Genomic DNA, 41,563 nt, shown 5'->3' on the forward strand with positions numbered 1-41,563 from the left:
AACTCGCGACCCCGACCTTGGCAAGGTCGTGCTCTACCAACTGAGCTATTCCCGCGTTACTGCTTTTTTTGCCATATTTTGATGGCGTCGTAATTTGCATTTCTGCGTCGTTACGGGAGGCGCATTATACGAGAATTCGATGCCCCTGCAACCCCCTGACGATCACTTTTTTGCGTTTTTTGTTTAAATGAACATTTTCTCGCCACCCACGCCGCTGAATTGTATAAATAAGCGTCATAACGGGCAAAATTGCTTTTTCCGCCCGGCTGAATGACGCAAAATCGCTCGCATCATAGTGCGGTGGCGCGACGTATAACGTGGCCACCACGACGCCAAACAGGGAATTAGCATGAGAAAAGTCCTCACCGTCCTGCTGCTGAGCACGCTGGCCATCGGAACCGCGTCAGCCGAGACGCTCCATTTTGGCACTACCACGGCCAATCCGCCGTTTGTCACCACCAACGGCAAAAATCAGCCCGTCGGCTTCGATATCGATCTCGCTCACGCCCTGTGCCAGCAGATGCAGGCGCAGTGCCAGTTTACGGCGCAGCGTTTCGATACCCTGATCCCGGCATTGCGCTTTAAGAAGTTTGATGCGGTGATTGCCGGTATGGAAGTGATCCCAATGCGCGAGAAGCAGGTCGCCTTTAGCCGCCCCTATCGCCAGGCCCTCTCCGGGGTGGTGATCGTCAATAAAGATGTCGCCCATACCTTTGCCGATTTGAAAGCCAAAAAAATCGGCGTGGTGAAAGGCACGCTGCACCAGCACTATCTGCGCGATAAGCAGAAGGCCGTGCAGGCGATCCCTTACGACGACGTCGCCAGCGCTTTAGCCGCGCTGAAAGCCGGCGAAATAACCGGCGTCATGAGCGACTTCGCCACCCTTGACGCCTGGCAACAAGAGAACCCTGACTACGCCATCATGGATGAGCGGGCCACCGACCCGGCTTATTACGGTAAGCAGTATGCGATTGCGGTGCGCAAAGACGATCCGGAGTTGCTGAATGCCATCAACGATGCCCTGACCGCGGTCATGGCGACGCCTGACTTCCAGCAGATGCAGCAAAAGTGGTTTAAATAATCAGAAAGATGTACCGGGCCGCACCAGGCCCGGTATTGGTTTACAGCTTAATGAAATGCTCGCGATAGTAGGCCAGCTCGGCAACCGACTCGCGGATATCGTCCATCGCCTGATGGGTGCCCTGCTTTTTAAAGCCGTCGAGAATTTCCGGCTTCCAGCGGCGAGCCAGCTCTTTCAGCGTGCTGACGTCCAGATAGCGGTAGTGGAAATAGGCTTCCAGTTGCGGCATGTACTTAAACAGGAAGCGACGATCCTGGCCGATGCTGTTGCCGCAGATCGGCGACTTGCCCGCCGGCACCCACTGCTTAAGAAACTCAATGGTCGCCAGTTCGGCATCGTGCTCGCTGACGGCGCTGGCCTTCACGCGATCCACCAGTCCGCTGCCGGTATGCGTCCGCACATTCCACTCGTCCATTAATGCCAGCTGAGCATCCGACTGATGCACGGCGATGGTCGGCCCTTCAGCCAAAATGTTCAGGTTGGCATCGGTCACCAGGGTGGCGATTTCGATAATGCGATCGCGCTCCGGATCCAGCCCTGTCATCTCAAGATCGATCCAAATGAGGTTGTTTTCATTTGCACTCATGCTATTTTCCACCCTTCTTGCGTGACTATATTCATCTAAAATAGCGTGTATCATAGAGGTTTTGCCCCATCAGGGCGACCAGGAGCCAGTTCGATTGAGTAAAAATAAACTCTCCAAAGGCCAGCAGCGCCGCGTCAACGCCAACCACCAGCGCCGCCTGAAAACCACTGCGGAGAAGGCCGACTACGATGACAACCTGTTTGGCGAAACGTCGGAAGGCATTGTCATCAGTCGCTTTGGTATGCATGCCGACGTCGAATCCGCTGACGGTAGCGTCCATCGCTGCAACATTCGCCGGACAATCCGTTCGCTGGTCACCGGCGACCGCGTGGTCTGGCGGCCGGGTAAAGACGCCGCCGACGGCGTAAACGTCAAAGGGATCGTCGAAGCGGTGCACGAGCGCGCCTCCGTCCTGACGCGTCCGGATTTTTACGACGGCGTGAAGCCTATCGCCGCCAATATCGATCAGATCGTGGTGGTTTCCGCGATCCTGCCTGAACTGTCGCTGAATATTATCGATCGCTATCTGGTGGCCTGCGAGGCGCAGGATATCGAGCCGTTGATCGTCCTGAATAAAATCGATCTGCTGGATGACGATGGCCTGCGCTTCGTCAATGAGCAAATGGACATCTACCGCAATATCGGCTACCGCGTGCTCATGGTCTCCAGCCGGACTCAGGACGGTCTCAAGCCGCTGGAAGCGGCCCTGACCGACCGCATCAGCATTTTCGCCGGGCAGTCCGGGGTCGGTAAATCGAGTCTGCTGAATGCCCTGCTGGGGCTGAATGAGGATCAAATCCTCACCAATGATGTCTCGGACGTTTCCGGCTTAGGCCAGCACACCACCACCGCGGCGCGCCTCTACCACTTCCCGCACGGCGGCGATGTGATTGATTCGCCGGGCGTTCGTGAATTTGGCCTCTGGCATCTGGAAGCGGAACAAATCACCCATGGCTTTGTCGAATTCCATGATTATTTAGGCCATTGCAAATACCGCGACTGTAAACACGATAACGATCCTGGCTGTGCGCTTCGCGAAGCGGTAGAGAACGGCAAGATCGCCGAAAGCCGTTTTGAGAACTACCACCGCATCCTCGAAAGCATGGAGCAGGTACAGGTAAAAACGCGTAAAAACTTTTCCTCGTCCGATGACTGATCATTAAGCTGAGCATCACGTCAGGCTCTGCCAGGACGCGGTCAAACTGCGACTAACGCGGATGCCATTTGGCGAGGTTTACGTATAGAATCGTCCCCTTTTTTCAGGACCCCGCCCGCGGGCGGGGTCCTGAACGACATATCATGGCCTGGAGGCTACTTTGTTAAACGATCTTAAACTTTCACTGCAATACATTCTGCCTAAACTGTGGCTCACCCGCCTCGCAGGCTGGGGTGCGAGCAAACGCGCAGGTTGGCTGACGAAGCTGGTCATCGATCTGTTCGTGAAATACTACAAGGTCGATATGAAAGAGGCGCAGAAGCCGGATACCGCGGCTTATCGCACCTTCAACGATTTCTTTGTGCGTCCGCTGCGCGACGACGTTCGCCCGCTGAATACCGATCCCAACGTGCTGGTGATGCCGGCAGACGGCGTGATCAGCCAGCTTGGCGCCATTGAAGACGATAAAATCCTGCAGGCCAAAGGTCATGACTACAGCCTGGAAGCCCTGCTGGCCGGCAACTATCAAATGGCCGACCTGTTCCGTAACGGCAGCTTCGCCACCACCTATCTGTCGCCGCGCGACTATCACCGCGTGCACATGCCGTGCAACGGCATCCTGCGCGAAATGATCTACGTCCCTGGCGACCTGTTCTCGGTTAACCATCTGACGGCGCAGAATGTGCCTAACCTGTTCGCCCGTAACGAGCGCGTCATCTGCCTGTTTGATACTGAGTTTGGCCCGATGGCGCAAATTCTGGTGGGCGCGACTATCGTCGGCAGCATCGAGACCGTGTGGTCCGGCACCGTGACCCCGCCGCGCGAAGGCATTATTAAACGCTGGACCTGGCCCGCTGGCGACAGCGAAGGCTCCGTCGCCCTGCTGAAAGGCCAGGAGATGGGCCGCTTCAAACTGGGTTCCACCGTGATCAACCTGTTTGCCCCGGGCCAGGTGAAGCTGGTCGACTCGCTGCAAAGCCTGTCCGTGACTAAAATCGGCCAACCGCTGGCGACCGCCGTGGAAGCCAGCACCGCTGCTGAAGCCGCGCCGTTACCGGAAGAAGAGATCCGCGCCGAACACCGCGCCAGCCCGCTGGTTGACGATACACAAGACCAAGGTTAATTCTTCAGCAAAAAGGGTTATGCCGTGCGCCTGATATACACTTTCCTGTTGACCTTGAGCCTCAGTTTCGGGGCGTACGCTGCGACAGCCCCGGATGCTAAACAGATAACCCAGGAACTGGAACAGGCGAAGGCGGCAAAGCCCGCCCAGCCTGAAACCGTTGAAGTTCTGCAGTCCGCGCTGAACGCGCTTGAGGAGCAAAAATCGTCCCTCGAGCGCGCCCGTCAGTATCAGGACGTTATCGATAATTTCCCCAAACTGTTTCAAAGCCTGCGCTCCCAGCTCAACAATCTGAGCGAAGAACCGCGCCAGGTGCCAACCGGCCTGACCGCCGATGCGCTGAACCAGGAGATCCTGCAGGTCAGCAGCCAGCTGCTGGAATCGAGCCGCCAGGCGCAGCAGGAGCAGGATCGCGCGCGTGAAATCGCCGACTCCCTGAACCAGCTGCCGCAACAGCAAACCGATGCCCGTCGTCAGCTCAATGAGGTTGAGCGCCGCATCGGCACGCAAACCGGCAACAATGCTCTCGCCCAGGCGCAAAATCTTGCCCTGCAGGCGGAATCGGCGCGCCTGAAGGCGCTGGTGGATGAACTCGACCTCGCCCAGCTTTCCGCCAACAACCGCCAGGAGCTGTCGCGCGCCCGTTCCGAGCTGGCGCAAAAGCAGAGCGAACAACTGGATGCCTATCTGCAGGCGCTGCGCAATTTACAGAACAGCCAGCGCCAGCGGGAGGCGGAAAAGGCGCTGGAGAGCACCGAACTGCTGGCGGAGAACAGTGAAAACCTGCCGCCGGACATCACCGCGCAGTTCAAGGTCAACCGGGAGCTCTCCCAGGCGCTGAACCAGCAGGCGCAGCGCATGGATCTGGTGGCCTCCCAGCAGCGGCAGGCGACGAATCAAACGCTGCAGGTGCGCCAGGCGTTAAACACCCTGCGCGAGCAATCGCAGTGGCTGGGCTCTTCCAACCTGCTGGGTGAAGCCTTACGCGCCCAGGTGGCGCGACTGCCGGAACGCCCTCGCCCACAGCAGCTGGATACGGAAATGGCACAGTTGCGCGTGCAGCGTCTGCGCTTTGAAGATTTACTCAGTAAGCAACCACAGCTGCGGCAGATCCGTCAGGCCGACGGCCAACCGCTGACCAGCGAGCAGAACAAGATCCTGCAGGCGCAGCTGCGCACGCAGAACGAGCTGCTGAACTCGCTGCTGCGCGGCGGCGATACTCTGATGCTGGAGCTCACTAAGCTGAAGGTCGCCAACGGCCAGCTGGAAGACGCGCTGAAAGAGATCAACGAAGCGACCCACCGCTATCTGTTCTGGACTTCGGACGTCAGCCCCATCGGCTTCTCCTGGCCGCTGGAGATTGTCCAGGATCTACGGCGTCTGATCTCCCTGGATACCATCAGCGAGCTGGGCAAAGCCAGCGCGATGATGCTCACCAGCAAAGAGACCTTGCTGCCGCTGTTTGCCGCCCTGCTGCTGGTCGGCTTTAGCATCAGCTCCCGACGCCATTTCACCCGCTTCCTTGAGCGCTCCAGCGCCCGGGTGGGGAAAGTCACCCAGGATCACTTCTGGCTGACGCTGCGCACGGTCTTCTGGTCGATACTGGTGGCCTCGCCGCTGCCGGTGCTGTGGATGACGCTCGGCTATGGCCTGCAGTCCGCCTGGCCCTTCCCGCTGGCGGTGGCGATAGGCGATGGGGTCACGGCGACCGTGCCTTTGCTGTGGGTGGTGATGATCTGCGCCACCTTCGCCCGGCCAAACGGGCTGTTTATCGCCCACTTCGGCTGGCCGCGTAACCGCGTGGCGAAAGCGATGCGCTACTACCTGATGAGCATCGGGCTGATTGTGCCGCTGATTATGGCGCTGATCATGTTTGATAATCTTAACGACCGCGAGTTCTCCGCTTCGCTGGGCCGCCTGTGCTTCCTGTTGATCTGCGGCGCGCTGGCGGTGGTTACCCTGAGCCTTAAGCACGCCGGTATTCCGCTCTATCTGGATAAAGAGGGGAATGGCGACAATATGGTGAACCGCCTGCTGTGGAACCTGATGCTTGGCGCCCCGCTGGTGGCCATGCTGGCGGCCGCCGTCGGCTACCTCGCCACCGCCCAGGCGCTGCTTGCGCGTCTGGAAACCTCGGTCGCCATCTGGTTCCTGCTGCTGGTGGTCTATCACATCATCCGCCGCTGGATGCTGATCCAGCGCCGCCGGCTGGCCTTCGACCGGGCCCGCCACCGTCGCGCGGAAATTCTCGCCCAGCGCGCCCGCGGCGAAGATGAGCCCGTTCACGTCAGCAGTCCGGAGGGGTCGGTGGAGACGGAGGTCAGCGAGGTCGATCTCGATGCCATCAGTACCCAGTCGCTGCGGCTTGTGCGTTCCTTGCTGATGCTGATCGCGCTGCTGTCGGTCATCGTGCTGTGGTCGGAAATTCACTCGGCGTTTGGCTTCCTTGAGAATATCTCGCTGTGGGACGTGACCTCGACGGTACAAGGGGTGGAAAGCCTTGAGCCGATCACGCTTGGCGCGGTGTTGATTGCCATTCTGGTGCTGATCATCACCACTCAGCTGGTGCGCAACCTGCCCGCGCTGCTGGAGCTGGCGATCCTCCAGCATCTCGATTTAACGCCCGGCACCGGCTACGCCATCACCACCATCACCAAATATCTGCTGATGCTCGTCGGCGGGCTGGTGGGCTTCTCGATGATCGGTATTGAGTGGTCGAAGCTGCAGTGGCTGGTCGCCGCGCTGGGTGTGGGTCTCGGGTTTGGCCTGCAGGAGATCTTCGCCAACTTTATCTCCGGCCTGATTATCCTGTTTGAGAAGCCGATCCGCATCGGCGATACAGTCACCATTCGCGACCTGACGGGCAGCGTCACCCGCATTAATACCCGTGCGACCACCATCAGTGACTGGGACCGGAAAGAGATTATCGTGCCGAACAAGGCGTTCATCACCGAACAGTTTATCAACTGGTCGCTGTCAGACTCAGTCACCCGCGTGGTGCTGACGGTGCCGGCACCCGTGGATGCCGATACCGACGAGGTCACGAAAATTCTCATTGCCGCGGCGCATCGCTGCTCGCTGGTCATCGATACCCCGGCGCCGGAAGCGTTTCTCGTCGACCTGCAGCAGGGGATCCAGATTTTCGAGCTGCGTATTTTTGCCGCGGAGATGGGGCATCGCATGCCGCTGCGCCATGAGATGCATCAGCTGATCCTGGCGGGCTTCCGCGAGCATGGCATTGATATGCCGTTCCCTCCGTTCCAGATGCGTCTGGAAAGTATCGACGGCAGGCAAAGCAGTAAAACCATGACCTCGGCCGGAAAAACCAGCCGCCGTACGGCTGGTAGCCTGTAAACCATCCCCTGCCCGGCGGCACCGCCGGGCAGGTTCTTTAACTCTCCATCACCAGCGCGCCGGACGCCATGCGCCGACGGTAGCTTTCGTAGATCCCCAGCGCCAGCAGTGAGAAGAAGATCGGCCCACCGACCATCCACAGGGTACTGTTCCAGTCCCCGCTGTCGATGACGGGTTGGATAATGGTGAAGATATTGGCGAAGGTCACCACCAGCAGCACCACGCCGGTCGCCAGCAGCGTCGACGAACGGTTTTTGAAGATCACGAACGGCCGGTCAAGATGCATTTTCGCCTTGAAGAACGGGAAGGCGATGGTCAGGAATAGATAGGGCAAGGTCATGGAGACATTGGCCATCAGCGTCAGCTTGTTATAAAACGCGGAAGCGCTATCCCCACCGAACGATACCAGTACGATAAACACCCCGACCAGCAGACACTGCAGCCACATCGCCGCGGCGGGCATGCCGTTGACGTTGAGACGGGTCATCACCGACGGCCAGAGCGCTTTTGGCGTGCCCTGGATAATCGCTTTCAGGGGAGAATAGCTGAGGGTGAAGAACGCGCCGGTGTAAGCGAGAAACATCGACAGGCCCGTAATACGGGCGAACCAGACTCCGGTCAGGGCCGCCGACTCTGGCGTCAGGTGCAGAGCCTGGCCGAGCGTCGTCCCAAGGCTGGTCATCAGCACATAGGTGATGTTGCCGAGGTTGGTCGAACGCGCGCCAAGCACCTGCTGCCAGTTGGCGCTCACGCCCCACAGCACAATCGCCAGCGAGTAACCGACCGAGATAACGATCGCCGCGATGATAATACCTTTGGCAAAGTTCTTTTCCGGCTTATCAGTCTTATCCACTAAGCCGCCGACCGCCTCAATTCCGCCATAGGCAAAGATGGCAAATACCACAAACGACAGCATCGCCATGCCCGACTGATACCCGGGATTAGGTGAAAGGGTGAAGTTTAACGGTTGGGCGAAATGGCCGCCGTTGAGCAGGAGGATCGCCCCACTCACCAGCAGTAGCACCAGGTTAAGCCCCATCACCGCGATGCCGCCGACGGCGGTGATTTTGGCGATTTTATTGATCCCTTTGACGGCAATAAAGGTCACGACACCCATCCAGCAGGCTGCCAGAATGCCCACCGTCTGCGTCGGGGTCAGGCTAGCCAGCGCCCAGGTCTGGGTTTTGTCCGCGCCAAACAAAAAGGTGGATAACGGCACCCAAATTTTAGCCGCCGTACTCACCATCCACACCACGTACGACGCAAACCACATAAAGGTGCCGATGAAAGCAAAGCGCGGCCCGACGCTGTGGTTCATCCAGGAATAGATCCCGCCCTCTTCGCGACGATAAGCCGATCCCATCTCCGCCATCATCAGCGCGAACGGAATAAAGAAAAAGAGGGCGGAAAAAAGATAAAACGGCATCGCGCTGTAGCCCATCAGATAAAACGCCGACGGGCTGTTGGCAAAGCCAAACACCGAAGTGAAGATCATCAGAATCAGCCCAATCAGGCTCATCTTCTTGAATTGTTGATGCATAAATCTATCCAAACGTGGGCATCACCCAACAGGCAACGCCTGGCCTCAAAAAATGAGCGCGGATAGTAGCAAAAGCACGGAAGGAGATTGTGGGTATTCGGGCGAAAACCGGGATAGCGTGAGGGAGGATCGGTCAGGGCGGGTCTGTCACCTCCCCCGCTCTAAGGCGGCAGGAGGTGACAGCGCCATCAGGCGCGGTCGACCGTAAAGGCGATCACCTCGCCGATGCTTTCGGCACCCAGCGCCAGCATCACCACACGGTCAACGCCCAGCGCCACGCCGGAGCAGTCCGGCAGGCCCGCCTCTAGTGCCGCCAGCAGGTTGTTATCGATAGGCTGCTGCGGAAGGCCGCGCGCGGCGCGTTTGCGGTTGTCCTGCTCGAATCGCAGACGCTGTTCGCGGGCATCGGTCAGCTCGTGGAAACCATTCGCCAGCTCAATACCTTTGTAGTAAACCTCGAAGCGCTCAGCGACCCGATGATCTTCCGGGCTGATCTGCGCTAACGAGGCCTGGGTGGCCGGGAAATGATAGATAAACGTCGGCCGATCTTTGCCGATGTGCGGCTCCACGCCCATGGTGAACAACAGTTGCAGCAGCGTGTCGCGATCTTCTTCAGTATCGGCGATATTGCTTAAATCCAGCTTCGCCGCGACTTCACGCAACTGCGTTTTATCAGCAGAGAGCGGATCAATATCCAGATGACGCTGGAACGCCTGCTGATAGGAGAGGCTTTCCGCTGGCTGACACTCCAGAACCTGCTGCAGCAGGTCGTCCACCTCGTTGATCAGGCGATACATGTCATAGCACGGACGATACCACTCCAGCATGGTGAATTCCGGGTTGTGATGCCGGCCCATCTCTTCATTACGAAAGCTGCGACACAACTGGAAAACCGGACCGCAGCCCGCCGCCAGCAGGCGCTTCATATGGTATTCCGGACTGGTCATCAGGTACAGATTGAGTCCCTGTGAATGGCCCGGGCCGACGAAACGGGTTTCGAACGGGAACAAATGAATATCCGTTACCGTCGCCTGACTCATGCAAGGCGTCTCCACCTCCAGCACGCCGCGATCGGTAAAGAAACGGCGGATTTCCGCCATCACCGCCGCGCGTTTCAACAGATTGGGAATGGGTGCGCTCGGCTGCCAGGTTGCCGTCTCGCTCATGGTACTTTCTCCGATTGCAAATTAAGGGCACGAAGTCTACTCGCAACCGGCGAGTGAAACAAATTTTGTGCAATCCCCGGCAGATTACATGCCATTAATCTATCGTTAACCTGAATGCATAAATATCACTGATAAATAACCGCACATATCGATAAAAAAATCGAACACGTCAATTTTCCTTACTGACCCTACGGCTATACTCCTGTACCTATAAAGGAGCAGTGATACTTTTTCGCCAGCCCGGCGGCGAAATACACTAAAACTGGAGGAATGTCGTGCAAACTTTTCAAGCCGATCTCGCCGTAATTGGTGCTGGCGGAGCAGGCCTACGCGCCGCTATCGCCGCCGCCCAGGCCAACCCCAATGCCAAAATCGCCCTGATTTCTAAAGTCTATCCGATGCGCAGCCATACGGTCGCTGCAGAAGGGGGGTCCGCAGCCGTTGCCCAGGATCACGATAGCTTTGAGTACCATTTTCACGACACCGTCGCCGGAGGCGACTGGCTGTGCGAGCAGGATGTCGTCGACTATTTCGTTCATCACTGCCCAACGGAAATGACCCAGCTGGAACAGTGGGGATGCCCGTGGAGCCGCCGCCCCGACGGCAGCGTCAACGTCCGGCGCTTCGGTGGGATGAAAATCGAACGCACCTGGTTTGCCGCCGATAAAACCGGCTTCCACATGCTGCATACTCTCTTCCAGACCTCCCTTCAGTTTCCCCAAATTCAGCGCTTTGATGAACATTTCGTCCTTGACCTGCTGGTCGATGACGGGCAGGCCCGCGGCCTGGTAGCGATGAATATGATGGAAGGCACCCTGGTGCAGATCCGCGCTAACGCGGTCGTGCTGGCTACCGGCGGCGCCGGGCGCGTCTATCGCTACAACACCAACGGCGGCATCGTTACTGGTGATGGTATGGGTATGGCGCTGGGCCATGGCGTGCCGCTGCGCGATATGGAATTTGTTCAGTATCACCCGACCGGCCTGCCGGGCTCCGGGATCCTGATGACCGAAGGCTGCCGCGGTGAAGGCGGGATTCTGGTCAACAAAAACGGCTATCGCTACCTGCAGGATTACGGCATGGGCCCGGAAACCCCGCTCGGCGAACCGAAGAACAAATATATGGAGCTGGGTCCACGCGACAAAGTGTCCCAGGCCTTCTGGCACGAATGGCGGAAAGGGAACACCATCCCGACGCCGCGCGGCGACGTGGTCTACCTCGATCTCCGCCACCTCGGCGAGAAAAAACTGCTGGAGCGTCTGCCGTTTATCTGTGAACTGGCGAAAGCCTACGTCGGCGTCGATCCGGTGAAAGAGCCGATCCCGGTGCGCCCGACCGCGCACTACACCATGGGTGGTATCGAAACCGATCAGCAGTGCGAAACCCGGATCAAAGGGCTGTTTGCCGTGGGCGAATGCTCGTCCGTCGGTCTGCACGGCGCCAACCGTCTAGGTTCCAACTCGCTGGCCGAGCTGGTGGTCTTCGGCCGCCTGGCCGGGGAACAGGCTATGCAGCGCGCCGCACAGACGACTGAGGCAAATAGTGCCGCACTGGATGCACAGGCCGCCGATGTAGAGCAACGGCTGAAAAATCTCGTTAACCAGGAAGGTAACGAAAACTGGGCGAAAATCCGCGACGAAATGGGGCTGTCGATGGAGGAAGGCTGCGGCATCTACCGTACGCCGGAGCTGATGCAGAAAACTATCGATAAGCTGGCTGAGCTGCAGGAGCGCTTCAAGCGCGTGCGCATTACCGACAACTCCAGCGTGTTCAACACCGACCTGCTGTACACCATTGAACTGGGACACGGCCTGAACGTTGCCGAATGTATGGCGCACTCGGCCATCGCCCGAAAAGAATCGCGCGGTGCGCACCAGCGTCTGGATGAGGGCTGTACCGAGCGCGACGACGTCAACTTCCTCAAGCACACCCTCGCCTTCCGCGAGGCCGATGGCACCACCCGTCTGGAATATGGCGACGTGAAGATCACCACGCTGCCACCGGCAAAACGTGTCTATGGCGCCGAAGCGGAAGCGGCTGAGAAGAAGGAGACCACCCATGGCTGAGATGAAAAACCTGAAAGTCGAAGTGGTGCGCTACAACCCGGAGGTCGACACCGCACCGCATAGCGCATTCTATGACGTGCCCTATGATGAGCAGACCTCGCTGCTGGACGCCCTGGGCTACATCAAAGACAACCTGGCGCCAGACCTGAGCTACCGCTGGTCCTGCCGGATGGCGATCTGCGGCTCCTGCGGCATGATGGTCAACAAGGTGCCGAAGCTGGCCTGCAAAACTTTCCTGCGCGATTACACCAAAGGCATCAAAGTTGAGGCGCTGGCCAACTTCCCGATCGAACGCGATCTGGTGGTGGATATGACCCACTTTATCGAAAGTCTGGAGGCCATTAAGCCGTATATCATCGGCAATAACCGCACGCCGGACCAGGGGCCAAACAAGCAGACGCCAGCCCAGATGGCCAAATACCATCAGTTCTCCGGCTGCATCAACTGCGGTCTGTGCTATGCCGCCTGTCCGCAGTTCGGCCTGAACCCGGAATTTATCGGCCCGGCGGCGATCACCCTCGCCCACCGCTACAACGAAGACAGCCGCGACCACGGTAAAAAGGAACGTATGGCGCAGCTTAACGGCCAGAACGGCGTCTGGACCTGTACTTTCGTGGGCTACTGCTCGGAAGTGTGTCCGAAGCACGTCGACCCGGCGGCCGCGATCCAGCAGGGCAAGGTGGAAAGCTCGAAAGACTTTCTTATCGCCACCCTGAAACCACGCTAAGGAGTGCATTATGACGACGAAACGCAAACCCTACGTGCGGCCAATGACCTCCACCTGGTGGAAAAAGCTGCCGTTTTATCGCTTCTACATGGTGCGGGAAGGGACAGCGGTACCGACGGTATGGTTTAGCATTGTGCTGATTTACGGGCTGTTTGCCCTCAAGCACGGCGCCGAAAGCTGGGCGGGATATATCGGATTCCTGCAAAACCCGGTGGTGGTGATCCTCAACCTGATTACCCTGGCGGCAGCGCTGCTGCATACCAAAACCTGGTTTGAGCTGGCGCCGAAAGCCGCCAACGTCATCATCAAAGGCGAAAAAATGGGGCCAGAGCCGGTCATTAAAGGGCTCTGGGTGGTAACGGCGGTGGTCACTGTGGTGATCCTGTTTGTGGCCCTGTTCTGGTAAGGAGGCTGAGATGATTAATCCCAATCCGAAACGTTCCGATGAACCCGTATTCTGGGGGCTGTTTGGCGCAGGCGGCATGTGGGGCGCGATCGTCGCGCCGGTGATGGTGCTGCTGGTCGGCATCTTGCTGCCGCTGGGGCTCGCCCCGGCAGACGCCTTCAGCTATGAGCGCGTGCTGGCTTTTGCCCAAAGCTTTATCGGCCGCGCATTCATCTTTCTGATGATTGTTCTGCCGCTGTGGTGCGGTCTACACCGTATTCACCACGCCATGCACGACCTGAAAATCCATGTACCCAACGGTAAGTGGGTCTTCTACGGCCTGGCGGCAATCCTCAGCGTCATCACCCTCGTTGGCGTACTGTTTATCTGATCCTGCAAGAGCCCGGTCGCATTTCTGCTACCGGGCTCGCTTCATGTAAAAATCTTGCCGCCTTTTCCCTGCTGGACTCTACACTTAGCTTAAAAGCCAGCAAGGAGCATGCCATGCGTATCCTGCCGATAATCACCGCGATTGCCGTCTCGTTCCTGTCTGTCGCCTGCAGCACGCCCACCCCGCCGCCGGGCGTCACCGTGGTCACTCCCTTCGACGTTCAGCGCTATCTGGGTACCTGGTATGAAATCGCCCGCTTTGACCACCCTTTTGAAAGCGGGCTGGAAAAGGTCACTATCGCCTGGCACCCACGCGATGACGGCGGCCTGGACGTGGTCAATAAAGGCTATAACCCCGACCGCGGTATGTGGCAGAAAACGGACGGAGTGGCGTACTTTACCGGGGAGCCCAGCCGCGCCGCGCTGAAGATCTCCTTCTTCGGCCCTTTCTACGGCAGCTATAACGTCATTGCGCTGGATAAGGAGTATCGTTACGCGCTGGTCTGCGGACCCGATCGCGACTATCTCTGGTTACTGGCGCGGGCACCCACCATCGCTCCGGAGGTCAGGCAGCAGATGCTGGATATTGCTACCCGGCAGGGCTTTGATGTCAGCAAACTGATCTGGGTCAATCAGCGCTACAACTAGTGCGCGCTAATCTTCAGGCCAATGATGCCGACCACGATGCAGGCGAGACTGGCGATACGCATAGCGCTGGCGGATTCACCCAACAGCACAATACCGGTCACGGCGGCGCCCACAGCGCCGATTCCGGTCCAGACGGCGTAAGCAGTTCCCACCGGCAGGGTTTTCATCGCCCACGAAAGCAGCGCCATGCTGACGACCATCGCCACGATGGTGATGACGCTGGGAACCAGCCGGCTAAAGCCATGGGTATATTTCAGGCCGACGGCCCATACCACTTCCAGCAGACCAGCGATAAATAAGACTATCCAGGACATAAGGCTCCTTTGCTGGGGCCGTCCCCGGATGAGAAACGCTTACGGGTCGTCCCGTAAGGTGGATGAAAAGTCGCAGTGAGTATATCCAACAGGATGGGGGAAGTGAAGAACGGTACGGCGTAAAACCGTACCGTCGACGGCGTTATTGCTGAGCTTTGGTTGCCGCACCAGAGATTGCGCTGCCGCCTTCTGAAATATCCTGACCCACTCCGCGCGTAGTGTTACAAGCAGTCAGTGCTGAAGAGAGGACCAAAACCGTAAAGAACGCTGCAATCGTTTTTTTCACCATAATGTCATCCTTAGTGTCAGTTTTGTTTTCATGCCCTATAAGCATAGACAAACCGTCCACAGATGAAGGGATCTTTGCGATTTTTAAGAGAAAAGGAATATTCGTGGAGGAAGCTGGTGCGCCAGGAGGCAACCGCCACTAGCAAAACGGAAGGAAATTTAGCTCACGGCGTGAGAGATGGCGTGGCCCAGGCCCTGAATATCTTCACCCACTCCGCGGGCGGTGTTGCAGCCAGCCAGTAACGCGCTGCTCAGAAACAGTAACACCAGAAGTTTTACGCTGCGCTTCATGTCTCGTGTTCGTCGTACCTGTGCGTAAAGAGCGGCGCAGCACGGAGGCTGCGCCAGTCAACATGGCGCGAAATTATTTCACGCGGGATACGTATTCGCCAGAGCGAGTATCCACTTTGATCACTTCGCCAATCTGGACGAACAGCGGAACTTTAACCACGGCGCCAGTAGACAGGGTCGCTGGTTTACCGCCGGTACCCGCGGTGTCGCCTTTCAGACCTGGATCGGTTTCAATGATTTCCAGCTCAACGAAGTTCGGCGGGGTGACCGCGATCGGCTGGCCGTTCCACAGGGTCACGATGCACTCAGCCTGATCCAGCAGCCATTTAGCGTTGTCACCGATCGCTTTCGCGTCAGCAGACAGCTGTTCGAAAGTTTCGTTGTTCATGAAGTGCCAGAACTCACCGTCGTTGTACAGGTAAGTCAGGTTCATATCGACAACGTCCGCGCCTTCTGCCGAATCGGTAGATTTGAAGGTTTTCTCAACACGGGTGCCAGTCAGCAGGCGGCGCAGTTTAACGCGCGCAAACGCCTGGCCTTTACCTGGTTTAACGAATTCGCTGGCTTCTACCGCATAAGGTTCGCCATCTAACATGATTTTAAGACCAGCACGAAAATCGTTGCTATAGTAAGTCGCCATAAGGCCCTCTGAAATTGTTTAACTGGTAGCTAAGCCACAAAATGGCGCATATTGTAACCCTAAATACCCCATCCAGAGAAGATTGGATAACGCAACTTGCCAATGTTGTGACCAGTCCTGATGAACTGCTGCGTCTTTTAAATGTAGACGCTGATGAAAAACTGCTGGCCGGACGCGAGGCCAGACGCCTGTTCCCGCTGCGCGTCCCGCGCGCGTTTATCGCCCGCATGGAGAAAGGCAACCCTAACGATCCGCTGCTTCGTCAGGTACTTACCGCCGAGGAAGAGTTTATCGTCGCCCCCGGATACTCCACCGATCCGCTGGAAGAACAGCACAGCGTGGTGCCCGGCTTGTTGCACAAATATCACAACCGGGCACTGCTACTGGTGAAAGGCGGTTGTGCGGTAAATTGTCGTTACTGCTTCCGCCGCCACTTCCCATACGCCGAAAATCAGGGCACCAGGCGCAACTGGCAGACGGCAATGGACTACATCGCAGCGCATCCGCAGCTTGATGAAATCATCTTCTCCGGCGGCGACCCGCTGATGGCAAAGGACCATGAGCTTGACTGGCTGATGACCCAGCTGGAAGCTATTCCGCACGTTAAGCGTCTGCGTATTCACAGCCGCCTGCCAATTGTGATCCCGGCGCGCATCACCGAGACGCTGGCCAGCCGCTTCCAGCGTTCGTCGCTGCAGGTAATCCTGGTTAACCACGTCAACCACGCCAATGAAATTGACGATGAGTTCCGCGCGGCGATGGCCATGCTGCGTCAGGCGGGCGTCACGTTGCTCAACCAGAGCGTGCTGCTGCGCGGGGTGAACGACAACGCGCAAACCCTGGCCGACCTCAGCAATGCGCTGTTTGACGCCGGGGTAATGCCCTACTACCTGCACGTGCTGGATCGGGTGCAAGGGGCGGCGCACTTCATGGTTAGCGATGATGAAGCCCGTGAAATCATGCGTGAACTATTGACCCTCATCTCCGGCTACATGGTGCCGAAGCTGGCGCGCGAGATCGGCGGGGAACCCAGCAAGACGCCGCTGGATTTAGGGCTGAAGCAGCGATAAACGTCAGATTCCCTTGTCTGCCAGGACGCTCTGGCAGACAAACCATGTGAAGCCATTTCTTGCCAGAGGATTAGGTAAACAGCTATCAGCTGTCAGCTGTCAGCTGTCAGCTATCGCATTACGTGATAACCCCCTATTGCGACAAGCTAACGGTGAAGCACCACCAGCACCACGATATTAATCACAATCATCACTACAATCAGCGCGATTAACCAGGTGGGCATTTTAAAAGTTACCTGTAATCGTTCCGATTGTTTTTCTGGTATCTCCACTTTATTCTCTATCAACTCATTGCCCTGAATCGCTAAGCTTTCTGTTAATGGAATAACTACGTGATCGTCAGAATGACCTTTGCTCTCGGCAGTAACGTCGGCAACCTTATTATTTTGATAATGCGTTAATGTCGCCCGATTCATATTCTCGCACTCTTCATCAGAGAGAGGGATGATCAGGGTATCTGGCGCGACGCTAAACCCTTTTTGCCTGACGGTGATAATGATATCCGCCGACAGCCCCGCTTTGAGCAATGATTTTCGCAGCAAAGAGATATTTTGATAGAACGTATTTTGTGACACCACCACTCCCCGGGTTTCCCAAACAGCAGCCAGAAATTCATCCCGCGAAATCACTTTACCGCTATTCTGCAAGAGTAACAGCAAGCATCTGGCAGTGGGCGCATTGAGGCTGACACACTCTCCGTCACCTGAAAGCGGCCGCAGCTCATTCATATTTGCATTAAAGATAACTTCATGATTAATCATACACCCATTAAATAACGCAGCGTTATCCATATCCCTGCCCCACGAAAAACCATTATCCATAATAAATTCTAATTAGTTCAGCCAACATGGTCTATGAACATTATCATTTCAAAAAGGAACGAGTTTAGTTCACATTGCCCGGCGCCACACAGAATACAGGAGATAAATCAATATGCGACAGTTATCTTGTTTAGCCCCCGCATTTTCAGATTAAATTCACCTCCAATAATGGCAGCATCTCAATCTACTATAAAAGCATTAAATTCAGAGGCATTTCATAAAGAATTCACAAGCATTTTTTGCACCATGCTTTTAAATTACTCCCGCTTTCCCATGGTTCGCTATGGCAAGCGATATGGTAGCGTTGTTCAACAGGATGATTAGTCTCAGCACTATATAAAGGAATGCTGGCGCTTATTTTCAATATCAATGCGAATGCATACTCCATTCCCTTGATAACTGTTATCGACTCTACACAGGACTAAGTATCTATATATGGATTAATTAAATGAAAAAGACAATCGTAGCTGTAATGGTCGCTGCATCTGCAGTGCTGAGTGCTCAGGCAATGGCAACTAACACTGCTCAGGTAACTGTGCTGGGTGAAGTCGCTGATGCAGCTAACTCTTGCGTCGTGACTCCGACGGGTACCCTGAACAACGGTATCGTTCAGCTGATCACTGTGACCACTGCGGAAGCAAATGCTGAAGCGGCAGGTACTCTGTTCAAAACTCAGGACTTCGGTTTTAAAGTTACTGACTGCGCACAGGGCAGCGCTAACCCGGTTACTGGCCTGACTGTAAACGTTGCCGGTATCACCTCCAGCGATAAAACCATCCTGGACAACACCGCAGCTGGCGGCGCTACCGGTATCGGTATCGGTATCCAGCGTCTCAGCGATTCCCATCGCGTAGCCTTCGACGGTTCTGACACCATGACCGAAAGCTACTCTGCTACTACCGGTACTCAGCTGAAGTACACCACTGGTTATGTAAAAGTGAACTCTGCTACTCCGGTAACCGAAGGCCCGGTTAAAGGTGTTGCGACCTTTACTATCGATTACACCATCTAATTTTTCCCCAAAGGGCCCCGCTTCACGGCGGGCCCTTTTTTGCATTCAGAGAAAAAACATGTTCAGGACTTTATTAACTTTCACCGCTTCCTGTGCATTACTCCTCAGCAGTATTGCCCATGCCGGTATTGTAGTGGAATCCACCCGCTATCTGTATAAAGAAGGCGCACGTGAAATCACCGCGCAAATAGAAAATAAAGATGATATTCCCTATCTGATTAAATCCTGGGTTGAAGCGCCGGCAGGAAAAGCGCCCTCTTTTATGGCTACACCGCCGCTGTTCCGCCTTGAAGGGAAACAACAGAATACGGTTCGTCTGTTTTCTAACGGAAACGTTAATGCGCCGACCGACCGGGAATCCATGTACTATTTTAACGTCATGGCGATTCCTCCGGCAGATGATGCCAAAGCGAATAACAACACCATTCAACTAGCAGTCCGTCACCGCATGCGTCTGGTCTATCGCCCTAAAGCACTTTTCGACCTCTCCCCTAATACGGAAGCGAAAAAGCTCGAATGGCGAAAATCTGGCACTAAGCTGACGATCAAAAATCCAACGCCCTTTTTCTTCTATTTCCATAGCATCCAGATTGGCAGCAAAGAAGTGAAGCCGGAAGTCAACTCGGTCGCCCCGATGACGACTAAAGAAGTGACGTTAAAAGAAAATATTAATGCCTCCAGCATTACCTGGAAAGTTGTCAATGATTATGGCGGAGCTGGGTCGCTCTACTCCTCATCGCTGTAATAAGAATTTATTTTATCATTATAGGGATGTGTCTATGCCAAATAAGAATAATGGATTATTCAAACTATCCACCATCTTCCTTGCAATGCTTCCGGCATTGCTTTCTGGTTTGAATAATAAAGCGCAAGCACGTGACTTTTTCGATCCCTCATTCATTAGCTCATTGAATGGTAGCGATCCATCAACCACCCCTGACTTATCCGTATTTCAGACCCAGAACGCGCAGGCGCCGGGGGATTATCGGGTCGATATCATGTTTAATGGCCGCTACCTGGATACCAGGACGATAAAGTTTGTCGCCAACAATCGCGCCAGCAGCGATAACCGCGAACCCGCTCTGGTTCCCTGCCTGAGTCTAAAAGCTCTCGCGGAATATGGCGTAAGGATAAAAGCTTTTCCAGAGTTAGCCGAGGATCAAAACGGCTGTGCAAACTTTTCTGTCATTCCGGACACCAAAGCGGACTTTGACTTCACCGCCCAGCGCTTAAATATCTCTATTCCGCAGGCGGCCTTATCCACCACCGCGCAGGGATATATTCCACCGGATCAGTTTGATGATGGCATCAACGCCCTGCTGGTGAACTACCAGTTCAGCGGCTCGAACGACATGCAGGCCAATGATGAATACTACAGCCTGAACCTGCAGTCTGGCCTCAACGTTGGCCCATGGCGTATCCGCAACCTCAGCACATGGAATAAAAACAATGGCGATGCCGGGGATTGGGATTCCGCCTATCTCTATATGCAGCGCAGTATTCGCCCGATCAACAGTAACCTGGTGATGGGCGAAAGTTCATCGCTCTCAACCATCTTCGACAGCGTGCCGTTTACCGGTATTCAGCTGGCCACCGATACCACGATGTTGCCGGAAAGTATGCGCGGCTATGCGCCGATTATTCGCGGTATCGCCAAAACCAACGCCCGCGTCGTCATTAAACAGAACGGCTACCAGGTTTACCAGACCTACGTGGCACCCGGGGCATTTGAAATCACCGATATGTACCCGAGCGGCGGTAGCGGCGACCTTTACGTCAGCGTGGAAGAGTCCGACGGATCCAAGCAAGAATTTGTTGTGCCGTTCGCCACCCTACCGGTCATGGTGCGTGAAAATCAACTGGAGTATGAGATTACTTCCGGTAAATATCGTCCTTACGATGGTGGAGTCGATGATACGCCATTTACTCAGGCCACCGCGACCTATGGCGTCTCCAGCAGCCTGACGCTTTATGGCGGTATGCAGGCGGCCTCGCGCTACCAGGCGCTGTCGACGGGCCTCGGCTATAACCTGGGCGAGCTTGGCGCCGCCTCGGCAGACGTCACCCAGGCATGGTCGAAAAAGAAAGACGATGAAAAGACCTCAGGACAGTCCTGGCGGGTCCGTTATGGTAAAAACATTGTCGAAACTGGCACCAATGTCACCATCGCGGGCTACCGCTATTCCACCCGCGGCTTTAATACCCTCTCGGAGGTGCTGGATAGCTACTCTAATGACGGTAATTATACCTCTCGCTCACTGCGCAATCGCACCAACCTGACGGTTAACCAAAGCCTGGGTAAAGGCCTCGGTAGCCTGTCGATAAGCGGGTTGATTGAAGATTACTGGGACGATAAGCGAACCAACAAGTCAATTAGCGTAGGTTACAACGGCGGTTTCCGTAATGTGAACTACTATCTGGGCTACAGCTATAACCGCTACACCTGGAGCGGAAATAACTCAGGTAAGGATGCCCAGGACGATCAGCGCATCACCCTGACGGTGACGCTACCGCTGAGCAACTGGCTGCCGGGTACCTATACCAGCTATCAATTAACCAACAGCAATCCGGGATCTACCGATCAGTCGGTCTCCATTGGTGGCGTCGGGCTAGATAACGACAGCCTGGAATGGAGCCTGCAGCAAGGGTACAGCAACCGGGAATATTACAGCGGCGATATGCGTGGGACCTATAACGGTGCCCGCGGCAGCCTTAATGCCGGCTATAGCTATGACAATAACAGCCAACGTATTGACTACGGCGCCAACGGCAGCATCGTCGCTCATGCCGATGGCATTACACTTGGCCAGGACATCACTGACGCCGCCGTGCTGGTTAAAGCGCCGGGCCTGGATAACGTCAAGTTGACCAACGATAACACCATCTCCACCGACTATCGCGGTTACGCTATCGTCCCGTACGTTACACCTTATCGTCGTACCGATATCACGCTGGACAGCACCACGCTTGGCGAAGATATGGAGCTGCCGGAAACCACGCAGAGCGTCGTTCCGACGCGCGGCGCAATCGTGCGTGCTAATTATGACGGCAATATTGGCCAGCGGGCCTTTGTGCATCTGAAAACCGCCAGCGGCCAGGACGTGCCTTATGGCGCAATGGTTCTGCTCGCCGGAGATAGTAAATCGCAGCCAAGTATCGTCAGCGACGCCGGGATGGTCTATATGTCCGGCCTGCAGCAGACGGGGATCCTTAACGTCCAGTGGGGCAAAAGCGCCGCGCAGCAGTGCAATGCTTCCTTTACTTTACCAGCCAGGGAAGGCAAAGCGTCTGGCATCAGTCAAATCGAAACGGTTTGTCGCTAATATTGACCAAGGAACAATAAAGAATGAGAAAAATACTTCTTTTTTTATCCCTACTATGCTGTTGTAGCGAGGTAATTGCCAAATGCGATTATTCTGGTTCCGCTGGACAAGCAATATTTAACATAAGTCCTAAAATCGCAACAGACCCAACAATTCCGGTGGGTACAGTCCTCTATACTAAAAAAGTCGGTACCGGACATTATAAAACATTTGAGTGCAGCAAAATAATGGGAGACCAGTATATTGTTGAATCAACAGCACCGGAAGTTACCGGCGTCACGGGTATAAGGGGCAAACCAGTCTATGAAACCGGCATAGATGGAATTGGCTTTCAGTTTTCAGATCTTCTGAGCAGCAAAAATGGTTCTATTAATCCTGCTGTTGCTCAATCTACAATCGTACCTATTTTAGAATCGAATGAAGATTATAAATTTATGACGGTATGGTTAATTAAAACAAAGCAGGTCATCGATACATCCGGCACCAGTACAAACCCGGTATTTAAATTCTCAGCAGGTAACTTAAGCACCAACCCAAGGGCAGCTGACCGCCTTTTGTTAACAGCAACCCTGAAGTTCAAGACTATTTCATATAAAGATACCTCTTGCGATATTTCAGTATCAGGGCCTAGCCAAATCACCCTGAATAAAATTGAAAAAAACACATTAATGTCCATTTCTCGAGGAGGTACAACTCCATCACAAAAAACTATCAAAATGGATGTGACTTGCCCACAAGGTTCAGTTGGCAACAAGCTTTACTACTGGTTTAACCCTGTTAATGGCACCAGTTCTGCCGGGGATGGGATCATCGATAACATGATAACTGGAACCGAAGCCGCAAATAACGTTGGCGTTATCTTCAAAATTGACAACAAGCCTATAATATTTTACGACGCCGAAACTTATAGCTTCGCCAAGGCACAGGCATCACAAAACTTTACCTTCACCGCCGACTATTATCGCATGAGTGACAATAGCGCTGAAGTCTCTTCCGGTCATGTAAAAGCTATGCTTGAAGTTGTCATACAGGAAGAGTAAAAGTATAACCTCCATACCCCTACAAAAGGTGGATAATGATATCCACCTTTTTTATTTTTATGTCAACAACCAAAAAAATGTCATATATGAATGCAAGAATAAATCAATATATCTGCAGCACATCGATAATAGCTGCGTGCCACCACCTGCTGAATTAGTTACTGTTTTATGAACCTATAAATAGTTTAGATTTGATTCACTATTAACCTCTAATTTCATCAACAATTCATATTTAGTTGAGTTGATTCATACTACAGCAACGACTATCTTTTCTGCGGACCAAATTCTGGTCTGGAATGAATATATAATTTTAATTTTAGTTAAAGGACTAATCATGCACCAATTAACTGTATTTGAAATGGAAGAAATTTCTGGCGGCGCGCTGACCGATACTCTTACCGATATCGTCACCTGGGCTGCAAAAGAAATGGGTGCTGTCGCTCTGGGAGCTTCTCTGGGCGCTATTATTGGTACAGCGTACGCCGGACGTTGGGGTGGCGTAAGTGGCGGTATCTTCGGTATCGGCTCAATCGGCCAGGGTGTCGGGATGATCGCCGGGGTTATTCTCGGTGGCGTTTGCTTTGGTATTGCAGCAGGTATCGTTGGCTGGGATATGACTCTGGAGTATGCCGAGGGCATGATGAATGCTCTTTATGACGGCACTCTGAATTTCTGGAGCAACTAAGTTTACGCGCCAATGATTAGCTCAACAGTTTGTTGACAAGCATTCATTAGTAATTAAGGCCTGATGTATCGGGCCTTTTCATTTTATAATTTAAGCGATAACTATGTTAAAAAAAATCTATCGCAAGGAAGCGATTGAGTATAAAAAGCATCACTGGAAAGGAAAGGCGCTGCTGCTCGCAGGGCTTCCAGCATGGCTTGTTGCATTACTCTCTTTTGCTTTTCTTGCGATCCTGATAGCCACCACAGTATTTTGCTCCTTTACCCAGAGAATCGACGTTCAGGGAGAGGTCATTACACTACCCCACTCTGTCAACGTTTATGCGCCACAGCAAGGCTTTGTTATCTCCCAATATGTAAAAGTCGGCGATATTGTGACCAAAGGCCAGCCGTTATATGAGATCGACATTTCCCGAAACACCACAACGGGTAATGTTAGCGCGACACAAATAGAGGTCATTAATGAAAAGATCGCAAATGCTGAAGATATCATTTCTAAACTGAATCATAATAAAGAAGAAACAACCATTTCTTTAGAGAAGCAGTTAAAAACAATCAATGACTCGTTAAAAGAAACTAATCACATGTTGGCTAACGCCCAGGCTGGATTAAAGAAAATGCATGATAATCTATCCAGCTATGATAAATATTTAAGTGATGGCTTGATTACCAAAGACCAATATAACTATCAACACTCATTGTATTTTCAACAACAAAGCACTTACCAGTCTCTGGTGAGTCAGAAAATGCAACTGGAATCGCAGGTCACTCAGCTTAACAGTGACAAAATTACTAAAATAGCTGATTTTGACAACCAAATCTCGTCACAAGAAAACCAGATTAATGATTATAAAAATCAATTGGTTGAATCAAACGCAAACGGTAACATTATTATTAAAGCAACGACTGAAGGCCGCATTGAATCATTGGCCGTCACTAAAGGCCAGATGGTTGATAAAGGCAGCAGTCTAGCACAGATAAAACCTACCGGCGATATAGAATATTATCTTGTTTTATGGTTACCTAACAATAGTATACCCTATGTAAAACCTGGGGATGTAATTAACATTCGTTATGCTGCATTTCCATCAGATAAATTTGGTCAATTTCCGGGAAAAATACTTTCAATATCTTCTGTTCCCACATCTCGACAAGAAATGTCTGAGTATACGAATGTTACGAACGGCACAAACCAGCAGGAACTGGCGCTCTACAAGACCATTGTGAAAATTGAAAACAAAACCTTTGAATATAATGGTAAAACGCTTTCGCTTTCAAATGGCCTCAAGGCTCAAGCTGTTGTATTCCTGGAAGAGCGTCCACTCTATATGTGGATGTTTACCCCTGTATATAAGATAACTCAAAGCATTACTGGGCCGATCCATGACTAACGAACTTTTCAAAAGTGTTGTTGCAAAGTTAAATTTTTCCCTTGTTAACAAAACACCTGTTATTCTTCAGTCAGAATCATCAGAATGTGGAATTGCCTGTCTGGCAATGATCTGTGGTTTTTATGGGCTGAATATCGATTTGTTTAATTTCCGTCAGCGGTTTGGTAGCCCCTCACAGGGCTCCTCACTGATGTCTCTAAGCAAAACGGCAGAACATGCTGGTTTAAAAAGCCGAGCGTTAGCTCTCGACCTTGATGAAATAAAGCAGCTTAAACTCCCCTGCATCATCCACTGGGGGATGAACCACTACGTTGTTCTTACAAAGGTAAGGAAAAACGGATTTGTTATTCACGATCCGGCGTTGGGTAAAAGAATCATTGGCATCAATGAGATGTCAAACAATTTTACCGGTGTAGCGCTTGAACTGTGGCCCGATCATAATTTCCAACAAGAAGAAGCGAAATCCCGATTACGGCTGCTGGATTTAATGCATAAAATTGTTGGCTTAAAATCGGCACTGATTAAGATTTTTGCTTTGTCCGTAGTTGTAGAAGCTATCGGCCTCCTGTTACCGATTGGCACACAGCTAGTCACTGACCATGTAATAATGGCTCACGACCAAAGCTTACTGTCTGTTATCTGTATCGGGTTGATATTTTTTACCCTATTCCGCACGTTTATTAGCATGCTACGTGCATGGACGTCGTTAACGTTAAATACCCTGACAAATATTCAATGGAAAACGACGTTATTCGATCATCTGACAAGTTTGCCATTATCCTTTTTTGAGAAAAGGCATTTAGGTGATATTCAGTCTCGCTTCTCGTCTTTGGATACGATTCGCTCAATATTTACCAATAGTATCGTTACCGGCATCATCGACTCGATAATGACAATCGGTTTATTGGTGATGCTGACCTTATATGGTGGTTGGTTAGTCTGGGTCGTCATCGGCTTTACCATTTGCTATGCGATTATGCGCTTCGCAACCTATGGATTTTATCGTCGCGTTACGGAAGAACAGGTCGTCAAGGGCGCACGTGCTAATTCCCATTTTATGGAGTCACTTTACGGCATTTCTACCATTAAGGCCTTGAATTTAAAAGAACGTCGCTCACAGCATTGGCTCAATCTTAATATTGACGCCTGTAATGCAGGAATCAAGCAAACTCGATTCGACATGATGTATGGTGGCATTAATACCTTTATCACCTCAATCGATCAGGTCGCTGTACTGTGGCTGGGTGCCATTATGGTGATTGATAATGAGATGACGCTCGGTATGTTTATGGCATTTAACGCCTACCGGGGCCAGTTTTCTCAACGTGCATCGAATCTCATTGATTTGGTGATGCAGCTTCGTATGCTCTCACTGCACAACGAACGTCTATCAGAAATAGCATTTAGTGAACCAGAAAAAGAACTTCCATCGCGGCGTGTTTTTACGGAAAACACTGGCGTAAAACTTGAAGTGAGAAATCTTAGTTATCAATACGATCCTTTTTCACAACCCATCTTTACAAATTTGAACATAACCGTTGCTCCTGGAGAATCAGTCGCGCTAATTGGCCCATCTGGCGTAGGGAAAACCACACTATTAAAAGTCATGTGCGGATTGCTCTCACCGGATTCAGGCGAAATACTGGCGGATAATCTGGAGATTAAAAAGATTGGTTTGAATAACTATCGTCTTGGTATCGCCTGCGTACTCCAGGAAGATCGCCTCTTTTCCGGCTCCCTTATTGATAATATAAGTGGCTTCGATGATAACGCCGATCTTGATTTTGTGATGGAGTGTGCCAGACGGTGCAACATTCATGATGAAATTATGAAGATGGCTATGGGATACGAAACCATTGTCGGCGAACTTGGGCTGGGTATTTCAGGTGGGCAAAAGCAGCGTATCCTGATCGCCCGCGCACTGTATCGCAAACCGAGTATTTTATTCATGGATGAGGCTACCAGCCATCTTGACCTCAGAAATGAGTCGGTTATCAATCAGTCTATTTCAGCGCTAAGTATCACCCGCATTATCGTCGCGCATCGACCATCGACCATTGCATCCGCCGATCGTGTTATCGATCTCTCACAATCAAAGTCGGTGACTACTGCTTAATAAAGGAGAAGAATATGCAAGGAACGTTTATAGGTTTTAATACCGCAGGAATTACCTTTGAAGAGCGATTTTTAGCGTTGCTGCTGAAAGTTAAGAAGGAAAATGGCTTTTGCGAGATTTACTATCTTCAGGCACCGGTGCTAGCTGATCTGCTCCTGATACTGCAGAGCAGAATGGCTGTGGTTTTCCAGCGGCTTGAAAACCAGGGAGAGGCCTATAAAGATGAGCTTATCACGTATAATGAGGCACTTGTTGCCCATATTCCTCAGGTTGAGACGGCTGAAATACAGCAACCATCCCCTGAGCGGCGAATCATGTCCATTACGCTCAAACCTGGCGAAACACAGTCAACGTTAATTCTTGTATTTCAGGATGAACAAATTAGTACTTTATGTATTGACGATCTGCAAATCGAAGCATTAATTATCGGTATTCAACAAGCATTAAAAACAGTCGGCGACCAGGAACTGGTTCAGTATTTAAGTTCAAATATGGATTTTTTAATGTGCTATACCGTCGACTTAACCACTCAGCCCAATATCGATTACCAGCAGTATCCCCAGGAAGACTGGAAGCTAAACCTGTTTTCCCATTATCTGGGCGTACTGTACTGCTGCGAGACGGAGGAAGGGAAGAAAATTGTCTCCGGTGCGGTAGTCAAAACCAGCGTACCGCATCTGTCTGAACTGGAAAACAACATCGTGATGCAGCTTATCGAGAAAAGCCCCAAGCTCAAGGCGATGCACGCGGAGCTGGCGCCATGCCAGATCTTCAGTACCATTATCCCTTCCCAGCCGGGAAGAATGCTCAGTCTGGAAGAGTGCCTGCGTCCTCTGCACGCCTTCTATCTGGAGAAGAAAGCGGAGCTTAGCGCCTGATCCTCATCTAACGACCACGCCTCTCTCCGCGCTCGCAGAGAGAGGCGTCACGCATCAGTTCGGGCACTTATAAACCTGGCCGTTCATTTCGCTGTCGGTAGGTACAAAGCTCGACAGCAGATTCTGCGTCGGGCTGCTGACGCCGTAAATCACGTTGCCGCCCATCGCTGCCGCTTGGTTACGCAGAGCGTTCGCCGCACCGCGCATAGAACCACCCTCATCGCCATTCTGGCCGGAGAGCCAGTTGCTCTGTTTACCCGTCGCGGTCCCTAACAGCTGACACTCTGCGCCCGGCTTCTCCTGCACGAAGCGCACATTCTGGCCGGCAGAGGTTAATTCATTGCTGGAACTGCAACCTGCCAACAGTAAGGCTGCGCCGACAATCCCTGCTAAATATTTTACCTGCATGTTATTCCCCATGATCGATGAGCTGGACGCACTGGCCCGGATGTAAATCTGTCATCCTTCAAACTGCGTCGGCATGAGCCGCGTTCATTTCCTCCCCGGTCGCGCTTGTCAGTTCACGCCCGAAACGGAGGTGCTTGCCGCTCTGATGCAGCTTAAATGATTTTTATGTATAAGCCTTATACTAAAAAGCGCGCCAAAAGAAAAACCCCCAGCCATTGCTGGCCAGGGGTTTCTGCTTTTTTATGCCGTAGAGCGCACGATTACATCATGCCGCCCATACCGCCCATGCCGCCCATGCCGCCAGCAGCACCTAAGTCAGGCGCGTCGCCTTTCGGCAGGTCGGTCACCATGCACTCGGTGGTGATCATCAGGCCAGCCACGGAAGCCGCGTACTGCAGTGCAGAACGGGTGACTTTGGTTGGGTCCAGGATACCGAAGTCGATCATGTTGCCGTATTCTTCAGTTGCTGCGTTGTAACCGTAGTTACCGTCGCCTGCTTTCACGTTGTTTGCCACAACAGACGGCTCTTCACCGGCGTTGGAAACGATCTGACGCAGCGGCGCTTCCATTGCGCGCAGCGCAACTTTGATACCGACGTTCTGATCTTCGTTCTGACCGGTCAGGCCAGCGAGTTTCGCCGCAACGCGAACCAGCGCTACGCCGCCGCCAGCCACCACGCCTTCTTCAACCGCAGCACGGGTTGCGTGCAGGGCGTCGTCGACGCGTGCTTTTTTCTCTTTCATTTCAACTTCGGTAGCCGCACCGACTTTGATTACTGCCACGCCGCCAGCCAGTTTAGCGACACGTTCCTGCAGTTTTTCGCGGTCGTAATCGGAGGTCGCTTCTTCGATCTGCTTACGGATCTGAGCTACACGGCCCTGGATTGCAGACTCTTCGCCAACGCCATCGATGATGGTGGTGGTGTCTTTGTTGATAACCACGCGTTTCGCCTGGCCCAGATCTTCCAGAGTCGCTTTTTCCAGCTCCATACCGATCTCTTCAGAGATAACGGTACCGCCAGTCAGGGTAGCGATATCCTGCAGCATGGCTTTACGACGGTCGCCGAAGCCCGGTGCTTTCACCGCAGCCACTTTAACGATGCCGCGCATGGTGTTAACCACCAGGGTCGCCAGCGCTTCGCCTTCAACGTCTTCAGCGATGATAACCAGCGGTTTGCCAGCTTTCGCTACGGCTTCCAGAACCGGCAGCATTTCGCGGATGTTGGAGATTTTTTTGTCAGCCAGCAGGATGAACGGGCTTTCCAGCTCAACGGCACCGGTGTCCGGCTTGTTGATGAAGTACGGAGACAGGTAGCCGCGGTCGAACTGCATACCTTCAACTACGTCCAGTTCGTCTTCCAGACCGGTACCGTCTTCAACGGTGATCACGCCTTCTTTACCGACTTTATCCATCGCTTCCGCGATCAGTTTACCGACGGTTTCGTCGGAGTTAGCGGAGATGGTACCAACCTGAGCGATAGCTTTAGAGTCAGAGCACGGTACGGACAGCGCTTTCAGTTCTTCAACGGCGGCAATGACAGCTTTGTCGATACCACGTTTCAGATCCATCGGGTTCATGCCTGCTGCAACAGCTTTCAGGCCTTCGTTCACGATAGCCTGAGCCAGCACGGTTGCGGTGGTGGTACCGTCACCTGCCGCGTCGTTCGCTTTAGAGGCAACTTCTTTCACCATCTGCGCACCCATGTTTTCGAACTTGTCTTCCAGTTCGATTTCACGAGCAACGGAAACGCCATCTTTAGTGATGGTCGGCGCGCCGAAGGATTTGTCCAGCACCACGTTGCGGCCTTTCGGGCCCAGGGTCACTTTAACTGCATCTGCCAGTACGTTTACGCCGCGCAGCATTTTTACACGAGCGTCGTTACCGAATTTTACGTCTTTTGCTGCCATTTCTTTTATTCCTCAAATTCGTTCAGGGTCGTGCGAATTACGCTTCAACAATTGCCAGGATGTCGCTTTCGGACATGATCAGCACTTCTTCGTTGTCGATCTTCTCAGACTTCACGCCGTAGCCATCGTTGAAAATCACGATGTCACCAACTTTAACGTCCAGCGGCTGCACAGTTCCGTTTTCCAGAATGCGGCCTTTACCGACAGCGATGATTTCGCCACGAGTTGATTTAGCTGCCGCAGAACCGGTCAGAACGATGCCGCCTGCAGATTTGGTTTCAACTTCTTTACGTTTGACGATCACACGATCATGTAACGGACGAATACTCATTGATAGCTCTCCTTCGAGAAAGTCATTATCAGTTATGGGTGACGCCGGGCCGAACGCGGTTTACCGGCTAGTGCAGAGAGAGATGGGGGTGGCCATTTCCCGCTTCAAGGGCAAAATCAAAAAAAATTTTTACCTTTGCGCTAGCGCGCAAAAAGCAGCGCTATCGGCCAATGCGTCATAAGGAAAAGCGATTGTGATACTCTCTTTTTTTTCACTGGCGCAGGATGGAATCATGAGTGGTTTAAAACAGGAGTTGGGACTGGGACAGGGAGTCGGATTACTTTCCACCTCATTGCTGGGTACCGGCGTCTTCGCCGTCCCGGCGCTGGCGGCGCTGGTCGCTGGCGATAACAGTCTGTGGGCATGGCCGCTGCTCATTCTCCTTGTTTTCCCGATTGCCATCGTCTTTGCCCTGCTGGGCCGCCATTTTCCCAGCGCGGGCGGCGTGGCCCACTTTGTCGATATGGCATTTGGCCCACGTCTGGCCAGCGTCACCGGCTGGCTGTTTTTATCCGTTATCCCGGTCGGACTCCCCGCCGCCCTGCACATTGCCACCGGCTTCGGCCAGGCGCTGTTCGGCTGGCATGATGCGCAGCTACTGTTGGCGGAGCTGGGCACCCTGGCCATCGTCTGGTGGATCGGTTCGCGTGGCGCCAGCTCCAGCGCCAACCTGCAGACGCTGGTTGCCGTGCTGATTGTGGCGCTGATCGTCGCCGTCTGGTGGCGTGGCGGGATAAGCCCGGCGCAGATCCCCTTCCCCGCCCTGACGGAGATCGACCATGGTCAGCTCTTCTCCGCGCTGTCGGTCATGTTCTGGTGCTTTGTCGGTCTGGAAGCTTTTGCTCACCTGGCCTCGGAGTTTAAACATCCCGAGCGCGATTTTCCCCGCGCGCTGATGATAGGCCTGCTGCTTGCCGGCTCGGTTTACTGGGCCTGTACCGTGCTGGTGTTGCACTTCCACGCCTTTGGCGAGGAGATGGCGGCGGCCGCGTCGCTACCGAACATTGTGGTCCGTCTGTTCGGTGTCGAAGCGCTGTGGGTGGCCTGCGTCATCGGCTATCTCGCCTGTTTCGCCAGCCTCAACATCTATATTCAAAGCTTCGCCCGCCTGGTCTGGTCGCAGGCGCAGCATAAGCCCGAAAGCTACCTCGCACGGCTGTCGCCACGGCAGATCCCGCGCAATGCCCTCAACGCCGTGCTGGGCTCCTGCGTGGTCAGCACCCTGTGTATCTATTTGCTCGATATCAATCTGGACGCGCTGATCGTCTATGCCAACGGCATTTTCATCATGATCTATCTGCTGTGCATGCTGGCCGGCTGTCGTTTGCTGCGCGGGCGCTATCGGCTATTGGCGGTGGTGGGCAGTATTCTCTGTCTGCTGCTGCTGGCGATGGTCGGCTGGAAAAGCCTGTACGCGCTGGTGATGCTGGCGGGGCTGTGGCTGTTTTTACCCAGGCGCAAGCTGGCGACAGGTAGCGTGTAAGCCAGGAAAGAAACCGGCCCGGTCGCATCTGCTGACCGGGCCGGGCGTGTATTAATCGCGGGGATCGTCCTTATGGTCCAGACGGTCGCGCTGCTCATCCTTACGCTGGAATTCCCCTTCGAAGGTCTCACCGCCGCCAGTACCGGCGCTAAAGCCGCCGCCCGGCATCCGGCTGAAGCGCAGATGCGGCATCAGCTTCATCGTCAGGTGCTTCTGCACTGGCGGCAGCAATAGCAGCAGGCCAAGGAAGTCGGTAAAGAACCCCGGGAGCAACAGCAGCAGACCGGCAATAATCAGTGAAACGCTCTTGATCATCTCCGCCGCCGGGCTCTCGCCTGCGGCCATCTTCTGCTGCATCAGCAGGAAATTTTTGAAGCCCTGGTTACGCACCAGCGACATCCCTACCACCGAGCTAAAGATCACCAGGATTAGGGTCATAAAGACGCCCAGCACGTGCGCGACCTGGATAAAGATCGATATCTCAATGTAAACGTAAAGAAAAAAGGCAATAAACGGAATCCAACGCACCGGCGTCTCCTTCATCAACGGGCGCTGAGCTCAGCCCCCGTAATCATCAATTTGCTGATCGCATCCCACTAAGATGGGGATGCTGCGCGGCTTTTCAATCAGCGGAAATGCTTATTTTTTCCAGCAATAGGAAAGCGGTGACCCATTTCACAGATTAATAAATCTTCTCACACCCGCGATGTAATAAGTGATCAAGCTTACTGATATTCGCTATCATCAGCATATGATCTTGGGCACCAGGCCGGTTAAGGAAATAATCGTCGGCCAGAAAATATACTGAATCCTGGATATTCTGTGTATTTGGTGAATTCATTGGCAGCTTGAAAAGAAGGTTCACATGTTAAACAACATTCGTATCGAAGAAGATCTGTTGGGCACCAGGGAAGTTCCCGCGGACGCTTACTACGGCGTTCATACTCTGCGAGCGATTGAAAACTTCTACATTAGCAACAGCAAAATCAGCGACATACCAGAATTCGTGCGCGGCATGGTGATGGTGAAGAAAGCCGCCGCGCTGGCGAACAAGGAGCTGCAGACCATTCCCAAAAGCGCGGCAAATGCGATTATCGCCGCCTGTGACGAAGTCCTCAATAACGGCAAATGCATGGACCAGTTCCCGGTCGATGTCTTCCAGGGCGGGGCCGGCACCTCCGTAAACATGAACACCAACGAAGTCCTGGCGAACATCGGCCTCGAGCTGATGGGCCATCAGAAAGGCGAATACCAGTACCTGAACCCAAACGATCACGTCAACAAATGCCAGTCCACCAACGATGCCTACCCGACCGGATTCCGCATCGCGGTGTATGCCTCCATCCTGAAGTTAATCGATGCGATTAAACAACTGGGCGAAGGCTTCCAGGCGAAAGCCGTGGAGTTCCAGGACATTCTCAAAATGGGCCGCACCCAGCTGCAGGACGCGGTGCCGATGACCCTCGGCCAGGAGTTCCATGCCTTCAATGTGCTGCTTAATGAAGAGACCAAAAGTATTCTGCGCACTGCGGAGCTGCTGCTGGAGGTGAACCTCGGCGCCACCGCCATCGGTACACGTCTCAACACCCCGGACGGCTATCAACAGCTGGCGGTGCAGAAGCTGGCGGAAGTGAGCAACTTACCGGTCGTTCCGGCGGAAGATCTGATTGAAGCCACCTCGGACTGCGGGGCGTACGTCATGGTTCACAGCTCGCTGAAACGCCTGGCGGTGAAACTGTCCAAGATCTGTAACGACCTGCGCCTGCTCTCTTCTGGTCCACGCGCAGGCCTCAACGAAATCAACCTGCCGGAGCTGCAGGCGGGTTCCTCTATTATGCCGGCGAAGGTTAACCCGGTAGTGCCGGAGGTGGTCAACCAGGTCTGCTTTAAAGTCATCGGCAACGACACCACGGTGACCATGGCCTCCGAAGCCGGGCAGCTGCAGCTGAACGTGATGGAGCCGGTGATCGGCCAGGCGATGTTCGAATCCATACATATCCTGACCAACGCCTGCTACAACCTGCTGGAGAAATGCGTTAACGGCATCACCGCCAATAAAGCGGTATGTGAAGGCTACGTCTACAACTCCATCGGCATCGTCACCTACCTCAACCCGTTTATCGGCCACCACAATGGCGATATCGTCGGCAAGATCTGCGCCGAAACCGGCAAGAGCGTGCGGGAAGTGGTGCTGGAGCGTGGGCTGCTGACGGCGGCGGAGCTGGATGATATTTTCTCCGCGCAAAACCTGATGCATCCTGCTTATAAAGCGAAGCGTTATACCGATGAAAGCGAACAGTAATCTTTCCGGTTAGTCATTGAAAGGCATGTCAGCGATGACATGCCTTTTTTGCTTTTTAGTTTTACTAAAATACAACAATCCAATATCAACTTGTTAAAAAACAAGGAAGGCATATATGTTTGGTGCAGAACTGGTTATTGTCCTGCTGGCGATTTATCTCGGCGCCAGGCTCGGCGGCATTGGTATCGGCTTTGCCGGTGGCCTTGGCGTCCTTGTCCTGACGCTTATTTTTCAAATCAAACCGGGTGCGATCCCCTTCGACGTTATTGAAATCATCATGGCGGTCATCGCCGCTATCGCCGCCATGCAGGTCGCCGGCGGGATGGATTACCTGGTCAGCCTCGCCGAACGGATGCTGCGCCGCCACCCGAAGTACATTACCTTCCTTGCCCCGCTGGTGACCTGGTTTATGACCGTACTCGCCGGCACCGGCCATACCGCCTTCTCCACGCTGCCGGTGATCACCGAAGTGGCCAAAGAGCAAGGCATTCGCCCATCTCGTCCGCTGTCGATTGCGGTCGTGGCCTCTCAGATAGCGATCACCGCCTCGCCTATCTCCGCGGCGGTGGTGTTCTTTGCCGGGATCCTTGAGCCGCTGGGCGTTAGCTACCTGACGCTGCTGGCCATCTGTATTCCGGTCACCCTGCTGGCGGTAATGCTCACCGCGATTGTTTGCAACTTCCTCGGCTGCGAACTGAAAGACGATCCCATTTACCAGGAGCGGCTGGCCAAGGGGGAAGTCAGACTGCGCGGCAGCCAGGTATTTGAGCTGCAGCCGCACGCCAAACGCTCTGTCCTGCTGTTTTTGATCGGCATCGTGGCGGTGATGTTCTACGCCACGGCCATCAGCGATACCGTCGGCCTGATTAAGAACCCGGTGCTGCCGCGTAACGAGGCGATCGTGGTATTTATGCTGACCATCGCCACCCTGATTAGCATCACCTGTAAAATCGACACCGGCGAAGTGCTCAACGCCAGCACCTTTAAGTCCGGGATGAGCGCCTGCGTCTGCGTCCTCGGCGTCGCCTGGCTGGGAGATACCTTCGTTAAAGCGCACATCAGCGATATCCAGGCCGTGGCCGGCGACCTGCTGCACAATTACCCATGGCTGCTGGCGGTGGTGCTGTTCTTCGCCGCCACGCTGCTCTACTCACAGGCAGCCACCACCAAGGCGCTGATGCCCGCCGCGCTGCTGCTCGGCGTCAGCCCGCTGACGGCGATCGCCTCGTTTGCCGCCGTCTCGGCACTGTTCGTCCTGCCAACCTATCCGACCCTGCTGGCGGCGGTGGAGATGGACGACACCGGCTCGACGCGCATCGGCAAATACGTCTTTAACCACGCCTTCCTGATCCCCGGCGTTATCGCTATCACGCTGTGCGTGATCCTGGGCTTTATCTTTGGCGGGATTATGCTGTAAATACCGCTGGCAGCGGGCCCCGCGCGGGCCCGCTGCCCGTTTCCCTCCCCTACCCCCGATCGTGACGCTAATATCCCCGCATCTTGCGTGCTATAGTGCCTCTTTTCGCTGATACGAGGTTCATGATGACTACGCCTGATGCTGTTGTTGTGCTCTGTACCGCGCCGGATGAAGCGACCGCCCAGGATCTGGCGGCAAAAGCGCTGGCGGACAAGCTGGCCGCCTGTGCCACGCTGCTGCCGGGCGCCACCTCGCTCTATTACTGGGAAGGGAAACTCGAGCAGGAGTATGAAGTTCAGATGCTGCTCAAAACCGACCTTGCCCATCAGCAGGCGCTGCTGGATTGCCTGAAGTCTCACCACCCGTATCAAACCCCTGAACTGCTGGTTCTACCCGTCATTCATGGAGACAACGATTACCTCTCATGGCTTACCGCATCATTACGCTGATCCTGCTGCTGTGCAGCACGTCAGCCACCGCCGGGTTATTCGACGCGCCGGGGCGCTCGAACTTCGTGCCTGCTGACCAGGCCTTCGCCTTTGACTTTCAGCAGCAACAGCACGATGTCAACCTGAGCTGGCAAATCAAGGATGGTTACTATCTTTATCGTCAACAGTTTACCTTTCGCGCCGCCGGGGCGACGATCGACGAACCGGCGCTCCCGGCAGGAGAGTGGCATCAAGATGAGTTTTACGGCAAAAGCGAGATTTTCCGCCAGCGCCTGACCGTGCCGGTCACGGTGAAGCAGGCGGAGAAAGACGCCACCCTCACCGTCACCTGGCAGGGCTGCGCCGATGCCGGATTCTGTTATCCACCGGAAACCAAAGTGATCCCGCTGAGCGCCGTGCTGGCGACTTCTGCCGACGGCCAGGCAACCGCCATCGAGCCCATGCCGTCGACGAGCAGCCGTCCGGCGTTCAACCCGCCGCTGCCGGTTGAGCCGCGACCGGCCCCGGAGCTCGCCACATCACCTGCGCCTGCCGCAGTGCCGCCTGCAGACACGCCTGCCCGCCTGCCCTTTACGGCGCTGTGGGCGCTGCTGATAGGTATTGGTATCGCCTTCACCCCCTGCGTGCTGCCGATGTACCCGCTGATTTCCGGCATTGTGCTGGGCGGAAAGCAGCGGCTTTCCACCGCGCGCGCCCTGCTGCTGGCCTTTATTTACGTCCAGGGGATGGCCTTAACCTACACCGCGCTGGGGCTGGTAGTGGCCGCCGCCGGTCTGCAGTTCCAGGCGGCCCTGCAGCACCCGTATGTCCTGGCGGGACTGTCGGTGGTATTTATTCTGCTGGCGCTCTCCATGTTCGGCCTGTTCACGCTCCAGTTGCCCTCCTCGCTGCAGACGCGGCTGGCGCTGCTCAGCAATAAGCGCCAGGGCGGCTCGCCCGGTGGCGTTTTCGCGATGGGCGCCATTGCCGGACTGATCTGCTCCCCATGCACCACCGCGCCGCTGAGCGCCATCCTGTTGTATATCGCCCAGAGCGGTAATCTGTGGCTGGGCGGCGGCACGCTGTACCTCTACGCGCTGGGCATGGGCCTGCCATTGATCCTCGTCACCGTATTTGGCAACCGTCTGCTGCCGAAGAGCGGCCCGTGGATGAGCCATGTGAAGACCGCCTTCGGGTTCGTGATCCTGGCTCTGCCCGTTTTCCTGCTGGAGCGCATTGTCGGCGACCCGTGGGGATTACGTCTGTGGTCAATGCTTGGCGTCGCCTTCTTCAGCTGGGCGTTTATCACCTCGCTGGGCGCTACCCGGCCGTGGATGCGGCTGGTACAAATCATCCTGCTTGCTGCCGCGCTGGTCAGCGCGCGGCCCCTGCAGGACTGGGCATTTGGCGCTCCGGCAGTCGAGCAGCAGGCGCATCTGACGTTCACCCGCGTCAACTCGGTGGCCGAGCTTAACCAGGCGCTGGCGCAGGCAAAAGGCCAACCGGTGATGCTCGATCTTTACGCCGACTGGTGCGTGGCGTGCAAAGAGTTTGAAAAATACACCTTTAGTTCACCTGACGTGCAGCAGGCGCTGAAAGGCACCGTGTTATTACAGATTGATGTGACGAAGAACAGCCCGCAAGACGTCGCGCTGCTGAAACACCTGCAGGTGCTCGGTCTGCCGACGATCTTGTTCTTCAACGCTGAGGGTCAGGAACAGCCTGAGCGGCGAGTCACCGGCTTTATGGATGCCGCGGCATTCAGCGCCCATTTGCGCGATTGGCAAGCGTGAGCGACACTTTAGGAGGAAAGATGGAGGAGAACACCGTGCTACGTGAAGACGTCCTGGCAGAAGCCATTAAAATTCTTGAAATTGAAGGTATCGCCAACACGTCGCTGGAGATGGTCGCTGAGCGCGTGTCCTGTCCGACGAGCGACCTGAAACGCTTCTGGCCCGATCGCGAAGCGCTGCTGTACGACGCGCTTCGCTATCTGAGCCAGCAGGTGGATGCCTGGCGCCGACAGTTGCTGCTGGACGACACCTTAAGCGCAGAGCAAAAGCTGCTGGCACGCTATGCCGCGCTCACCACCTGCGTTAGTAACCACCGCTACCCCGGCTGTCTGTTTATCGCCGCCTGCACCTTCTATCCCGATCCCCAGCACCCCATTCACCAGCTGGCGGAACAGCAGAAGCAGGCTTCGCTGGCCTATACTCATGAGCTGCTGACTCAGCTGGAGGTGGATGACCCGGAAATGGTCGCTAAACAGATGGAGCTGATCGTCGAGGGCTGCCTGAGCCGTCTGCTGATCAAGCGTAGCCAGACGGATGTGGATACGGCCCGGCGGCTGGCAGAAGATATTCTGCGCTTCGCCCAGTGTCGTATGGGCGGCGCCTTAACCTGATTCTGATATCCTAACCGCCACGTCGCGCCTATAATTTCCCCCTCACTGATTGCTGACAGGGATTGATATGCGCGCGTTCTTCTGGGCTGCCTGGCTGGGGCTGTGCTCCACACCTCTGCTGGCGGCTCCCCTGCAAGGTTTTTCCTTTACGCAAAAAGACTGGGAGCTCGCCTGCGATAACACTGGCACCTGCCGGGCGGCGGGTTACGGCGTCCGCATGGGCGAGGTCAGCGTGCTGTTGACCCGCAACGCCGGCAGCGAACAGCGCCTCGCCGCCACGGCCACCTTTGCGCAAATCGAGCACGATATCCCCGCCGACTCCACCGCCAGCCTGCTGATCGACGACCGGGATCTTGGCGCGCTGGACGCCCAGGACGACAGCCACTTCCGTCTGGACAGCGATCAGACTGCCGCCCTGCTACAGGCCCTGGCGAATCAGCGCAAAATCGAATTCACCCTTAACGGCCAGCACCTGCCGCTTTCCAGCGCCGGCAGCCGCGAGGTACTGGGTAAAATGGATGCGTTTCAGCGACGCACCGGCACCGCCGACGCGCTGCTGGATAAAGGCGATGCCGGCGACGATGCCATTTTGCCAGCCACTGCCGCCCCGGAGATTATCGCCGCCCCGGTGATCCATAACGCGCAGCCGGTGGCGCTGAGCATACTTCAGCGCCAGAAGCTGCTGCCCTCCCTGACGCCGCTGCTGAACCAGCGCTGTGACGACTGGCAGAACCCGGCCATCCCGGCGGCAGAGCGCCAGATCACGCTGACCGCGCTGGATAAAACCCATTCTCTGGTGCAGGCGCTCTGCTGGCGAGCGCCCTATAACGACGGCTATGCGCTGTGGCTGGTCGATAACGCCCAGCTGAACAAGCCACGGTTGCTGACCACCGAGGCCTCGAGCTACGCCAACGGCACTATCGTCTTTTTGCACAAAGAACGGGGCATTGCCGACTGCCTAACCGGCGAAACCCGCGTCTGGGACGGTAAAACCTTTACCCCCAGCCTGAAGTACAGCACCGGTATGTGTCGGGAAATCACCCCCGGCGGCACCTGGATGCTGCCGACCTTTGTCAGCCAGGTGATCCCCAGGCAGCAGAAAGAGGCGGATAACCTCGCCCTGCGCACGCTGTATAACGCAGTGTTAAAAGCGCAAAAAAGCGATCCAGAATTGTCGCTGAATAAGGTCGCCGAGCAGTTTCCGTTAACCGGCCATATTACCGACTTCACGCTCACCTACGCCGATGACACCCTGGTTTCGACCAGCAAACCTTCCCCGGATATCAGCGATGACGAGTGGCAGGCGTTTCTGCGCTCCTCGATCAGCGCAGATTCAGAAAACGGTAAAGTCAGCTTTACCCTGATCGATCTCGACGGTGACGGCAAACGCGATCTGATCATCGACAGCTACGTGGGCGGCACCGGGCTCTTCAGCTACACCGGGGTGCTCCGGCGCGGCGATAATGACTTTGCCGCCGTCGACGGCAGCGACAGTGATAACGGCGATGATTTCGATGCCGGGGTGCCCGGCGCCCTCTTTTCTATCAATGGCCGCGGGGCTAACCAATGGAACCACTGGGTCAAAATCAACGGTCAGGTGTATGCCCTTTGGTACAACGGCCAGTTTGGCGAAGATAATCTCTACCTGCTGCGCCCGTTCAGCACTGCGAGCCAGACGCCCGCGGTGACGGTTCGCTATCGCTATACGCTGAACAGCATCCGCTCCCCGGAGAAAGACCAGCCGTTAACCCCCCCCCTCAGCGACAGCGATAAAATGGATCTGCTGCGTTCGCTGGAGGTCATGCAGGGCAGCCTGCTGAAAGACAAACCCGTCAGCGACAACGATGCGCCGATCTGCCCCATCCCACCGGGCACCTCCGCCGACGAGGCGGATAACTACTACAGCGGCGTCGCCATCAACTATATCTATGAGACAGTGGCCTATATTCCGGTCTGGCTGAACGGAAAGTGCTATATCGGCACTATTTTTAGCCACCATGGCGCCTATCGCCACGGCGTGGATGCGGAAATTACGCTGAGCTCCCCGCGCGAGGATGAAGAGGTCATTGGCGATTATATTATCTCCGGGTTGCGCCACGTAATCGCCATTACCAGCGGCTGGAAAACCCGCGAGGGTGATAACGGCATGCAGTGAAGTTAAGCCAAAACGCGCCTTTGAACGCAGAATTGCCGCAAAGATAAGCAATCGATAAGTAATTTAAGAAATTTGGTTGACGGGGTGGGCGGATTACGGTTTAATGCGCCCCGTTGCCCGGATAGCTCAGTCGGTAGAGCAGGGGATTGAAAATCCCCGTGTCCTTGGTTCGATTCCGAGTCCGGGCACCACTATTTAGAGAACCCAGCCTATGGCTGGGTTTTTGCTTTTCTACGATCGGACTCTCCATCGAACTCCGTTCGATTATTCGCCGTACAGCGGCTCACCCCTTCGGGGCCAGCGCGACAAGCGCGCTGTTCAACGCCTGCGGCGTTAGTCCGAGTCCGGGCACCACTATTTAAAGAACCCGCCCAAAAGGCGGGTTTTTGCTTTTCTGCATCCGGACTCTCCATCGAACTCCACTCTATGATCCCCTACCCGGCGGCGCTGCGCTTGCGCGGGCCTACGCTGTTTGAGCCTGCGGGGGGACCCGTAGGCCGGATAAGGCATTTATGCCGCCATCCGGCACAACCGCGGGTACGGCGTCTGATGTGTATCGCCCGGTGGCGCTGTGCTTGCGCGTGCCTACGCTGTTTGAGCCTGCGGGGGGACCCGTAGGCCGGATAAGGCATTTATGC

37 protein-coding genes and 1 tRNA gene are annotated in these 41,563 nt (G+C 54.6%); 26 read left to right on the forward strand and 12 right to left on the reverse strand.

The window, feature by feature from the left end; genetic code table 11:
* Positions 1–349: 349 nt before the first annotated feature.
* Positions 350–1,081, forward strand: a complete 732-nt coding sequence (locus tag NKJ21_RS22225) for a transporter substrate-binding domain-containing protein (RefSeq protein ID WP_012543116.1) — start codon at positions 350–352, stop codon at positions 1,079–1,081.
* Positions 1,082–1,121: 40 nt separating this feature from the next.
* Here NKJ21_RS22225 and orn read toward each other — a convergent pair whose 3' ends face one another.
* Complete coding sequence (gene orn, locus NKJ21_RS22230; protein ID WP_004206435.1) at positions 1,122–1,667, reverse strand: oligoribonuclease; 546 nt, start codon at positions 1,665–1,667, stop codon at positions 1,122–1,124.
* A gap of 94 nt (positions 1,668–1,761) precedes the next feature.
* On the opposite strand from orn, the gene rsgA reads away from it, so the two are divergent.
* The 3 genes from rsgA to mscM all read left to right on the forward strand — a co-directional run bounded on the left by rsgA (position 1,762) and on the right by mscM (position 7,300).
* Positions 1,762–2,823 (forward strand): small ribosomal subunit biogenesis GTPase RsgA, encoded by a 1,062-nt coding sequence (rsgA, locus tag NKJ21_RS22235; protein WP_008807202.1) that lies wholly within the window; start codon positions 1,762–1,764, stop codon positions 2,821–2,823.
* 160 nt (positions 2,824–2,983) lie between these two features.
* Positions 2,984–3,946, forward strand: a complete 963-nt coding sequence (gene asd / locus NKJ21_RS22240; protein WP_023323499.1) for an archaetidylserine decarboxylase — start codon at positions 2,984–2,986, stop codon at positions 3,944–3,946.
* Positions 3,947–3,970: 24 nt separating this feature from the next.
* Positions 3,971–7,300 (forward strand): miniconductance mechanosensitive channel MscM, encoded by a 3,330-nt coding sequence (gene mscM / locus NKJ21_RS22245; protein ID WP_023323498.1) that lies wholly within the window; start codon positions 3,971–3,973, stop codon positions 7,298–7,300.
* A gap of 37 nt (positions 7,301–7,337) precedes the next feature.
* On the opposite strand, the gene yjeM is transcribed toward mscM, so the two are convergent.
* On the reverse strand, positions 7,338–8,840 hold the full coding sequence (gene yjeM / locus NKJ21_RS22250) for a glutamate/gamma-aminobutyrate family transporter YjeM (protein ID WP_012969119.1): 1,503 nt from the start codon (positions 8,838–8,840) through the stop codon (positions 7,338–7,340).
* A 188-nt stretch (positions 8,841–9,028) separates the two neighbouring features.
* Positions 9,029–10,006: an elongation factor P--(R)-beta-lysine ligase gene (epmA, locus tag NKJ21_RS22255; protein WP_008807206.1), complete on the reverse strand. Its 978-nt coding sequence runs from the start codon at positions 10,004–10,006 to the stop codon at positions 9,029–9,031.
* Between the two features lie 275 nt (positions 10,007–10,281).
* Here epmA and frdA point away from each other — a divergent pair, with 275 nt between their 5' ends.
* The 5 genes from frdA (at position 10,282) to NKJ21_RS22280 (ending at position 14,222) form a co-directional block, all read left to right on the forward strand.
* Positions 10,282–12,072 carry a fumarate reductase (quinol) flavoprotein subunit gene (gene frdA, locus NKJ21_RS22260; RefSeq protein ID WP_008807207.1) on the forward strand — a complete coding sequence of 597 codons (1,791 nt, stop codon included), beginning with the start codon at positions 10,282–10,284 and terminating at the stop codon, positions 12,070–12,072.
* A complete protein-coding gene (gene frdB, locus NKJ21_RS22265) occupies positions 12,065–12,799 on the forward strand; it encodes a fumarate reductase iron-sulfur protein (RefSeq protein WP_004177729.1) in 735 nt (244 codons plus the stop codon). The genes frdA and frdB overlap by 8 nt, the downstream gene beginning before the upstream one ends.
* A gap of 10 nt (positions 12,800–12,809) precedes the next feature.
* The gene (frdC, locus tag NKJ21_RS22270; protein WP_002885530.1) at positions 12,810–13,205 is read left to right on the forward strand and encodes a fumarate reductase subunit FrdC; all 396 of its coding nucleotides are present in this window, start codon (positions 12,810–12,812) and stop codon (positions 13,203–13,205) included.
* A 10-nt stretch (positions 13,206–13,215) separates the two neighbouring features.
* Positions 13,216–13,575 carry a fumarate reductase subunit FrdD gene (frdD, locus tag NKJ21_RS22275; RefSeq protein ID WP_002885526.1) on the forward strand — a complete coding sequence of 120 codons (360 nt, stop codon included), beginning with the start codon at positions 13,216–13,218 and terminating at the stop codon, positions 13,573–13,575.
* Positions 13,576–13,688: 113 nt separating this feature from the next.
* Positions 13,689–14,222: a lipocalin family protein gene (locus tag NKJ21_RS22280; RefSeq protein WP_043875919.1), complete on the forward strand. Its 534-nt coding sequence runs from the start codon at positions 13,689–13,691 to the stop codon at positions 14,220–14,222.
* Here the strand turns inward: NKJ21_RS22280 and sugE are convergent.
* The 4 genes from sugE to efp all read right to left on the reverse strand — a co-directional run bounded on the left by sugE (position 14,219) and on the right by efp (position 15,755).
* Positions 14,219–14,536, reverse strand: a complete 318-nt coding sequence (sugE, locus tag NKJ21_RS22285) for a quaternary ammonium compound efflux SMR transporter SugE (protein ID WP_008807209.1) — start codon at positions 14,534–14,536, stop codon at positions 14,219–14,221. The genes NKJ21_RS22280 and sugE overlap by 4 nt on opposite strands.
* Before the next feature lie 142 nt (positions 14,537–14,678).
* On the reverse strand, positions 14,679–14,825 hold the full coding sequence (ecnB, locus tag NKJ21_RS22290; protein WP_004206423.1) for a lipoprotein toxin entericidin B: 147 nt from the start codon (positions 14,823–14,825) through the stop codon (positions 14,679–14,681).
* 158 nt (positions 14,826–14,983) lie between these two features.
* Entirely contained in the window at positions 14,984–15,115 is a 132-nt protein-coding gene (locus tag NKJ21_RS22295; protein WP_002885511.1) for an entericidin A/B family lipoprotein, read from the reverse strand.
* 73 nt (positions 15,116–15,188) lie between these two features.
* Positions 15,189–15,755, reverse strand: a complete 567-nt coding sequence (gene efp / locus NKJ21_RS22300) for an elongation factor P (protein ID WP_002885506.1) — start codon at positions 15,753–15,755, stop codon at positions 15,189–15,191.
* 41 nt (positions 15,756–15,796) lie between these two features.
* Here efp and epmB point away from each other — a divergent pair, with 41 nt between their 5' ends.
* On the forward strand, positions 15,797–16,825 hold the full coding sequence (epmB, locus tag NKJ21_RS22305; protein WP_008807210.1) for an EF-P beta-lysylation protein EpmB: 1,029 nt from the start codon (positions 15,797–15,799) through the stop codon (positions 16,823–16,825).
* Between the two features lie 146 nt (positions 16,826–16,971).
* Here the strand turns inward: epmB and NKJ21_RS22310 are convergent, their stop codons facing one another.
* Positions 16,972–17,616, reverse strand: a complete 645-nt coding sequence (locus NKJ21_RS22310) for a winged helix-turn-helix domain-containing protein (protein ID WP_022064649.1) — start codon at positions 17,614–17,616, stop codon at positions 16,972–16,974.
* A gap of 478 nt (positions 17,617–18,094) precedes the next feature.
* Between NKJ21_RS22310 and NKJ21_RS22315 the strand changes: the two genes are divergently transcribed.
* The 8 genes from NKJ21_RS22315 (at position 18,095) to yjeJ (ending at position 28,090) form a co-directional block, all read left to right on the forward strand.
* On the forward strand, positions 18,095–18,658 hold the full coding sequence (locus NKJ21_RS22315; RefSeq protein ID WP_012543123.1) for a fimbrial protein: 564 nt from the start codon (positions 18,095–18,097) through the stop codon (positions 18,656–18,658).
* A gap of 58 nt (positions 18,659–18,716) precedes the next feature.
* Entirely contained in the window at positions 18,717–19,403 is a 687-nt protein-coding gene (locus NKJ21_RS22320) for a molecular chaperone (protein WP_016160140.1), read from the forward strand.
* Positions 19,404–19,437: 34 nt separating this feature from the next.
* A complete protein-coding gene (locus NKJ21_RS22325; protein ID WP_254733218.1) occupies positions 19,438–21,981 on the forward strand; it encodes a fimbria/pilus outer membrane usher protein in 2,544 nt (847 codons plus the stop codon).
* Between the two features lie 23 nt (positions 21,982–22,004).
* A complete protein-coding gene (locus NKJ21_RS22330; protein WP_023323494.1) occupies positions 22,005–23,021 on the forward strand; it encodes a fimbrial protein in 1,017 nt (338 codons plus the stop codon).
* Positions 23,022–23,355: 334 nt separating this feature from the next.
* Positions 23,356–23,706: a hypothetical protein gene (locus NKJ21_RS22335; protein ID WP_023323493.1), complete on the forward strand. Its 351-nt coding sequence runs from the start codon at positions 23,356–23,358 to the stop codon at positions 23,704–23,706.
* A gap of 103 nt (positions 23,707–23,809) precedes the next feature.
* Positions 23,810–25,096 carry an HlyD family secretion protein gene (locus tag NKJ21_RS22340; RefSeq protein WP_023323492.1) on the forward strand — a complete coding sequence of 429 codons (1,287 nt, stop codon included), beginning with the start codon at positions 23,810–23,812 and terminating at the stop codon, positions 25,094–25,096.
* Positions 25,089–27,212: a peptidase domain-containing ABC transporter gene (locus NKJ21_RS22345; RefSeq protein ID WP_239270673.1), complete on the forward strand. Its 2,124-nt coding sequence runs from the start codon at positions 25,089–25,091 to the stop codon at positions 27,210–27,212. The genes NKJ21_RS22340 and NKJ21_RS22345 overlap by 8 nt, the downstream gene beginning before the upstream one ends.
* A 14-nt stretch (positions 27,213–27,226) precedes the next feature.
* Entirely contained in the window at positions 27,227–28,090 is an 864-nt protein-coding gene (gene yjeJ / locus NKJ21_RS22350) for a YjeJ family protein (protein WP_065882722.1), read from the forward strand.
* Between the two features lie 54 nt (positions 28,091–28,144).
* Here yjeJ and NKJ21_RS22355 read toward each other — a convergent pair whose 3' ends face one another.
* From NKJ21_RS22355 to NKJ21_RS22365, 3 genes are all read right to left on the reverse strand, one after another.
* Positions 28,145–28,498, reverse strand: a complete 354-nt coding sequence (locus NKJ21_RS22355; RefSeq protein ID WP_004152419.1) for a DUF4156 domain-containing protein — start codon at positions 28,496–28,498, stop codon at positions 28,145–28,147.
* Positions 28,499–28,758: 260 nt separating this feature from the next.
* Positions 28,759–30,405, reverse strand: coding sequence for a chaperonin GroEL (groL, locus tag NKJ21_RS22360; RefSeq protein WP_008807218.1), 1,647 nt, complete (start codon positions 30,403–30,405; stop codon positions 28,759–28,761).
* A 37-nt stretch (positions 30,406–30,442) separates the two neighbouring features.
* On the reverse strand, positions 30,443–30,736 hold the full coding sequence (locus NKJ21_RS22365; protein ID WP_003855929.1) for a co-chaperone GroES: 294 nt from the start codon (positions 30,734–30,736) through the stop codon (positions 30,443–30,445).
* 232 nt (positions 30,737–30,968) lie between these two features.
* Here NKJ21_RS22365 and yjeH point away from each other — a divergent pair, with 232 nt between their 5' ends.
* Complete coding sequence (gene yjeH, locus NKJ21_RS22370) at positions 30,969–32,219, forward strand: L-methionine/branched-chain amino acid transporter (RefSeq protein WP_012543132.1); 1,251 nt, start codon at positions 30,969–30,971, stop codon at positions 32,217–32,219.
* A gap of 51 nt (positions 32,220–32,270) precedes the next feature.
* On the opposite strand, the gene NKJ21_RS22375 is transcribed toward yjeH, so the two are convergent.
* Positions 32,271–32,747, reverse strand: coding sequence for an FxsA family protein (locus NKJ21_RS22375; protein ID WP_012543133.1), 477 nt, complete (start codon positions 32,745–32,747; stop codon positions 32,271–32,273).
* A 337-nt stretch (positions 32,748–33,084) separates the two neighbouring features.
* Between NKJ21_RS22375 and aspA the strand changes: the two genes are divergently transcribed.
* The 7 genes from aspA (at position 33,085) to NKJ21_RS22410 (ending at position 41,116) form a co-directional block, all read left to right on the forward strand.
* Positions 33,085–34,521, forward strand: coding sequence for an aspartate ammonia-lyase (gene aspA, locus NKJ21_RS22380; RefSeq protein WP_002885424.1), 1,437 nt, complete (start codon positions 33,085–33,087; stop codon positions 34,519–34,521).
* Between the two features lie 115 nt (positions 34,522–34,636).
* Positions 34,637–35,938 (forward strand): anaerobic C4-dicarboxylate transporter, encoded by a 1,302-nt coding sequence (locus tag NKJ21_RS22385; RefSeq protein WP_072125543.1) that lies wholly within the window; start codon positions 34,637–34,639, stop codon positions 35,936–35,938.
* 125 nt (positions 35,939–36,063) lie between these two features.
* Positions 36,064–36,387, forward strand: coding sequence for a divalent cation tolerance protein CutA (cutA, locus tag NKJ21_RS22390; RefSeq protein WP_008807222.1), 324 nt, complete (start codon positions 36,064–36,066; stop codon positions 36,385–36,387).
* Positions 36,363–38,159, forward strand: a complete 1,797-nt coding sequence (locus NKJ21_RS22395; protein WP_008807223.1) for a protein-disulfide reductase DsbD — start codon at positions 36,363–36,365, stop codon at positions 38,157–38,159. The genes cutA and NKJ21_RS22395 overlap by 25 nt, the downstream gene beginning before the upstream one ends.
* Positions 38,160–38,179: 20 nt before the next feature.
* Entirely contained in the window at positions 38,180–38,770 is a 591-nt protein-coding gene (locus NKJ21_RS22400) for a transcriptional regulator (protein ID WP_008807224.1), read from the forward strand.
* 67 nt (positions 38,771–38,837) lie between these two features.
* On the forward strand, positions 38,838–40,925 hold the full coding sequence (locus NKJ21_RS22405; protein ID WP_110221767.1) for a DUF1176 domain-containing protein: 2,088 nt from the start codon (positions 38,838–38,840) through the stop codon (positions 40,923–40,925).
* Positions 40,926–41,040: 115 nt separating this feature from the next.
* A tRNA-Phe gene (locus NKJ21_RS22410) sits at positions 41,041–41,116 on the forward strand.
* Positions 41,117–41,563 lie beyond the last annotated feature (447 nt).

The sequence above is a fragment of the Klebsiella sp. SWET4 genome (assembly GCF_024296565.1).
Taxonomy (GTDB): Bacteria; Pseudomonadota; Gammaproteobacteria; order Enterobacterales; family Enterobacteriaceae; genus Klebsiella; species Klebsiella variicola.

Coding starts and splice junctions, on each gene's coding strand:
- yjeH (WP_012543132.1), top strand. CDS start 30,969: ATGAGTGGTTTAAAACAGGAGTTGGGACTGGGACAGGGAGTCGGATTA.
- sugE (WP_008807209.1), bottom strand. CDS start 14,536: ATGTCCTGGATAGTCTTATTTATCGCTGGTCTGCTGGAAGTGGTATGG.
- orn (WP_004206435.1), bottom strand. CDS start 1,667: ATGAGTGCAAATGAAAACAACCTCATTTGGATCGATCTTGAGATGACA.
- yjeM (WP_012969119.1), bottom strand. CDS start 8,840: ATGCATCAACAATTCAAGAAGATGAGCCTGATTGGGCTGATTCTGATG.
- NKJ21_RS22345 (WP_239270673.1), top strand. CDS start 25,089: ATGACTAACGAACTTTTCAAAAGTGTTGTTGCAAAGTTAAATTTTTCC.
- NKJ21_RS22335 (WP_023323493.1), top strand. CDS start 23,356: ATGCACCAATTAACTGTATTTGAAATGGAAGAAATTTCTGGCGGCGCG.
- NKJ21_RS22365 (WP_003855929.1), bottom strand. CDS start 30,736: ATGAGTATTCGTCCGTTACATGATCGTGTGATCGTCAAACGTAAAGAA.
- epmB (WP_008807210.1), top strand. CDS start 15,797: ATGGCGCATATTGTAACCCTAAATACCCCATCCAGAGAAGATTGGATA.
- NKJ21_RS22395 (WP_008807223.1), top strand. CDS start 36,363: ATGGCTTACCGCATCATTACGCTGATCCTGCTGCTGTGCAGCACGTCA.
- ecnB (WP_004206423.1), bottom strand. CDS start 14,825: ATGGTGAAAAAAACGATTGCAGCGTTCTTTACGGTTTTGGTCCTCTCT.
- yjeJ (WP_065882722.1), top strand. CDS start 27,227: ATGCAAGGAACGTTTATAGGTTTTAATACCGCAGGAATTACCTTTGAA.
- NKJ21_RS22405 (WP_110221767.1), top strand. CDS start 38,838: ATGCGCGCGTTCTTCTGGGCTGCCTGGCTGGGGCTGTGCTCCACACCT.
- NKJ21_RS22355 (WP_004152419.1), bottom strand. CDS start 28,498: ATGCAGGTAAAATATTTAGCAGGGATTGTCGGCGCAGCCTTACTGTTG.
- NKJ21_RS22325 (WP_254733218.1), top strand. CDS start 19,438: ATGCCAAATAAGAATAATGGATTATTCAAACTATCCACCATCTTCCTT.
- epmA (WP_008807206.1), bottom strand. CDS start 10,006: ATGAGCGAGACGGCAACCTGGCAGCCGAGCGCACCCATTCCCAATCTG.
- aspA (WP_002885424.1), top strand. CDS start 33,085: ATGTTAAACAACATTCGTATCGAAGAAGATCTGTTGGGCACCAGGGAA.
- NKJ21_RS22340 (WP_023323492.1), top strand. CDS start 23,810: ATGTTAAAAAAAATCTATCGCAAGGAAGCGATTGAGTATAAAAAGCAT.
- groL (WP_008807218.1), bottom strand. CDS start 30,405: ATGGCAGCAAAAGACGTAAAATTCGGTAACGACGCTCGTGTAAAAATG.
- NKJ21_RS22310 (WP_022064649.1), bottom strand. CDS start 17,616: ATGGATAACGCTGCGTTATTTAATGGGTGTATGATTAATCATGAAGTT.
- cutA (WP_008807222.1), top strand. CDS start 36,064: ATGACTACGCCTGATGCTGTTGTTGTGCTCTGTACCGCGCCGGATGAA.
- NKJ21_RS22280 (WP_043875919.1), top strand. CDS start 13,689: ATGCGTATCCTGCCGATAATCACCGCGATTGCCGTCTCGTTCCTGTCT.
- efp (WP_002885506.1), bottom strand. CDS start 15,755: ATGGCGACTTACTATAGCAACGATTTTCGTGCTGGTCTTAAAATCATG.
- NKJ21_RS22330 (WP_023323494.1), top strand. CDS start 22,005: ATGAGAAAAATACTTCTTTTTTTATCCCTACTATGCTGTTGTAGCGAG.
- NKJ21_RS22385 (WP_072125543.1), top strand. CDS start 34,637: ATGTTTGGTGCAGAACTGGTTATTGTCCTGCTGGCGATTTATCTCGGC.
- NKJ21_RS22400 (WP_008807224.1), top strand. CDS start 38,180: ATGGAGGAGAACACCGTGCTACGTGAAGACGTCCTGGCAGAAGCCATT.
- frdB (WP_004177729.1), top strand. CDS start 12,065: ATGGCTGAGATGAAAAACCTGAAAGTCGAAGTGGTGCGCTACAACCCG.
- NKJ21_RS22295 (WP_002885511.1), bottom strand. CDS start 15,115: ATGAAGCGCAGCGTAAAACTTCTGGTGTTACTGTTTCTGAGCAGCGCG.
- NKJ21_RS22320 (WP_016160140.1), top strand. CDS start 18,717: ATGTTCAGGACTTTATTAACTTTCACCGCTTCCTGTGCATTACTCCTC.
- NKJ21_RS22225 (WP_012543116.1), top strand. CDS start 350: ATGAGAAAAGTCCTCACCGTCCTGCTGCTGAGCACGCTGGCCATCGGA.
- frdC (WP_002885530.1), top strand. CDS start 12,810: ATGACGACGAAACGCAAACCCTACGTGCGGCCAATGACCTCCACCTGG.
- frdD (WP_002885526.1), top strand. CDS start 13,216: ATGATTAATCCCAATCCGAAACGTTCCGATGAACCCGTATTCTGGGGG.
- NKJ21_RS22315 (WP_012543123.1), top strand. CDS start 18,095: ATGAAAAAGACAATCGTAGCTGTAATGGTCGCTGCATCTGCAGTGCTG.